Annotated in this window: 53 protein-coding genes (2 of these 53 only partly in view); 27 read left to right on the forward strand and 26 right to left on the reverse strand. The window is 71.0% G+C overall.

All coding sequences use genetic code 11. From position 1 onward, the window contains the following. The 7 genes from AMIS_RS15880 to AMIS_RS15910 form a co-directional block, all read left to right on the forward strand. On the forward strand, positions 1–131 hold the end of the coding sequence (locus AMIS_RS15880; protein ID WP_014443347.1) for a non-ribosomal peptide synthetase. 8,452 nt of this gene lie to the left of the window's left edge; 131 of the gene's 8,583 nt are visible here — the last part of the coding sequence; its start codon lies off the left edge, out of view; its stop codon occupies positions 129–131. Then, entirely contained in the window at positions 128–4,555 is a 4,428-nt protein-coding gene (locus tag AMIS_RS15885; protein ID WP_014443348.1) for a non-ribosomal peptide synthetase, read from the forward strand. The genes AMIS_RS15880 and AMIS_RS15885 overlap by 4 nt, the downstream gene beginning before the upstream one ends. Then, a complete protein-coding gene (locus AMIS_RS15890; RefSeq protein ID WP_014443349.1) occupies positions 4,552–5,538 on the forward strand; it encodes a hypothetical protein in 987 nt (328 codons plus the stop codon). The genes AMIS_RS15885 and AMIS_RS15890 overlap by 4 nt, the downstream gene beginning before the upstream one ends. Positions 5,539–5,549: 11 nt before the next feature. Beyond that, a complete protein-coding gene (locus AMIS_RS15895) occupies positions 5,550–6,209 on the forward strand; it encodes a class I SAM-dependent methyltransferase (protein ID WP_083888645.1) in 660 nt (219 codons plus the stop codon). Positions 6,210–6,236: 27 nt separating this feature from the next. Further along, positions 6,237–6,446 carry an MbtH family protein gene (locus tag AMIS_RS15900; protein ID WP_014443351.1) on the forward strand — a complete coding sequence of 70 codons (210 nt, stop codon included), beginning with the start codon at positions 6,237–6,239 and terminating at the stop codon, positions 6,444–6,446. A gap of 201 nt (positions 6,447–6,647) precedes the next feature. Then, complete coding sequence (locus AMIS_RS15905) at positions 6,648–7,958, forward strand: FAD-binding oxidoreductase (protein ID WP_051042020.1); 1,311 nt, start codon at positions 6,648–6,650, stop codon at positions 7,956–7,958. 24 nt (positions 7,959–7,982) lie between these two features. Next, positions 7,983–10,253 carry a M28 family peptidase gene (locus AMIS_RS15910; protein ID WP_014443353.1) on the forward strand — a complete coding sequence of 757 codons (2,271 nt, stop codon included), beginning with the start codon at positions 7,983–7,985 and terminating at the stop codon, positions 10,251–10,253. Between the two features lie 17 nt (positions 10,254–10,270). Here AMIS_RS15910 and AMIS_RS15915 read toward each other — a convergent pair whose 3' ends face one another. The 3 genes from AMIS_RS15915 to AMIS_RS15925 form a co-directional block, all read right to left on the reverse strand. Further along, the gene (locus AMIS_RS15915; protein WP_014443354.1) at positions 10,271–11,146 is read right to left on the reverse strand and encodes an SDR family oxidoreductase; all 876 of its coding nucleotides are present in this window, start codon (positions 11,144–11,146) and stop codon (positions 10,271–10,273) included. An 87-nt stretch (positions 11,147–11,233) separates the two neighbouring features. Then, positions 11,234–12,625 (reverse strand): helix-turn-helix domain-containing protein, encoded by a 1,392-nt coding sequence (locus tag AMIS_RS15920; protein ID WP_407921889.1) that lies wholly within the window; start codon positions 12,623–12,625, stop codon positions 11,234–11,236. 213 nt (positions 12,626–12,838) lie between these two features. Next, the gene (locus AMIS_RS15925) at positions 12,839–13,444 is read right to left on the reverse strand and encodes a hypothetical protein (RefSeq protein WP_041829816.1); all 606 of its coding nucleotides are present in this window, start codon (positions 13,442–13,444) and stop codon (positions 12,839–12,841) included. Positions 13,445–14,096: 652 nt separating this feature from the next. Between AMIS_RS15925 and AMIS_RS15930 the strand changes: the two genes are divergently transcribed. The 4 genes from AMIS_RS15930 to AMIS_RS15945 are packed head-to-tail and all read left to right on the forward strand — an operon-like array spanning position 14,097 to position 20,927. After that, the gene (locus AMIS_RS15930; protein WP_014443357.1) at positions 14,097–16,685 is read left to right on the forward strand and encodes an amino acid adenylation domain-containing protein; all 2,589 of its coding nucleotides are present in this window, start codon (positions 14,097–14,099) and stop codon (positions 16,683–16,685) included. Further along, positions 16,682–18,148, forward strand: a complete 1,467-nt coding sequence (locus AMIS_RS15935; RefSeq protein ID WP_014443358.1) for an FAD-dependent oxidoreductase — start codon at positions 16,682–16,684, stop codon at positions 18,146–18,148. Before AMIS_RS15930 ends, AMIS_RS15935 begins: the two co-directional genes overlap by 4 nt. A gap of 32 nt (positions 18,149–18,180) precedes the next feature. Continuing rightward, entirely contained in the window at positions 18,181–19,650 is a 1,470-nt protein-coding gene (locus AMIS_RS15940; protein ID WP_014443359.1) for a multicopper oxidase family protein, read from the forward strand. Beyond that, the gene (locus AMIS_RS15945) at positions 19,650–20,927 is read left to right on the forward strand and encodes a cation:proton antiporter (RefSeq protein WP_014443360.1); all 1,278 of its coding nucleotides are present in this window, start codon (positions 19,650–19,652) and stop codon (positions 20,925–20,927) included. Before AMIS_RS15940 ends, AMIS_RS15945 begins: the two co-directional genes overlap by 1 nt. A gap of 56 nt (positions 20,928–20,983) precedes the next feature. Here the strand turns inward: AMIS_RS15945 and AMIS_RS15950 are convergent, their stop codons facing one another. The 5 genes from AMIS_RS15950 to AMIS_RS15970 form a co-directional block, all read right to left on the reverse strand. Beyond that, positions 20,984–22,936 (reverse strand): right-handed parallel beta-helix repeat-containing protein, encoded by a 1,953-nt coding sequence (locus AMIS_RS15950; RefSeq protein ID WP_014443361.1) that lies wholly within the window; start codon positions 22,934–22,936, stop codon positions 20,984–20,986. Positions 22,937–22,950: 14 nt separating this feature from the next. Then, entirely contained in the window at positions 22,951–23,757 is an 807-nt protein-coding gene (locus AMIS_RS15955) for a carbohydrate ABC transporter permease (protein WP_014443362.1), read from the reverse strand. Then, entirely contained in the window at positions 23,754–24,713 is a 960-nt protein-coding gene (locus AMIS_RS15960) for a carbohydrate ABC transporter permease (protein ID WP_014443363.1), read from the reverse strand. Before AMIS_RS15960 ends, AMIS_RS15955 begins: the two co-directional genes overlap by 4 nt. Positions 24,714–24,715: 2 nt before the next feature. Further along, the gene (locus AMIS_RS15965; RefSeq protein WP_014443364.1) at positions 24,716–26,005 is read right to left on the reverse strand and encodes an ABC transporter substrate-binding protein; all 1,290 of its coding nucleotides are present in this window, start codon (positions 26,003–26,005) and stop codon (positions 24,716–24,718) included. Between the two features lie 249 nt (positions 26,006–26,254). Then, positions 26,255–27,721 (reverse strand): endo-1,4-beta-xylanase, encoded by a 1,467-nt coding sequence (locus AMIS_RS15970; protein ID WP_014443365.1) that lies wholly within the window; start codon positions 27,719–27,721, stop codon positions 26,255–26,257. Between the two features lie 307 nt (positions 27,722–28,028). Between AMIS_RS15970 and AMIS_RS15975 the strand changes: the two genes are divergently transcribed. Together AMIS_RS15975 and AMIS_RS15980 are read left to right on the forward strand one after the other, a co-directional pair. After that, on the forward strand, positions 28,029–28,751 hold the full coding sequence (locus tag AMIS_RS15975) for a HEAT repeat domain-containing protein (RefSeq protein ID WP_014443366.1): 723 nt from the start codon (positions 28,029–28,031) through the stop codon (positions 28,749–28,751). 7 nt (positions 28,752–28,758) lie between these two features. After that, positions 28,759–29,832 carry a MerR family transcriptional regulator gene (locus tag AMIS_RS15980; protein ID WP_014443367.1) on the forward strand — a complete coding sequence of 358 codons (1,074 nt, stop codon included), beginning with the start codon at positions 28,759–28,761 and terminating at the stop codon, positions 29,830–29,832. A gap of 82 nt (positions 29,833–29,914) precedes the next feature. On the opposite strand, the gene AMIS_RS44095 is transcribed toward AMIS_RS15980, so the two are convergent. Further along, entirely contained in the window at positions 29,915–30,061 is a 147-nt protein-coding gene (locus tag AMIS_RS44095; protein WP_014443368.1) for a hypothetical protein, read from the reverse strand. Continuing rightward, positions 30,058–30,309 carry a YciI family protein gene (locus AMIS_RS44100; RefSeq protein ID WP_014443369.1) on the reverse strand — a complete coding sequence of 84 codons (252 nt, stop codon included), beginning with the start codon at positions 30,307–30,309 and terminating at the stop codon, positions 30,058–30,060. Before AMIS_RS44100 ends, AMIS_RS44095 begins: the two co-directional genes overlap by 4 nt. Positions 30,310–30,372: 63 nt before the next feature. On the opposite strand from AMIS_RS44100, the gene pdxY reads away from it, so the two are divergent. Further along, positions 30,373–31,224: a pyridoxal kinase PdxY gene (gene pdxY / locus AMIS_RS15990; protein WP_014443370.1), complete on the forward strand. Its 852-nt coding sequence runs from the start codon at positions 30,373–30,375 to the stop codon at positions 31,222–31,224. A gap of 129 nt (positions 31,225–31,353) precedes the next feature. Here the strand turns inward: pdxY and AMIS_RS15995 are convergent, their stop codons facing one another. The 4 genes from AMIS_RS15995 to AMIS_RS16010 all read right to left on the reverse strand — a co-directional run bounded on the left by AMIS_RS15995 (position 31,354) and on the right by AMIS_RS16010 (position 33,759). Beyond that, positions 31,354–31,674, reverse strand: a complete 321-nt coding sequence (locus AMIS_RS15995) for a YciI family protein (protein ID WP_014443371.1) — start codon at positions 31,672–31,674, stop codon at positions 31,354–31,356. Between the two features lie 118 nt (positions 31,675–31,792). Then, positions 31,793–32,407: a TetR/AcrR family transcriptional regulator gene (locus AMIS_RS16000; protein ID WP_014443372.1), complete on the reverse strand. Its 615-nt coding sequence runs from the start codon at positions 32,405–32,407 to the stop codon at positions 31,793–31,795. Positions 32,408–32,425: 18 nt separating this feature from the next. Further along, entirely contained in the window at positions 32,426–33,001 is a 576-nt protein-coding gene (locus tag AMIS_RS16005; RefSeq protein WP_197538029.1) for a TetR/AcrR family transcriptional regulator, read from the reverse strand. An 11-nt stretch (positions 33,002–33,012) separates the two neighbouring features. Next, positions 33,013–33,759, reverse strand: a complete 747-nt coding sequence (locus AMIS_RS16010) for an SDR family NAD(P)-dependent oxidoreductase (protein WP_041830925.1) — start codon at positions 33,757–33,759, stop codon at positions 33,013–33,015. A gap of 86 nt (positions 33,760–33,845) precedes the next feature. Here AMIS_RS16010 and AMIS_RS16015 point away from each other — a divergent pair, with 86 nt between their 5' ends. The 3 genes from AMIS_RS16015 to AMIS_RS16025 are packed head-to-tail and all read left to right on the forward strand — an operon-like array spanning position 33,846 to position 37,226. After that, positions 33,846–35,003 carry an acyl-CoA dehydrogenase family protein gene (locus AMIS_RS16015; protein WP_014443375.1) on the forward strand — a complete coding sequence of 386 codons (1,158 nt, stop codon included), beginning with the start codon at positions 33,846–33,848 and terminating at the stop codon, positions 35,001–35,003. Next, positions 35,000–36,013: a phosphotransferase family protein gene (locus tag AMIS_RS16020; protein WP_014443376.1), complete on the forward strand. Its 1,014-nt coding sequence runs from the start codon at positions 35,000–35,002 to the stop codon at positions 36,011–36,013. Before AMIS_RS16015 ends, AMIS_RS16020 begins: the two co-directional genes overlap by 4 nt. Position 36,014: 1 nt before the next feature. Then, on the forward strand, positions 36,015–37,226 hold the full coding sequence (locus AMIS_RS16025) for an acyl-CoA dehydrogenase family protein (protein ID WP_014443377.1): 1,212 nt from the start codon (positions 36,015–36,017) through the stop codon (positions 37,224–37,226). On the opposite strand, the gene AMIS_RS16030 is transcribed toward AMIS_RS16025, so the two are convergent. The 6 genes from AMIS_RS16030 to AMIS_RS16055 form a co-directional block, all read right to left on the reverse strand. Then, positions 37,192–37,416 carry a DivIVA domain-containing protein gene (locus AMIS_RS16030; protein ID WP_157434886.1) on the reverse strand — a complete coding sequence of 75 codons (225 nt, stop codon included), beginning with the start codon at positions 37,414–37,416 and terminating at the stop codon, positions 37,192–37,194. The genes AMIS_RS16025 and AMIS_RS16030 overlap by 35 nt on opposite strands. A 38-nt stretch (positions 37,417–37,454) precedes the next feature. Further along, entirely contained in the window at positions 37,455–38,006 is a 552-nt protein-coding gene (locus AMIS_RS16035; protein ID WP_014443378.1) for a DUF1697 domain-containing protein, read from the reverse strand. Between the two features lie 38 nt (positions 38,007–38,044). Then, positions 38,045–38,575 (reverse strand): hypothetical protein, encoded by a 531-nt coding sequence (locus AMIS_RS16040; RefSeq protein ID WP_014443379.1) that lies wholly within the window; start codon positions 38,573–38,575, stop codon positions 38,045–38,047. A gap of 63 nt (positions 38,576–38,638) precedes the next feature. After that, positions 38,639–39,295, reverse strand: a complete 657-nt coding sequence (locus AMIS_RS16045) for a lytic polysaccharide monooxygenase auxiliary activity family 9 protein (protein ID WP_014443380.1) — start codon at positions 39,293–39,295, stop codon at positions 38,639–38,641. Positions 39,296–39,407: 112 nt separating this feature from the next. Beyond that, a complete protein-coding gene (locus tag AMIS_RS16050) occupies positions 39,408–40,694 on the reverse strand; it encodes a vanadium-dependent haloperoxidase (RefSeq protein WP_014443381.1) in 1,287 nt (428 codons plus the stop codon). A 139-nt stretch (positions 40,695–40,833) separates the two neighbouring features. Further along, entirely contained in the window at positions 40,834–41,961 is a 1,128-nt protein-coding gene (locus AMIS_RS16055) for a lipase family protein (protein ID WP_014443382.1), read from the reverse strand. Positions 41,962–42,062: 101 nt separating this feature from the next. Here AMIS_RS16055 and AMIS_RS16060 point away from each other — a divergent pair, with 101 nt between their 5' ends. Then, the gene (locus AMIS_RS16060; RefSeq protein ID WP_014443383.1) at positions 42,063–42,458 is read left to right on the forward strand and encodes a VOC family protein; all 396 of its coding nucleotides are present in this window, start codon (positions 42,063–42,065) and stop codon (positions 42,456–42,458) included. On the opposite strand, the gene AMIS_RS16065 is transcribed toward AMIS_RS16060, so the two are convergent. Further along, positions 42,447–43,124, reverse strand: a complete 678-nt coding sequence (locus AMIS_RS16065) for a helix-turn-helix domain-containing protein (RefSeq protein WP_041830927.1) — start codon at positions 43,122–43,124, stop codon at positions 42,447–42,449. The genes AMIS_RS16060 and AMIS_RS16065 overlap by 12 nt on opposite strands. Before the next feature lie 92 nt (positions 43,125–43,216). On the opposite strand from AMIS_RS16065, the gene AMIS_RS16070 reads away from it, so the two are divergent. The 5 genes from AMIS_RS16070 (at position 43,217) to AMIS_RS16090 (ending at position 47,841) form a co-directional block, all read left to right on the forward strand. Then, a complete protein-coding gene (locus tag AMIS_RS16070; protein ID WP_157434888.1) occupies positions 43,217–43,801 on the forward strand; it encodes a hypothetical protein in 585 nt (194 codons plus the stop codon). Between the two features lie 225 nt (positions 43,802–44,026). Continuing rightward, positions 44,027–46,429, forward strand: coding sequence for a sensor histidine kinase (locus AMIS_RS16075; protein WP_014443386.1), 2,403 nt, complete (start codon positions 44,027–44,029; stop codon positions 46,427–46,429). A gap of 53 nt (positions 46,430–46,482) precedes the next feature. Further along, entirely contained in the window at positions 46,483–46,911 is a 429-nt protein-coding gene (locus AMIS_RS16080) for a roadblock/LC7 domain-containing protein (RefSeq protein ID WP_014443387.1), read from the forward strand. A gap of 11 nt (positions 46,912–46,922) precedes the next feature. Further along, positions 46,923–47,267 carry a DUF742 domain-containing protein gene (locus AMIS_RS16085; protein ID WP_014443388.1) on the forward strand — a complete coding sequence of 115 codons (345 nt, stop codon included), beginning with the start codon at positions 46,923–46,925 and terminating at the stop codon, positions 47,265–47,267. Further along, positions 47,251–47,841 (forward strand): GTP-binding protein, encoded by a 591-nt coding sequence (locus AMIS_RS16090; RefSeq protein WP_041829821.1) that lies wholly within the window; start codon positions 47,251–47,253, stop codon positions 47,839–47,841. The genes AMIS_RS16085 and AMIS_RS16090 overlap by 17 nt, the downstream gene beginning before the upstream one ends. A 75-nt stretch (positions 47,842–47,916) precedes the next feature. Here the strand turns inward: AMIS_RS16090 and AMIS_RS16095 are convergent, their stop codons facing one another. Both AMIS_RS16095 and AMIS_RS16100 read right to left on the reverse strand, forming a co-directional pair. Continuing rightward, positions 47,917–49,488 (reverse strand): FG-GAP repeat domain-containing protein, encoded by a 1,572-nt coding sequence (locus AMIS_RS16095; RefSeq protein ID WP_014443390.1) that lies wholly within the window; start codon positions 49,486–49,488, stop codon positions 47,917–47,919. 98 nt (positions 49,489–49,586) lie between these two features. After that, on the reverse strand, positions 49,587–50,210 hold the full coding sequence (locus AMIS_RS16100; RefSeq protein WP_014443391.1) for a PadR family transcriptional regulator: 624 nt from the start codon (positions 50,208–50,210) through the stop codon (positions 49,587–49,589). A 54-nt stretch (positions 50,211–50,264) separates the two neighbouring features. Between AMIS_RS16100 and AMIS_RS16105 the strand changes: the two genes are divergently transcribed. The 3 genes from AMIS_RS16105 (at position 50,265) to AMIS_RS16115 (ending at position 53,258) form a co-directional block, all read left to right on the forward strand. Further along, positions 50,265–51,098 (forward strand): class I SAM-dependent methyltransferase, encoded by an 834-nt coding sequence (locus AMIS_RS16105; protein WP_014443392.1) that lies wholly within the window; start codon positions 50,265–50,267, stop codon positions 51,096–51,098. 205 nt (positions 51,099–51,303) lie between these two features. Next, positions 51,304–52,542 (forward strand): YncE family protein, encoded by a 1,239-nt coding sequence (locus AMIS_RS16110; RefSeq protein ID WP_014443393.1) that lies wholly within the window; start codon positions 51,304–51,306, stop codon positions 52,540–52,542. A 107-nt stretch (positions 52,543–52,649) separates the two neighbouring features. Beyond that, a complete protein-coding gene (locus AMIS_RS16115; protein WP_014443394.1) occupies positions 52,650–53,258 on the forward strand; it encodes a hypothetical protein in 609 nt (202 codons plus the stop codon). Positions 53,259–53,306: 48 nt separating this feature from the next. On the opposite strand, the gene AMIS_RS16120 is transcribed toward AMIS_RS16115, so the two are convergent. After that, positions 53,307–54,050, reverse strand: coding sequence for an SDR family NAD(P)-dependent oxidoreductase (locus tag AMIS_RS16120; protein WP_014443395.1), 744 nt, complete (start codon positions 54,048–54,050; stop codon positions 53,307–53,309). 331 nt (positions 54,051–54,381) lie between these two features. Here AMIS_RS16120 and AMIS_RS16125 point away from each other — a divergent pair, with 331 nt between their 5' ends. After that, entirely contained in the window at positions 54,382–54,909 is a 528-nt protein-coding gene (locus AMIS_RS16125; RefSeq protein ID WP_014443396.1) for an LURP-one-related/scramblase family protein, read from the forward strand. 22 nt (positions 54,910–54,931) lie between these two features. On the opposite strand, the gene AMIS_RS16130 is transcribed toward AMIS_RS16125, so the two are convergent. After that, positions 54,932–55,759, reverse strand: coding sequence for an SDR family oxidoreductase (locus tag AMIS_RS16130; protein ID WP_014443397.1), 828 nt, complete (start codon positions 55,757–55,759; stop codon positions 54,932–54,934). Then, positions 55,756–56,755 carry the 3' portion of a class I adenylate-forming enzyme family protein gene (locus AMIS_RS16135; protein WP_014443398.1) on the reverse strand. Its footprint extends 491 nt past the window's final position, so the window shows 1,000 of its 1,491 coding nt (coding positions 492–1,491); its start codon lies beyond the right edge, outside the window; the stop codon is at positions 55,756–55,758. Before AMIS_RS16135 ends, AMIS_RS16130 begins: the two co-directional genes overlap by 4 nt.

Below are 56,755 nucleotides of genomic sequence, written 5' to 3' on the forward strand. Positions count from 1 at the left end.
CCACCGGGGGCGTCACCGGCGCCGACACCGACCGTCTGCTCGACGACCTCGCCCGGCTCTCGGGTGAGCAGTTCGACGCGATGCTGGCCGATCCGTCACTGACGGCCCAGCGAGGGGAGCACAACCGATGAACGACGACGACGCCAAACTCGAAGCCGCCCGGCGCGCACTGGCGGAGAGACTCTCCCGCAACGGAGGCCGGCCCGGCGCCATGCTGGCCGACCAGCAGCGCGCCTGGATGCTGCACACCCTGGACCAGGCCGCGCCGGGCGTGATCGCCGGCCTGTACCGGCTCACCGGCCCGCTCGACGAGGCCGCCCTCCAGCAGGCGCTCGCGGCACTCGGTGCGGCGAACGAGCTGCTCCGCAGCACCTTCCACGAGATCGCCGGCCGTCCGGTACGGGTGATCGGCAGCGTCGCCGACCTGGCGATCACCGTCGCCGCCCTGCCCGGACCGGACGCGACCGCCCGGCAATCCGCCTTCGACGACCTCTGCGTGCGGGAGATCGCCCGCCCGTTCGACGTCTCCACCGGCCCGCTGCTGCGGGCCGTGCTGGGCCGCATCGACGACGGCACCTGCCTGCTGCTGCTGGCGCTGCACGAGACGATCGCCGACGAGTGGTCGCCCGACGTGCTGCTGCGGCAGTTGCTCACCCGGTACCGGGCGCTGCTCGGCGGCGCCGACGAGGCGCCGGAGGCCGACGGCTTCGGTGCGGCGGTGCAGCGGGAGCGGGAGTGGCTCGAGACCCCCGAGGCCGGCGTCGCCCTGCGGTACTGGGAGCAGACCCTGGACGGCGTGCCGGCCCTGCGCCTGCGCACCGACCACCCACGCCCCGCGATCAAGACCCACCGGTGCGGAACCGTGTCGGCGGACCTGCCGGACGCCCTGGCCGCGAACGTCGAGGAGGCGGCACTGGCGTACGCCACGACCCCGGGCACCGTGGTCCTCGCCGCCTGGCAGGCGGTGCTCAGCCGGTACGCGCAGCTCGACGAGGTCGCGGTCGGTGTCCGGGCGCCCGGCGCCACCGGGGAGTTCGGCCCGCACGCCGGCACCGTCGTGATCCGTACCCTGCTGCCGGCCGGGCTGACCACCGGCGAGCTGCTGGAGCAGGTGGACCGCTCCCGCCGCGCCGCCGCCACCCACGGCCGGATGCCGTTCAGCCGGGTCGTCGACGCCCTCGACCCGGTGCGCGACGTCAGCCGTACCCCGCTCTTCCAGGCGCTGTTCGCCGAGCGGGAGGCCGTCGAGGCCGGTGACGGGGCCGAGCTCAGCGCCGAGACGCTTGTCCCCCCGGGACTGTCCACGCCGTACGATCTCGCTCTGACCCTGCTCACCGGCCGCCGCCGGCAGCTGGTCCTGACCTACAACGCCGACCTGTTCGAGGCCGCCACCTGCCAGCGGATGCTGGCCCATCTGCAGGCGATGCTGGCCTGCCTCTCCGGCGACGGCACCACCGAGGTACGGGTGGCGCCGCTCGCGAGCGCCGCCGAGACCGCCGTGATCCGTGGCGGCTGGAACGCGACGGCGGCGGCATTCCCGGACGAGCCGCTGCACGAGCTCATCGCCCGGCAGGCCGCCATCACGCCCACCCTGGTCGCCGTCAGCGACCAGGAGGAGGAACTGCGCTACCAGGACCTCGACGAGCGCGCCAACCAGCTCGCGCACCGGCTGCTCGAACTCGGCGTGAAACCCGAGGACAGGGTCGCGCTCTGCCTGCGCCGCTCGTCGCAGATGGTCGTGGCGATGCTCGGCGTCCTCAAGGCCGGCGCCGCCTACGTGCCGCTGGACCCGCAGTACCCGGCGGAGCGGCTCACCTACATGCTCACCGACTCGGAGAGCACCGTGCTGGTGAGCGAGTCGGCCCTGCTCGACCGGCTGCCCGCCGACACCGTGCCGACGCTGCTGCTCGACGCCGACTACGCCGGCATCGCCGCCCAGCCCCGGTCCCGGCCGCCGGTCGAGGTCGGCGCCGGCGCGCTCGCCTACATCATCTACACCTCGGGCTCCACCGGCCTGCCCAAGGGCGTGCTGGTCGCGCACCGGGGCGTCGTCAACAACCTCACCTGGCGGCAGCGCACCTGGCCGCTGCGCCCCGGTGACCCGGTGCTGCAGAACCACCCGTTCAGCTTCGATCCGTCGGTCTGGGCCACGTTCTGGCCGCTGATGGTGGGCGCGGAGTGCGTCATCAGCCCGCCCGCCAAGCAGCTGGACCCGGGTGCGCTCGTCCGGCTGATCCGCGATCGGCGCATTGTCGTCTACGGCGCGGTGCCGTCGGTCAACGCGGTGCTGCTCGAGGACCCGGCCATGGGGGAGTGCACCTCGCTGCGCTGGATGCTGTCCGGGGCCGAGCCGCTGACCGCCGGCCTGCAGCGCGCCGCCTACGAGCGCCTCGACGCCGGCCTCGCCAACCTGTACGGGCCGACCGAGACCACCATCGACGCCACCTTCTGGCAGTGCCCGCGCAGCAACGACCCGCAGGCCGCGCCGATCGGCCGGCCGGTGGACAACCTGCGAATCTACCTGCTCGACCCCGACGGCGCCCTGGTTCCGCCGGGAGTGCCCGGCGAGATCTGTGTCGCGGGCGTCGGCCTGGCGCGGGGCTACCACCGGCGGCCCGGCCTGACCGCCGACCGGTTCATCCCGGACCCGTTCTCCGCGGAGCCGGGCGGGCGCCTGTACCGCACCGGCGACGTCGGGCGGTGGCGCGCCGACGGCGCCATCGAGTTCCTCGGCCGTGTCGACCAGCAGGTCAAGGTGCGCGGGTTCCGGGTGGAGCTCGCCGAGATCGAGTCGGTGCTCGCCATGGTCCCGGGCGTCCGGGACGCGGTCGTGGTGGCGCGGCCGAACCCGCAGGGCGACAACCGGCTCGCCGCGTACGTGGTCGCCGCGGACCCGGCCCGGCCGCCCGCGCAGGACGAGATGGCGAGCTTCGTCGCCGACGTGCTGCCGGCGTACATGGTGCCGTCGGTCTGGACCACCCTCGACGTGCTGCCACTGACCGCCAACGGCAAGGTCGACCGCCGCGCGCTACCGGACGCGGAGCCGGCGCCGGTCGCCGCTGACGCCGTCGCGCCGCGCACCCCGCTGGAGGAGGACGTCGCCACCGCGTTCGCGCAGGTGCTGGGCGTGGAACGGCTCGGCGTGCACGACGACTTCTTCGACGGGGGCGGCACCTCGATCATGCTGGCCCGGCTGGCCTCGCGGTTGCTCGCGCAGTACGAGCTCCAGATCCCGGTGCACCAGTTCTTCCGGGTGCCGACGGTGGCCGGCGTCGCCGCGGTGATCCAGGAGTACAACCGGGCCGGCATCGAGGGCGTGATGTCGCAGCAGCACGCGACCCGCCTGGAGGAGGACGCCCGCCTCGACGACGACATCGACCCGGCCGGGCTCCCGGTGGCCCGCCACCTCGACCCGGAGGCGGTCCTGCTCACCGGCGCCACCGGATACCTCGGCGCGTTCCTGCTGGCGGACCTGCTCAGCCGCACCACGGCGGACGTGTACTGCCTGGTCCGCGCCGCCGACGGCCCGGCCGCGCTGGAGCGGATCGAGAAGGCGATGCGGCAGTACCTGATCTGGGACGAACGGCACCGGTCCCGGATCCTGCCGCTCGCCGGTGACCTGGCACTGCCCCGGTTCGGCCTCGACGACACGACCTGGCAGCACCTCGCCGGTCACCTCGACGTGATCTACCACAACGGGGCCATGGTCAACTTCGTCTACCCGTACTCGGCGCTGCGGGCCGCGAATGTCGGCGGCACGCACGAGGTGCTCCGGCTGGCCTGCACCGAGCGGCTCAAGGCCGTGCACTATGTGTCGACGATCGACGTGCTGCTGGCGACGCACACGTCCCGGCCGTTCATCGAGGACACCAGCCCGCTGCTGAACCCGGTCGAGGTGCCGGGCGGGTACACCGGCAGCAAATGGGTCGCCGAGAAGATCGTCTACCTGGCGGGGGAGCGCGGCGTCCCGGTCAGCATCTACCGCCCAGGTCTGATCATGTCGCAGACCTCGACCGGCGCCACCCAGACCAGCGACTACCTGCTCGTGGCGTTCCGCGGCTATCTGCCGATGCGGATCCTGCCGGACTACCCGCGGATCTTCGACACGGTGCCGGTCGACTACGTCAGCTCCGCGATCGTCGCGATCTCGCAGCGCGCGGGCACCACCGGGCAGGTGTTCCACCTGTTCAACCCGGCGCCGGTATCGATCCGGCGGTTCTGCGAATGGATTCAGTCCTTCGGGTACGACTTCGACATCGTCCCCTTCGAGGAGGCCCGCCGCCGTGCACTGGAGGTCGGTACCGATCACCCGCTGTACCCGCTGGTGCCCCTGATCCGCGACGCTGTCGTCGATCCGCAGCCGTCCCTGGACCCGGCGTTCATCGCCGACCTGGAGCCGTCGCTGGAGTGCCGCAACACCCTCGACGCGCTGGCCGGCAGCGATGTCGCCTGTCCGCCGATGACCGAGCGGATGGCACACCAGTGCCTGGCCTACCTGGTCGACGTGGGCTTCCTGCCGCCGGTGTCGGCCACCGTACGGGAGGTCGCGCGGTGACCGCCGAGCCGCTGTTCCACCTGTTGCGCCCGGAGCATCTCCCATCACCGGCGGCCGTCGCCGGATACCTGCGGACCCGCGGTGGTGTGCTGTCGCCGGCGATCGGCCACCGCGACGACGCGCAGGCCCTGGACGCCGTCCGCGCCGCGGTGACGGCGGTGCCGATGGCCGCCGGAACCGTCGTGGACGGCCCGGACGACGCCGAGTCGGCCGGCAACCGCGACAATGACCAGGCGTTCGGCATCGTCCGGGTGGACGGCGACCGGCCGGCGCTGTTCGTGCACACCGTGCTGAAGGGATACGAGGCGCTGCTCGCCGACACCTCGGAGGGTGGCACCGACCTGACCGGTGAGCAGTGGCGGACGCTGCGCGAGGCACTGGGCGTCATGCTGGAGCAGCCGCCGCAGGATCGGCTCGCGCAGCAGTGGCAGCCGATGCCGCGGCGCCGCGACCAGCCGCCGTCCGCGGCGCTGCGCCGCTGGGTACGCGGCCACCGCCTGTTCATGGTGCTCATCCAGGGGCTGGTGCAGGCGTCCGGCGAACTGGCCGGGCAACTGCGCGCCGGCGACCGGCAGCCGGTCGCCGCTCTCGAACGGGCGATCCTGCTGATGCGGGCGTCGGAGGTCGCGCTGCGCTTCGCCGGCGACTTCAGCATCGCCGACTACGACGCCGTGGTGCGCCCGACGCTCATGCCGCCGCACTCCCCGCCCGGCATGAGCGGCCTGCACTGGCGTGACCACGAGCACCTGATCGCGAACCTGGCGGCGGCCCGCGACCTGCTGGCCGGCGTCGACCCCGCGCTGACCGAGATGCGGGCGACGTTCCGCCGGGCCTACGCCGAGGTGTACGACGCACACCGGTTCGTCTGCGCCCGGTTCGTCGGCGAGGAGTCGGCGAGCCTGCTGATGGCCAAGTCGAAACAGTCAGCGGTCGCAGTTCTGGACCGTTACAAGCAGGCCCGCCTGCACAACGTCCCCCAGTGATGGAGGTAGCTATGTTTACCCAGGTCGAGCTGTCCGAGGAGCTGTGCGGGTACGTCCGCGACGTCTCACTGCGCGACAGCCCGCTGCTGAGCGAGCTGCGTGACGAGACCCGGTCGCTGCCGGTCGCGAGCATGCAGGTCTCGGCGGAACAGGGCCAGTTCCTGAGCACCCTGGTACGGGCCGTCGGCGCCCGCCGGACCCTGGAGGTCGGCGTGTTCACCGGTTACAGCCTGGTGAGCACCGCCCTGGCCCTGCCGCCCGACGGCACGATCGTGGCCTGCGACGTGAGCGCCGAGTGGACGCAGGTCGCCATGCGGTACTGCGAGCGCGCCGGCGTGGCCGGCAAGGTGGACCTGCGGCTCGGCCCGGCTGCCGACACGCTGCGCGGGCTGCGCGCCGAGGGCCGCGACGGCACGTTCGACTTCGCGTTCATCGACGCCGACAAGGAGTCCTACGAGCAGTACTACGAGCTGGCGCTGGCCCTGGTACGCCCCGGCGGCACGCTCGTCTTCGACAACGTGCTCTGGTCGGGACTGGTGGTCGACGACTCCACGACCGATCCGGAGACCGTCGCGCTGCGCGACTTCAACGCCCGCCGCCGCAGCGACGAGCGCATCGACTTGAGCGTGCTGCCCTACGCCGACGGCCTGACCGTCGCCGTCAAGCGCTGACCGCATCCCACCCGTACGCGAAAGGAAATGATCATGTCCAGTTTCCTGTCCGACGACGACGACTACCCGTGCCGCGTGGTGATCAACGACGAGGAGCAGTACTCCATCTGGCCGCAGGACCGCGACGTTCCCGCCGGCTGGCACGCCACCGGTTTCGCCGGAACCCGCCGCGAGTGCCTCGACCACGTCGACCGCACCTGGCTCGACATGCGGCCCAAGTCCGTGCGCACCGCCTGAGCCGGCACCCCGACCGAGGAGGGCAGCGCCATTCTGCAGCATCGACCGAAGACTCAGCAGGACAACGGCAGCGGGCCGCGGCGGGACGCCGCCGGCCCCGACTGGGACGGGCTGCGCGCCCGCGTCCGGGGCAGCGTCATCCGGCCGGACGACGACGGATACGACGACGCCCGGGCACTGGCCGACCTCGAGTTCAACGCCGTGCGCCCGCTCGCCGTCGTGCGCTGCGCGGGACCCGAGGACGTCCGGCAGGCACTGGCGTTCGCCGGCGAGCTCGGCGTCCCGGCCGTCCCGCGCAGTGGCGGGCACAGCTTCGCCGGCTACTCGACGACCGAGGGCATCGTCGTCGACGTCTCCGGCATGACCCGCACCGTCATCGACGGCGACGTCGCCCGGGTCGAGGCGGGCGCCCAGCTCGTCGACCTCTACACCGACTCGCTGCGGTACGGGCTGGCGGTGCCGACCGGCTGGTGCTCGACGGTGGGGATCGCCGGGCTGGCCCTCGGCGGCGGCATCGGCCTGGAGAGCCGCAAGTACGGCCTCGCCGTCGACAACATCCTGTCCGCCGACATCGTGCTCGCCGACGGCCGGCTCGTGCGCTGCGACCGGTTGCATCACAGCGACCTGTTCTGGGCGCTGCGCGGTGGTGGCGGCGGCAACTTCGGCGTCGTGACCTCGCTGAGCCTGCGTGCCTACCCGGTGACCGAGATGACCAACTACGTCCTGCGCTGGCCGTGGGCGGCCGCGGCCGAGGTGGTGCGGGCATGGCAGGAGTGGGCGTTCACCACCCCGGACGACATGACGCCGACGCTGACCATGGAGCTGCCGGACGCCGCCGAGGGTGCCGTGCCGGAGCTCACCGTGAAGGGCGCCTGGCTGGGTTCGCCCGAGCTGCTCGGCCCGCTGCTCCAGCACCTCCGCGACCGGATACCCACCCCGCCCGACGAGACCTCGGTGACGACCGTCCCGTACGAGGAGGGGGTGATCTGGTGGTTCGGCTGTGAGGGCATGTCGATGGCCGAATGCCACTTCGCCGGATCGCATCCCGAGGGGAAGGTGCCGCGGGTCGGGTTCGCCCGGGCGCGCGGGCACTTCGTCGACCACGACATCCCGGCCGAGGGCATCCTCGCGATGGTCGAGGCGTTCGCCGCCCACCGCGCTCCGGGACAGTCCCGCAACCTCGACTTCCTGACCATGGGCGGCGCCATCAACCGGGTGCCCGCCGACGCCACCGCCTTCGTGCACCGTGACAGCAGGTACTTCGTCGGCTGCGCGGTCGGCACGATGGACGCCGAGTCGCCGCAGGGACAGCAGGTGGCCGTCGACTGGATCGACTCCTGCTGGGAGGCGGTCCGGCCGTGGGCGGCGCCCCGGACGTACCAGAACTTCGTCGATCCGGCGCTGCCCGACTGGCAGAGCCGCTACTACGGGTCGAACTACGCGCGGCTGAGCGAGGTGCGGGCGGCGTACGACCCGGACCGGTTCTTCCGTTTCCCCCACGCCATCGTCTGACAACCCGCGGAGGCGGCGACCGATATGAAGCGATCCGCATCACTGCTCCGGCCCGGCCTGCGCGCCCTGCCGGCGATCGCCGCGGCCGGCGCCGCGATCGCCGCGCTGCGCGGACTGCGGCCACCCCGCCCGGCCGGTGCCCGCGCCCCGCTCGACAGGTTCTCCGCGGTACGGGCCGAAGGTCACCTCCGGGTGATCGCCGCCGAGCCCCGGCCGATCGGCTCGCCGGCTGCGGCTCGGACTCGGGCCGAGCTGGTGGACCGGCTGCGGCGGCTCGGCCTGGAGACCGAGGTGCAGGAGTCGGTCGCGGTGGCCGACCTGGGCGCCGCGCCGTACGGGGTGCGCTACCGCTCGGCCGGCCGCGTGCGGAACATCGTGGCCCGCATCCCCGGCACCGTGCCGGGCCGGGCCGTGCTGGTGATGACCCACTACGACTCGGTCGAGCAGGGCGCCGGTGTCAGCGACGCGGGCATGCTGGCCGCCGCCGTGCTGGAGACCGCCCGCGCGCTCGTGACCGGCCCGCCGCCGCGCAACGACGTCATCTTCCTGCTGACCGACGGGGAGGAGACCGGGCTGCTCGGCGCCCGGGCGTTCTTCGACGAGCACCCGGCCGCCGCCCGGGTGGGTGCGGTGCTCAACTTCGAGGCGCGGGGCACCCGCGGACCGGCGCTGATGTTCGAGACCGGCCCGGGCAGCGGGGCGCTGCTACGGCACCTCGCCGACCTGGAGCGTCCGGCGCAGAGCAGCTCGCTGTTCGACGAGGCGTACCAGCGGATGCCGAATACCACGGACTTCGCGGTGGCCCGGGAACGCGGGCTGCCCGGCCTCAACTTCGCCAACATCGGCGGGTTCATCGACTACCACGGCCCGAACGACGACTTCGAGCACCGCGACCGGGGCACCCTGCAACACCACGGCGAGGTGATGACGGGCCTGGCCCGCAGACTCGGCGCGATGGACCTCGACGAGCCCGCCGGCCCCGATCCGGTCTTCTTCTCCGCCGGGCCGCGCCGCCTGGTGCACTACCCGGCGCCGATGTCCACCCCGCTCGCCGCGCTGGCGGCCTCGGCCGCGGTGGCCGGGCTGCTGGCCGGGCGCCGCCGCCTCGGTGACGGCTGGCGGCTGCCGTCGTCGACGCTCCGGCTGCTCGCGAGACTGGTCGCCGGTGGCGGCGCCGCGACGGCGCTGACCTTCGCGGCGGCGGCGCGCAGCCCTCAGTTCCGCCGCAGCGGCGACTTCCCCGGATCGGACGCCGTGCACGTCGCGCTCGGAGGGCTGGCCGCCTCGGCGGCGGTGACCGGCATGGCGGGCGACGAGCCGTGGCGGCGGCTGGGCGCGGTGCTGCCACCGCTGGCGGTGCTCTCGCTGCTGGCCGGAGCGCGGGCGCCCGGCGCCGGTTACGTGACGGTCTGGCCGCTGGCCGGCGGCGCCGTCGCCGCGCTGACCACCGGTGCGCATCCGGCGGTGCGGGCGGCCGGCGCTGCCGTCGCCGCGGCGGGGGCAGCGGCCACCTTCGTACCGTTGTCGCGGCTGCTCTATCAGGGACTGACCCCCCGGATGGCGGCCGCCTCGATGCTGGCGTTGCAGCTCGGCGGTGAGCTGGCGGCGCCCGCGCTGTCGATGCTGCCGCCGCGGGTGCGGCGGGCGGTCGCGGTGGGTGGGCTGGCCGGGGCGGCGGCGGTGCTGGCGCACCGGCTGACCCGCCCGGCCGGCGACACACCGGAGACCCTGAGTTATCTGTACGACGTGGACGCGGGCACCGGCTGGTACCTCAGCACCGACCAGCGGCCGACGGAGTGGACCGGCCGGTTCCTGGGCGCCGAACCCGTCCGGGGGCCGCTGCCGGACTTCTTCCCGGGCTGGGATCGCGAGTTCATCAGCGCCCCGGCGGAGCCGCATCCGCTGCCGGCGCCGGAGCTGCGGGTGCTGGCGGACGAGCCGGCCGGCGGCGGCCGCCGCCGGGTGCGGCTGCGGGTCAGCACGGCCCGCGACGCCCGGCAGATCGGTCTGACCATTCCGGACGCCGTCGTGCACGCCTGGTCGGTGGAGGGCCGGCCGGGACCGGACGATCCGGCCGGACCGTGGGAATTGTGGCTCTACGCCCCCGGCGCCGACGGTATCGAGGTGAGCCTGGTGCTGGACGCCGCGCCGGCGCGGATCCGGGTGATCGACAGGTCGGACGGCCTGGCCGCCGGGCCGCCGGCGTCCGCGTTCGGCTCGCAGACGCCCGCGGCGGCCCTCGACGTCGACGGCTGGGGCAATGGCACGTTCGCGGCCCGCTGGCTCAAGATCTGAGGTCGCGGGCGGGGCCGTCAGCCGCGGTGCATCGCGGCGGTGAAGTTCTCCCAGTGCGGCTGGCGGCCGTCGATATCGGTGAACCCGTACCGCTCCATCAGGTGCCAGGACGCGTACGTCTTGCCGGCCAGGCCGGCGACCTCGGGGTCGGCGGCCACGGCCGCCACCGCGCGGCCCACGTAGTGCGGGGTCTCCGAGCCGCCGAAATGCCGGTCCTTGGCGATGCCGTCGCGCCAGTTCTCCTCGGTGACGCCGAACGCGTCGAGCATCGCCTCGGACCGCAGGAAGCCGGGAGTGATCGCCAAGGCGGTGATGCCGTGCGGCCGGAGTTCTTCGGACATGGCCAGTGCGAGTCGGATAACCGACGCTTTGGCGAGATCGTAGAAAAGGCTGCCCCGATAGTCGGGCTTGTATCCGTCGGTGATTTCCACGATCACGCCGGATTTCCGCGCCACCATCAAAGGCGCCGCGAAGTGGCTGGTGATGATGTGGGAATGCACCGCCCGCTGCTGCATCAGGAGGCCCGCGTCAAGATCGTGCTCCCAGAACGGCTTGCCCCAGGAGGTGAGCTCGTCGCCGCCCCAGACGTCGTTGACCAGGATGTCCAACCGGCCGTCCTGGTCCTCGGCGATCCGCTGGATCAGCCGTTGCACCTGCTCAGGGACGGTGTGGTCGGTCTGCACGGCGATGCCGGTGCCGCCGCCGGCGGTGACCAGCTCGGCGGTCTGCTCGATGGTCTCCGGACGGTTGCCGGTCGCCGGTCGACCGGCGACACTGCGCCCCGTGCAATAGACCACGGCGCCCTGTGCGCCCAATTCCCTGGCGATGGCGCGGCCGGCTCCCCGGGTGGCTCCGGCGACCAGAGCCACTTTGCCCTTCAACGCGTTGCTCAACGATTCTCCTCCGTGCGCGACAATGCCACCGACCAATGTAGTCGGTGGCATTCGATCTTTTCTGAGCGCCCGGAAGGGCTCGCTTCGTCAGGCGCGGGAGCCGTGCCGGTTCCCGGATCGCGCCGGACGCTCGGCGGCCCGCGCTGTGGCCGGCTGCGGACGGTTGGGCAGCAGGGTCGGCGGCAACTCCATGCCCAGTCCCTGAATGGCGCGCCGGTACGCCGCGATCGCCGCCTCGGTCTCGCCGATCTCGGTCATCACCTGACCCAGCTGTGACCACAGCCGGGAGCTCTGCGCGGTGTCGGGAAGCGCGTCGAGCTCCGCCTGCGCGTCCAGGCAGGCGCGGCGCGCACCGTCCTGGTCGCCGAGCAGCGACAGCGCGGTGGTGTCCAGCAAGCGGCACCGGATCCGTTCCAGGTCGGGAACCCGGGGGTCGGCGGCCATCTCGCCGGCCATCCGGTGCGCGGCCTGCGCCTCGTCCTGCATGATCAGGCACCGGATCAGGTCGTTGCGGCAGCGGGCGGCGTCCGCGATCGCGCCGGCGCTGTCCAGGTCGGCGATGGCCTGCTCGAGCAGCTCGCGGGCCTGCTCCGGGCGCGCCGGGGTCTGCCGGATCAGCAGTCCGCCGTACACCGCGCGGAGCATGCCGAAGGTCTGCCGGTAGTCGTTGGTGTCGGCGTCGGTGACCCGCGCGGCCAGCTCCAGGGCGTGGCCGATGCGGCCGTCCCGATAGGCCGCCCGGCTGGCGTTCCAGTACACCGCGACCAGCTGCCGGCGCTCGGACAGCTGGGGGAGCACACCCATCGCCTGGGCGATCGGCACCCCGGCGGCCTCGTGGTCGCCGCGCTCGCACCACACCGCCGCCACCACCGAGCTGAGTTCCACCGTGACGTCGGAGACGGCCAGGCCCAGCGCGTCGATGCGTTCCTGGGTGCGCTCGGCCTCGGCGAGAGCCCGGTCGCCGTCACCGGCGCGGGCGAGGCTGCGGATCAACCCGAGGGTGGCGCCGAGCCAGTGCGTGTACTGCGGGTAGTTCTCCGCCGAGCGCAGGCAGCCCTCATAGGCGACGACCGCGTCGGCGTACCGTCCCTGCAGCTCCGCGATGCGGGCCAGGCCGAACTCGACCTCCTCGAGGACGTCCTCCTTGCCGGGGTTGTCGTCGAGGGCTTGCTGATAGCCGTCGACGGCGTCGTCGAGCTCCCCGATGAGCAGGGCGGCGCGGGCGAGCCTCAGCTGGGCCGCGGCGGTCCGGTCGGGCGCGCTGCCGGCGGCCGGCTCCGGTGCCAGCAGGTATTCGGGCGGGCAGCCGAGCCGCTCCGAGATCTCCCGGACCACGCGGGAGCTGGGCTCACGGCGGTCGGCTTCCAGGAAGGAGATGTAACTGGCTGAGATGTTGTCCCCGGCCAGGTCGCGCTGGCGCAATCCGCGCGCGACTCGCAGCCGCCGCAGCCGTTTGCCGAAGGTCTCCCCGGCCGGAATGACGTCGTTGGCGTTTCCGGTGACCATGTCCACGATCTACAGCCACTCTCTTGAATGCGCGTAGTCACGCGCAGTGCACTCTTGTCAAGTGCAGTGAAGTCTACCGGCAAGATCGGGTAAATCACCAGGGTCGCCGTCCAAATCGGCGCGACCCGATCGGGGATTCCCGCTGATGGCGGTCTTGCGGCCGACCTCTCCGGTTGACTAGGGCCGTCATCTGTGGAGGTAACGACGCCCCGTCTGGCGGCTCGTCGTACGGGCGTTCCGGCGGGTGTTCCGTGCCGTCTCGGCGCCGGTCATCCGGCGCCCGGTCAGCTCGGCGGCGGCGCGGAAGGCCTCGGCTGCCTCGTCCAGGTCGACGGACTGCCCGGCGATCCGGAAGCGGCGGTGGATAGCCCGGCCGAGCAGGCTCAGAGCCCGGCCGGCGCGGGCCAGGTCGGATCGCTCGGCGGCGTCGCCGAAGACCTCGCGCGCCAGTTGCAGCTCCCGGACCGCGCTGTTGAGGTCGGCGAACCGGCCGCACCTGTCGAAGCGGATGCACAGGGCCATGCCGAGCAGATAGGAGTTGGCGATCCGCGCCTGGCCGGTCTGCGGGCCGTCGTGGCAGGCGCGGCGCAGCAGGTCGATGGCCTGATCGAGCGCGTGCGGATCGTTGATGCGCACCGCGTACTCCAGCACCACGGAGCCGAACTCGGCGGCAGTGGGCCAGCACAGGTCGTCGTTGAACCGCCGGCCGCCGGCCGGCTGGTGCCCGCTGGTCAGGCTGTCGTGACACCGCGACAGCCAGGACAGCGCCACCGGATAGCCGTAATCGGACACCGGGGGAGCGGGCGTGTGGCCGTCGGCCCCGTTGTTGCTTTTCTGGGTGTCGGTTGGTTGTGCCGTTTCGGACACCGCAGCGTCGCTGTCGGAAGGCGACGTCCGGTCTCTGGGCGTGATCAACTGTCCTGGTCCCCCGCGTGATGTGACATGTGGTCAGCAATCGGCTTCCGACGGTCAAGGCTAGTTGATGTCTTTCGCGACTACCAGCCCTCGATTGTCATGGTTTACTTGTCATACGAGTCAACTAATTTGGACTCCCGCCACTGGTTGATTACGTCGCGCGAGGCCGTGTCGCCTGCGCAAGCGGGCGAATCCGTCACTGTTGTCAACGCTGATCACGCCGGTCTGAGCAGGACCGCGACCGTTGCGCATGACTGGGGAAGCGCTCTTCGCGGCACTCCTGTCAACTTACTTGACTCGACTTGAGACACTCATGTAGAACCACATGACAGATCTGTAATGCGAGCTGACCGGGTTGTTTCGCAGCCTCCCAGGACCGTTACCGGCACCCCCGGAGACACGGTCGACACCAGATGGCGGGAGATCCCACGTGACTCTGCAATCGCCCTCCGAATCATCGATCAGCGAAATCTCGCCGGAGCCGGCACCCGCGCCCGTGACGCCGACACCGCGGCCCACCCTGCCGGCGATGTTCGACAGGCGAGCCCGCCTCACCCCGGACGCCGAGGCGCTGCGCTTCCGGGGGGCCGCCACCACCTACGGCGAACTCAGCCGCGCCGCCAACACCCTCGCCCGCGAGCTGGTCCGCCGCGGCGTCGGCCCGGAACGCATCGTGGGCCTCCAGCTGCCCCGCGGCCCTGAAATGATCATCGCGATGCTCGCCGTCGTCCGGGCCGGCGGCGCGTTCCTGCCGATCGACGCGGCGTACCCACCCGATCGCATCGCCTTCATGCGCGCTGACGCCGCGCCCGTGCTGATCGTCACCGAGGACCGTGACGAGCACGAGGACCAGGACGGGACCGGTGCCGTCGTCTCCCTGCACGCCCTGCGCGCGGCAGCGAGCGACCTGCCGGACGGCGACCTGAGCGACGCCGACCGCCTGGCACCGCTCGACCCGGCGCATCCCGCCTACGTCATCTACACCTCGGGGTCGACCGGTCGCCCCAAGGGCGTCGTCGTCACCCACACCGGCCTGTACGACCTGACGACCGCCCAGGCCACGGCGTTCGGCGTCGGCACGGCCAGCCGCGTCCTGCAGTTCGCGTCGCCCAGCTTCGACGCCGCGGTCTCGGAGATCTGCATGGCGCTGCTCACCGGCGCCACATTGGTCCTGGCGCCCCAGAGCGACCTCGCGCCCGGCCCGGCGCTCAGCGCCCTGATCACCCGGGAACGCGTCACGCACGCCACCCTGCCGCCCGCCGTGCTGCCGCTGCAGGAACTGCCGGACTCCGCGCTGCCGGCCGGGCTCAGTCTGATCGTGGCCGGGGAGTTCTGTCCGAGCGACACGATCCGGCGCTGGGCGCCCGGACGAACCATGATCAATGCGTACGGGCCGACCGAGTCCACCGTCTGCGCCACCATGACCGCGCCGTTGCGCGCCGGCGACCTGTCACACATCGGGACAGCGATCTCCGGCACCCGCCTCCACATCGCCGGCGACGACCTCGCGCCGGTGCCGCCGGGCGGCATGGGCGAGATGTTCATCGCCGGCGCCGGCCTGGCCCGCGGCTATCTCAACCGGCCCGCCCTCACCGCCCAGCGGTTCCTGCCCGACCCGTGGGGGCCGCCCGGCAGCCGCATGTACCGCACCGGCGACCTCGCCCACTGGTGCCCCGACGGCACCGTCGGGTACGACGGCCGCGCCGACGACCAGATCAAGATCCGTGGATTCCGCGTCGAGCCCGCCGAGATCGAAGCCGTCCTGCGCGAACGCCCCGACATCACCGAGGCCCGGGTCCTGCTGATCCAGGGGCGGCTCGCCGCGTACCTGGTGCCCGGCCCGGACGGCCACGCCGACACCCGGGCCGCGGCCGCCCACCTCGCCGCGCGGTTGCCGGCGCACATGGTCCCCGGCGCCTACACCGTCATCGATGACCTGCCGCTGACCCCCAGCGGCAAGGTCGACAAGGAACGCCTTCCCGCGCCGGTGTTCACGGCGAGCGCCGGCACGCCGCGGACCCCGCAGGAGGAGATCCTCTGCCGGCTGTTCGCCGACGTGCTCGGTCTGCCGCGGGTCGGGGCCGAGGACAACTTCTTCGAGCTCGGCGGCGACTCGCTGATGGCGACCCGGCTCAGCGTGCGCATCCGCAGCGAGCTCGGCATCGACATCCCGGTCGTGGCGATCATCGAGGCGCAGACCCCCGCCCAGGTGAGCCGCCTGCTCGGAGCGGACCGGCACGACAGCGCCCTCGGCCCGGTGCTCACCCTGCGTGCGACGGGCACCGCCCCGCCGCTGTTCTGCGTCCACCCGGCAGGCGGCATCAGCTGGTGCTACACCGGCCTGCTGCCGCACGTCGGACGACAGCACCCGGTGTACGGCCTGCAAGCGCCCGGCGTCAGCGGCCCGTGCGACCCGCCGGTGAGTATCGCCGGTCTCGCCGCCGACTACCTGCGGCGGATCCGCGAGATCCAGCCGGCCGGTCCCTACCACCTGCTGGGCTGGTCGATGGGCGGCGTCATCGCTTATGAGATCGCCGCGGCGCTGCGGGCCGGGGGCGAGGAGGTCGGCTCGCTCACCCTGCTCGACGCGTACCCGCAGATCCCGCCGGAGCTGCGGCACGACGACGAGGCCGCGCTGCTGCTCGACCTGCTGCACTTCATCAACGTCCCCGATCTCGAACCCGGACCCGGCGCTGTCGACCGCGCGACGGTCATCGACGTCGCCCGCAGCCACGGCAGCGCCATCGCGAGCCTCGGCGACGGCACCGTCGACCGGCTCATCGAGGTCTTCACCGGCAACTACCGGCTGCTGCGCGATTACCGGCCGGCGCCCCTCGACACCGACATGCTGCTGTTCACCGCCACGCGCGGCCGGCTCGCCGAGTTCGCGTCGGCCGACCAGTGGCGGCCCCACACCAGCGGGGAGATCAGTCACCACCTCGTCGACTGCGAGCACCGCGACATGGCCCGTACCGGTCCGATGAGCACCATCGGCCCGGTCCTCGCCGCCCATCTCAAGTCAGCCCGCCAGTCCCACCCGTCAGCCCGCCAGCCCCACCCGTCAGCCCGCCAGCCCCACCCGTCAGCCCGCCAGCCCCACCCCGGGAGGAATCAGTGAACTCCGAGAGCTACGACGTCATCGTGATCGGTGGCGGGCCCGCCGGCTCCACGGTAGCGACGCTCACTGCCAAGAAGGGGCATCGCGTCCTGCTGCTGGAGAAGGAGAAGTTCCCCCGCTACCAGATCGGCGAGTCGCTGCTGCCGGCCACCGTGCACGGCATCGCGAACCTGCTCGGCGTCGCCGATCGCCTCGGCGAGGCCGGGTTCATGCGCAAGAACGGCGGGACCTTCCGCTGGGGCGCCAACCCCGAGCCGTGGACGTTCTCCTTCGCTGTCTCGCCGCGGCTGGCCGGGCCCACCTCGCACGCCTACCAGGTCGAGCGGATGAAGTTCGACCAGATCCTGCTGGACAACGCCCGCAAGAACGGCGTCAAGGTCCAGGAGCTCTGCACCGTCACCGGTATCGTCGAGACCGGCGGCCGGGTCACCGGGGTCCGTTACGCCGATGCGGACGGCACCCCCTACGAGGCCACCGCCGCCTACGTGGTCGACGCGTCCGGCAACATGAGCCGCACCTACAAGTCGGTCAGCCCGCAGCGGCACTACTCGCCGTACTTCCAGAACCTCGCCCTCTTCGGCTACTACGAGGGCGGCAAGCGCCTGCCCGCCCCTAACCAGGGCAACATCCTCTGCGCCGCCTTCGACGAGGGCTGGTTCTGGTACATCCCGCTCACCGACCAGCTCACCAGCGTCGGCGCCGTCGTGCGCCGGGACAGCGCCGACCGCGTGCAGGGCGACCCGGAAGCCGCCCTGCGGAAGCTGATCGACGACTGCCCGCTGATCAAGGAGTACCTCGCTGACGCCAGCCGGGTGACCACCGGACCGTACGGCGAGATCCGGGTGCGCAAGGACTACTCCTACTGCAACGCGCCGTTCTGGCGCTCCGGCATGGTGCTCATCGGCGACGCCGCCTGCTTCGTCGACCCGGTCTTCTCCTCCGGGGTCCACCTCGCCACGTACGGCGCCCTGCTCGCCGCCCGGTCGATCAACAGTTGCCTGGAGGGCACCGTCGACGAGACCGCCGCCTTCACCGAGTTCGAGCGCCGCTACCGCCGCGAATACGGCGTCTTCCACGAGTTCCTGGCCTCCTTCTACAGCATGCAGGCCGACGAGGACTCGTACTTCTGGCAGGCCAAGAAGGTGACCCAGCAGAACGCCTCGAACCTGGAGGCCTTCGTGGAGCTGGTCGCCGGCACCTCGTCCGGTGAGGAGGCGCTCGCGACCGCGCACCGCACGTCCGAGGCCATCGCCGCCGGGGCCGGAGCGCTCGCCGCCGCCACCTACGAACTCGACACCCGCCCCAGCGCGCTGCACTCCAGCGGTGTGGTCGCCGCCGCGATGAGCGAGGGCGCCCGCATCCAGTCGCACGCCCTGCTCGGCGGCGACGCGGGCGTCGAGTCACCCCTGTTCGACGACGGGCTGATCGCCACCGACGACAGCCTCGGCTGGACCAGACCATGACTTTCCGGGCCTGAAGAGGATGTGAAGGATAGATGGACAGACGACACCTGCTGGCTGCCGGAGTGCTGGCGGCCACCGGATCGGTGGTGGCCTCGACGCACGGCGCGTCCGCCGACGCGGGCACCCCGGATCCGCTGCCCGATCACCTGCGGCACCGGGCGACGGGAGAGACCGCCGTCGCGGATCCCGGCGTCACCCCGTACACGGTCGGCCTGACGATCCCCGGCCAGCTGCGACCGACCCGGGTGTACGCCGACCACGACTACTACGAGCACACGATGGAATCCGCCGAGGTGCGGATCCTGCCGGGCGTGAAGACCACGGCGCTGACCTTCGGCGGCTCCTTCATCGGTCCGACGATCCGCGCCAAGGCCGGCCGTACCGTGCGCATCAAGTACACGAACCGGCTCACCGAGCCCGCCAACGTCCATCTGCACGGCGGGCACGTCGCTGCCGACAACGACGGCCACCCGATGGACACCATCCCGCCGGGCGCTTCCCGGGTGTACGAGTACCCGAACCGCCAGGACCCGGCGATGCTGTGGTACCACGACCACACCCACCACCGGGAGGCCGAACACGTCTACCGCGGCATGCACGGCTTCTACCTGCTGGAGAGCGACGCGGAGAAGCAGCTGAACCTGCCGTCGGGAAAATACGACGTCCCCATGATGATCCGGGACGCCGCCTTCGACGAGAACGGGCAGCTGGTCTTCGACGACACCGTCGACCCGTTGCAGACCCGGCTGACCACGATGGTCAACGGCAAGGTGCAGCCGTACTTCGCCGTCGCCGCGCGCCGCTACCGGTTCCGGCTGCTCAACACGTCGAACCACCGCACCTTCCACCTCTCGTTCGGTGACCTTCCCGTGGTCCAGGTCGGCAGCGACGGAGGGCTGCTGCCCCGGCCGGTGCCGGTCACCGAACTGTCGATCTCGCCGGCCGAACGGATCGACGTCGTCGTGGACTTCGGCGGGCGCGCCATCGGATCCCGGTTCCTGCTGCAGACCGCCGAGCTCGGACCGGTCCTGCGTTTCGACGTCGACCGGAAGGCCAAGGACACCAGCATCGTCCCGGCGGTGCTCCGCACGATGCCCGCGCCGCCGGTCCCGATCCGGGAACGCGACATCACCCTCGGGCTGTCACCGGACCAGCAGTGGTTCTGGATCGACGGCAAGCCCTACGACCCGTACCGCATCGACGCGACGGTGCGCCGGGGCACGACCGAGATCTGGAACGTCCACAACGCCGACACCGACTTCGGCGGCATCGAGCACGTCTTCCACATGCACCTCGTGCAGTTCCGCGTGCTCGACCGGGACGGCGCGCCGCCGCTGCCCGGCGAGTCCGGTTTCAAGGACACCGTGCACATTCCCGGCGGCACCTCGGTCCGGCTGCTCGCCAAGTTCACCGACTTCACCGGGGTGTACGCCTACCACTGCCACATGATGGAACACGCTTCCACCTTCCAGATGATGGCCCAGATGGAGGTGGTCACCTGATGGACGCGCTCATCGCCGACGTCGTGGGTGCGGTCGCCGTGGTCGTCTTCCTCTCCTGGCTGCTCGGCGCCGCCGCACGCCGGCTAGGCCAGCCCGCCGTCGTCGGTCAGATGATTGCCGGGATCCTGCTCGGCCCGAGCGTGCTCGGGCACCTGCCCGGGCACCTCACCGAGCGGATCTTCCCGCAGAGCGCCCTCCCGTCGCTCACCGCCCTCGCCCAGGTCTCGGTCGTGCTGTTCATGTTCGTCGTCGGTTACGAGCTCGACCGCCGGCTGCTGCGGCACGGCCGCCGGGCCGCGGTCCTCGTCGCGGTGGCGTCCCTGCTCGTGCCGATGGCCCTGGGCGCCGGCGCCGCGACGGTCTTCGAACCGGCGTTCACCGCGCTCGGCCAGCCACCCACGAGCGGCGCGTTCGTGGCCTTCATGGGCATCGCCGTCTCGATCACGGCGCTGCCCGTGCTCGCCGCGATCCTGCGCGAGCGGGGCCTCACCGCGACCATTCCCGGCGTCACCTCCACCACCGCCGCCGGGATCATGGACGGGGCCGCCTGGATCGTGCTCGCCGCCGTGGTGGCCGGCGCCACCCACCTGCACGGCTACTCGTGGTCGGTCTCGCTGCTGCTGTTCGCGCTCTTCATGGCCGTGATGCTCCTGCTCGTGCGGCCGGCCCTGGCCTGGTGGCTCAAGCGGCGTCCGGGCAAGACCGTGGCGCTGCCGATCGCCATGACCCTCGCCCTGGCCGCCGCCTGGGTCACCGCGTCCCTCGGCTTGCACGCGGTGTTCGGCGGTTTCATCGCAGGGCTCGCGATGCCGCGCCGCGACGCCGAGCCCGACCCGGACGTCCTCGAGCCGATGGAGAAGATCTCCGGCGCGCTCCTGCCGCTCTTCTTCATGATCACTGGGCTGTCGGTGAACATCGGCGCGCTCGGCGGCGACGCGTTCCTGGTACTCGCTCTGGTCTGCCTGATCGCGGTCGTCGGCAAGACGATCCCGGCCTACCTGGCCGCCCGCGCCGGTGGCCTGCGGCCGCGTGACTCCAGCGTGGTGGCCGTCCTGATCAACACGCGTGGTCTCACCGAGCTGATCGCCCTCAACGTGGGGCTGAGTGCCGGTCTCATCGGGCAGCGGTTGTTCAGCGTGCTCGTGCTCATGGCGGTGCTGACCACGGTGCTGACCTCGCCGCTGCTCACCCTGGTGGGCGTGCCGAAACTCGCGGCGGCGAGGACGGCGCCCGCGCCGCCGGGCCGTCCCGCTGTCGCGGCCGCCCCCTCTCCCTGATCGTGCCCGCCTCGGCGGCGGCGCCCTCCCGGGCGCCGCCGCCGGCACCAGGCTGATCACCACACCCGGATACGACTGCTTCCGGCCGCGAGTTCGGCAAGCGGCCCGGCCGGGTACGCCCGGTCCTGCTCCTTGTGCGCGCCCGTCAGGTCGGTCGCGATGACGGCCGGCGTCCCGTCCCGCTCCTCGAACTCGGCGTCGGCGAACCGGACCCGCTCCAGGTCATGCCCGCCGACCGGGGTGATACCCGGCCCGCCGATGCCCTCCGGCAGGTCGGTCACCAGGTACACCTCGTCGCCCTCCTCGACGACCGACACCGCCCCGCCGGAAAGGGTCACCGCGTCCCGCTCACCGGCGTAGGCGCGGGCACCTCCGGCGTAGACGTTGTCCCGGGCGTAGACCGCCTGCTTCACGCCGAGGTAGCGCTGGTGGTCACCGGGCGGCTGCTCGTCGATGCGCCGCAGGTACTCCTCGAAGGACGCCGGGTAGGCGTCGTAACCGGCGGTCCCCGCGTGCGCCGGCTCCCCACCTTCGGGAACCGACCCGCCGTACGCCGCGCCCGGGTCCCCGCCGACGAACACGTTGCCGATCCACCGGTCGTCGCCGCCGACGATGAACGCGTAGCCGGCCACCTGCGTGCTGTGCGGCAGGTGGTACGGCGTGGCCCGGTCCATCACCGGCATCAGCCACAGCGTGCCGCCGATCAGGTTGTGCACGAACGCCCCGCCCTGGCTCCACAGCTCCAAGGCGGCCGGCGAGGCGAGGACGTTGTGCTCCACCAGGTACGGCCCGTGGCTGACCTCGATGAACAGGTCCCGGTTGTTGTTGTAGTAGACGTTGCGCGACACCCGGGTGCCCTGCGTCTGCCAGTCCAGCCAGGTGCCCAGCGAGCAGTCGTGGATCCGGTTGTGCCGGATCACCACGTCGATCGCGGCGTGCAGCTTGATCCCGCCGATCTCGTACCCGTAGAACTCGCGCTTCAGCGCGATGTTGTAGATGTGGTTGTCCTCGATGGTGGAGAAGACGCAGCCCAGGTGGCCGACGATGCCGTTCTGCCCGCAGTCGTGGACGGTGTTGCGGCGGATCACGTGCGAGCCGATGTGCTCACGGTCCCAGCCGATCTGCCGGGCCGCGAAGACCGACTCCAGCTGGTACTGGTAACCGGGCTTGTCGCCGCGCTCGGTGGCGTAGTTGTGGCCGGTCGACGCCTCCTTGCCGATCGAGATCGCCGAGCACTTCGCGTCGTGGATGTGGTTGTCCTCGATGATCCAGCCCTTGGCCCAGTTCGGGCCGATCAGCCCGGGCTGGTCGGCGGTGGGCGGCGTCCACGGGGTGGCTGCCTGGCAGAGTTCGAAGCCGCGCACGGTGATGTAGTCCAGGTGCGGCAGGAGCGGATAGAAGACCGACCGGCGTACGTTGATCTCGGTGAGCTCGGTGTTCGGATCGGCGCCCTGGAAGTTCGCCCAAATCGTCGTCTCCGCGGGCCCCACCTCGGCGTACCAGACCAGCAGGGTCCGTTCCGGCTCCCGGATCCGGTCGGTGACGCCGGTCCAGTCGTCGACCACCTCGATCCGCTTCTCCGGCGCGACCACCTCGGCGCGCGAGCCGGCCTCGTAGAAGCTGACGCCGTTGAGGTAGACGTCACCCAGATGCTTGCCGTAGACGACCCAGTCCCCGGCGATCTCCTCGGCGAACGGGTTGAAGTCGCCGAAGAGCGTGTTGGGCACGGTCGCCCGCCACACGGTTCCCTCGTCCGGCTCCCAGGTGGTGATCCGCTCGGAGCCCTTGATGACGACGTGCTCGCCCTCGGCCGCCTGGTAGGTGATGCGCCGGGTGTCGCTCAGGCCGCCGCGCCGTGGCGTGACCCATTCCCGGTACTCGCCGGCGTGCACGACCACGGTGTCCCCGGGCCGGGCGAGCGCGGCGGCCCGGTTGATGGTCCGCAACGGACGCTGCGGAGATCCGTCGGCGTCGTCGTTGCCGGTGGTCGCCACATGCAGCGATGTCATCTCGTATGGCCTTTCTATCCTTTGACGGCGCCGGTGAGGCCACCGACGATGCGACGCTCGAACAGGCTGAAGAACACCAGCGCCGGGATCATCGACAACGATGTGAACGCGAGCACCTTCGCGGTGTCGACCGAATACTGCGACGCGAACGCCTGCACGCCCAGGGGCAGCGTGAATCCATCCTGGTCGTTGAGGATGAACAGCGGCAACAGGTAACTGTTCCAGCTGTTCACGAACGCGAGGATGCCGGTGGTGATCAGGCCCGGCACGCTCAGCGGCAGCACCATCCGCCAGAAGAAGCCGAGCCGGCTGCATCTGTCGATGGCGGCGGCCTCCTCGATCTCCCGGGGGATCGCGCGCAGGAACGGGACCAGGATGATGATCGTGGTGGGGAGCCCGAAGGCGATCTGCGGCAGGATGACGCCGGGCAGCGTGTTCACCAGCCCGAGGTTCTTCACCAGGATGTACAGCGGCGTGATGGCGACCGTCGCCGGGAACATCAGGCCGGCGGCGAACAGGGCGTACAGGGCGCCTCGGCCTTTGAATCGGTAGCGGGCCAGGACGTAACTGGCCATCACGCCGAGCACGACGACGCCGATCGTGGTGGTGAGCGCGACGATCGTGGAGTTGCCGACCTGACGCCAGAAGACCTCGCCGGTCAGCACGTTGGTGTAGTTGGAGAACACCCAGGGGTCGGGGAGGCCGGCCGGGTCGGTGGTGATCTGCGAGTTGGTCCGGAAGCCGCCGACGACGATGTAGAAGACGGGCCCGAGCATGAGACCGATCAGCACCAGCGCGACGAAATAGCGGGAATGTCTCATGCCTGTCCTTCGCTGTCCCGGCGCAGCACGAACCGCTGGTACACGAGCGCGATGATCATGGAAATGGTGAAGAGCACGACCGCGACGGCGTTGCCGTAGCCGTAGTTCGCCGCGTTACGGCCCTCGACGACCATGTACGTCGCCATCGTCGAGGTGCCGGCCGTCGACGCGACGTACTGCCCCCAGATGATGTAGACCAGGTCGAACAGCTGCAGCGCGCCGATGATCGACAGGAATGCCCAGATCCGGATGGTGGGTCCGAGCAGCGGCAGGGTGATCCGCCACTGGGTCTGCCAGAACGTCGCGCCGTCGACCGCAGCCGCCTCGGAGAGCTCCTCCGGGATGTTCTGCATGCCGGCCAGGAACAGGATCACCGCGAACCCGATGTACTTCCAGGTCAGGATCAGCATCAGGGTCCAGATGGCGAGGCTCGGGTTCGCCAGCCAGTCCTGCGCCAGCCCGTCGAGGCCGATCGACCGCAGCACGTCGTTGACCGCGCCGTTGGTCTGCAGCAGCAGCGCCCACGCCGTCCCGACGATCACTTCGGAGATCACGTACGGGACGAAGATCAGCACCCGGATCAGCGACTGGCCGCGCATCTTCTGGTTGAGCAGCAGCGCCAGTCCGACCGCGATCGGGCCCTGCAGCACCAGCGACAGCACCACGACCTGGCCGTTGTGCCACAGCGCGTCGTGGAAGGTGGGGTCCTGCAGGATCGTGACGTAGTTGTCCAGCCCGACGAAGTCGGTCGGCGGCCCGTACCCCTTCCACCGGTAGAAGCCGTAGTACGCGGCCATCACCACCGGGAAGATCACGAAACTGGCGAACATCAGGATCGCCGGGCCGGAGAGCGCCAGGATCTCCAGGCGCTGCTTCCAGCCGATCCCGCGCCGGCGGGGCCGGACCGGAGGCGGCGTCCGCACGCCACCCCCGGCCCGCACCTCGGTGACCGTCACGGTCAGCCCTTCTTGGCCGCGTCGTTCACGGCCTGGATGATCCCGGCGACGTCACCCTTGCCGGCCAGCATGTTCACCACGCCGACGTTGAGCGCGTTGCCGACGTTCTGCCCGTAGATCGTGTCCAGCCAGAGCGAGACGTACGGCGCCTTGTTGTAGGCGTCGAGGACCGCCTTGAGGTAGTCCTCGGTGACCGCGCCCTGCGCCTGCTTGTTCACCGGCAGCGCGTTGTACGCCTTGTAGTACGCCTCCTGCACGTCCTTGGTGAGCAGGTAGTTGAGGAAGTCGCTGCACTCCTTCGGCGCCTGCGCCGAACACGAGTACCCGTCCGTGCCACCCATGATCGCGGCCGGGTCGCCCTGCCCGCCGGGAACCGCGGGGAACGGGAAGAAGCCCAGGTCGGGCAGCGGCTTCTGGTCCTTGGTCAGCGAGGCGATGACGCCCGGGTCCCAGGCGCCCATCAGCTCCATGCTCGCCTTGTGGTTGGCGACCAGACCGGCCGAGCTGCCCGCGCCCTGCTGGGCGGAGGTGGTCAGGAAGCCGTCGTTGAACGGTTTCGTGGCGGCGAAGGCCCGCAGGTCCTCGCCGGCCTTGACCCAGCACGGGTCGCCGAAGTTCTTGTCCTTGGCGGCCGCGTCGAGGGAGGCCTGGTTGCACGAGCGCAGGGCGAAGAAGTAGTACCAGTGGGCGGCCGGCCACGCGTCCTTGGCACCGAGCGCGACGGGCGTGCCGTTGGCCTTGAGCTTGCTGACCGCCTGGTTGAGCTCGTCCATCGTGGCCGGCGGCGTGGTGACGCCTGCCTTCGCGAAGAGGTCCTTGCTGTACCAGAGACCCCCGGGCAGGATCGACACCGGTACGGCGTAGGACTTCCCGTCGATCTGACCCGTCCCGAGCGCCGCGTCGCCGACGGCCTGCTTGGTCTCCGCGGTGATGTCGTTCGTGATGTCCTTGAGCTGTCCCGCCTCGACCATCGCGGCCATCTTGCCGCCGCCGCGCTGCAGGAAGATGTCCGGCGCGGAGCCCGAGTTCAGCGCGGTCTGCAGCTTGCCGTCCAGGTCCTCGTTCTGCACCTGCTGAATCTTGATCTTCACCGTGGGGTGGGCGGTCTGGTAGTCGGCGACCGCCTTGTCCCAGAACGCCGCGCCCGGCCCGGTCGAGGCGTTGTGCCAGAGCTGCATCGTGACGTTGCCACCGGAATCGGAGCCGTCGTCGTCACCGCCCCCACAGGCGGCGAGGCCGGCGGTGCTCAGCGCGAGCACGGTCGCCGCGGCGAGGGTCCTCCTGGAAAACATGTGGTGCCCACCTCTCGGTAGCGAAACTTTCGGAAGTGATTCGAAAGATGTCGCTCAAGTTATGGAGAGGTGAGAACGCGTGTCAAGATGTAACGCGCCAGATCCTGCGGCGGACGGGTCCGGAGTCGCGGTGGGCGGAAATCGCAAGTTGGCGGCTGTGATCGAAACTTTCGGAGATGGATGGCGGACGGAGGGCAGGGTGAAGCGGTGCGGCCGCATCGCGCGACCGCACCGCTGGAGCGGGGAAGGTCAGCTGAGGCTGAACCGCTGGTTGGCCTGCCCGTTGCAGTCGTAGATCTGCACCTGCTGGCCGTTGCCGGTGCCCCACACGTCCAGGCAGCGGCCGGACTGCACGCCGGTGATGGTCCCGTTGGCGTTGACGTTCCACTGCTGGTTGGCCTGGCCGTTACAGGCGTAGATCTGCACCGCCGCGCCGTTGCCGGAGCCCGCCGCGTCCAGGCACCGCGAGCCGTAGACGGTCAGCTGCCTGCTCGAGGTGAGCGTCCACGCCTGGTTGGTCTGGCCGTTGCAGTCGTAGAGCTGCACCCGCGTGCCGTTGGTCTGCGACGCGCTCGGCACGTCGATGCACCGGCCGGACTGGGCGCCGACGATCCGGCCGGCCCCGCCCGGGTTGCTGCTGCCGCTCGGCGCGGGCGACGACGGGGTCGGCCCGGCGCCGTTGAGGGCGTTGAGCACCGAGGTGTACGCCGCCTTCTTGGCGCCGCTGCGGTCGAAGAGCAGCGGGTTCTCGCTGGCGCGCCACGAGTCGGAGTCGCGGACGCCCCACACCGTGATGCCGATGCAGCGCGGCACGTTCAGGCAGGCCTGGGTCAGCCCGGCGTACTGCGAGGTCGAGGCGTTGGTGACGTCCACCTCGGTCAGCGCCACGTCCACGCCGAGGGCGGCGAAGTTCTGCAGGGTGGTCTGGAAGTTGCCGGGCAGCGAGCTGCCCCCGGTGAAGTGGGTCTGCAGGCCGACGCAGTCGATCGGCACGCCGCGCGACTTGAAGTCCCGGATCATGTTGTAGACGCCCTGCGTCTTGCCGTAGGACCAGTTCTCGATGTTGTAGTCGTTGTAACAGAGCTTGGTCGACGGGTCGGCGGCGCGCGCGGTCCGGAACGCGACCTCGATCCAGTCGTTGCCGGTGCCCTGCAGGTTGGAGTTGCGGCGGCTGCCGTCCTCGTTGAACGCCTCGTTGACGACGTCCCATGCGGCGAGCTTGCCCTTGTAGTGGGCCATCACGCCGTTGATGTGGTCGATCATCGCCTGGCGCAGGCTGCTGCCGCCGAGGTTCTGCATCCAGCCCGGCTGCTGCGCGTGCCAGGCGAGGGTGTGACCGCGGACCTGCAGGCCGCGCTGGGTGGCCCAGTTGTAGATCTGGTCACCGGAGCTGAAGGTGAACTGACCACGCTGGGGCTGCGTGGCGTCCGGCTTCATCTCGTTCTCGGCGGTGATCATGTTGAACTCGCGGCCGGCGATCGTGCTGTAGGTCGAGTCACCGAGGCGGCTCGCGGCGACGGCCGTGCCGAAGTAGCGGCCGGACTGCGCGGCCGCGGCGCCGAGCGTGCTCGCCGCGGCGTTGGCGTCCGGCATGACCATCAGGGCGCTGAACGCCCCGACCGCGGCCACGGTGGCGGCGACCAGCAGGCGGCGGGGGAGAGGTGGGGATGTGGTTGCCACGAGAGATTTCCCTTTCTCGACAGCGACGATTTTCAATGCAGCGATGCTGGCATGGCAACATTCCGGAAACAAGAGATTCCGGAAGGCAGCCGTAACTTCTGGGTCCCCCCGCAAGCAGCTGCGAACAGCGAAAACACCTATCTAGCTGCGCGTTCTTTCGAAGCTATTCACCCTCTCGCCGGAAGCAGAATTCCGAAACTATCGGAGGCTCGACTCCAGCGCCGTTGATCGCATAACACTTCTGCGAACAGTTCTTTTCGCGAAAGGCGGTGAATGGCCATGAGGTGTGCCCGCGCCCGGATGGGCTTGACCTTGTCACTGTGTCAAGCCGTTCACTGGGGCCATGACCACGATGCTGGAGAGCCCGAACTCGTCGGCCCGGCTGCAGGCTGCCCTCGCTGCCGGGACGTCCGCCGACCCGCAGCTGATCGACAAGCTGGTCGAACGCTGCGGGGCCGAGCCGGACTTCTTCGTCCGCGACATGCTGACCTGGGCGCTCACCCGCTACCCGTCGTCGCTCACGGTGCCCCGCCTGATCACGTCCCTCACCTCGCCGAACCCGCGGGCCCGCAGCCAGGCGCTGCACACGCTTTCCAAGATCGGCGACCGGGGGGCGTGGCCGGCGATCACCACGGCGCTGCTGACCGATTCTGACGACGAGGTGGCGCGCACCGCGTGGCGTACCGCCGTCGTGCTCGTGCCCGCCGGCGCCGAGCCCGAGCTCGCGGCGGTTCTCGCCACCCAGCTGGGCCGGGGCGGCCGCGAGACGCAGCTCAGCCTGAGCCGGGCGATGATCGCGCTCGGTGACGTGATCCAGCCGCTGCTGGAGACCGCCACGATCAACCCCGCCGATCGGGTACGGGAACACGCGCTCGCCACCCGGCACCTGGCGCTCGATCCGGAGGCGGGCTTCGCGTTCGCGGTCGAGGAGGCGAAACGTATCGTGGCCCTGGGCCCGGCCGCTGCTTCCGGCGCGGCCTCGCCGGGATCCTCTGATCCGGCCTTGCCGGAGACTTCCGGGGCGGCGTCGCCGGCGGCTGCCGATCCGGCCGAGCAGGGGGTGTAGGGCAACTGTGTTGATCGGGGACGTGGCGCGGCGGTCCGGGGTGAGCGCTCGCATGCTGCGGCACTACGAGTCGCTCGGCCTGCTCCGGCCGACGGGTCGCAGCGCCGGCGGCTACCGGGAATACTCCGGCGACGACATCCGGCGGATCTCGCACATCGAGATGCTGCGCTCGCTGGGGCTGTCGCTGCGCGAGGTCGGCCGCGCCCTGGACGACCCCGAGTTCACACCGTCCGCCCTGGTCGCCGACCTGATCCGGCAGACCCGGGAACGCATCGCCGCCGAGACCGAGCTGCTCACCCGGTTACGCCGGATCGACACCGCCGAACCCGCCGGCTGGGACGACGTGCTGCGGGTCGTCGCGCTGCTGCAGGCCCTGGGCTCGGACAGCGCCGGCCGGCGGCAGCGGGCGGCCCTGGCCCCGGCGCAGTTCCCGTCGCTGTTCCCGGCCGAGCGGATGCCGGTGGAGGCGCTGGTCGAGGCGGCGCTCAGCGAGACCGACCCGAACGCGGCCGGGGCGCTGCGGTGGGCACTCGCACGATCCGGCGAGGAGGGGCTGGGGCCGCTGGCCGAGGCCCTGGACGCGCCGTCGGAGGAGGTGCGCAGGCGGGCGGTGGAGACCATCGCCGAAATCCCGGGGGAGGCGGCGACCGCGATCCTCCTGGACTACCTGACCGAAACCGATTTTGATACGGACGTCTCTGCTGGCGCCTTCTCGCGGGCCGGCGCTGACGACGATCTCGCGGTTCGGCGGCGGGTGGCGCTCGTTCTCGGAGCGCGGGGCGTGGCCGAAGCCGTGCCGACGCTGATCGGCATGATCGTCGACCAGGCCAACGACGTGGACGCGGCCGATGCGCTCAGCGCGCTCGCGGCCGACCCGGCCCTGACCGACCGGATCGCCACCGGCCTGGTCGACCGCCTGCACGCCGACGACGTCGACGCGGCCGCCCGTGGCCGGCTCACACAGGCGCTCGCCGACATTCCGGGCGAGACCACCACCCGAGCCCTGACCAGCCTGGCCGGGGACGAGGACCGCGCGGTCGCGCTGACCGCCACCTACCTCCTGAAACGCCGCGCCGGCTGACGACGGCCGGACCGCCTCCCGGCTCACGCCGGGGACCGCCGCGCCGGCTGACGACGCACGCCGGGATGCCCGGGTGCGGGCTTCAGCGGCGCCCGCCGAACGTACACGGGTGCACTTCGATCAGCGGTTTCGCGTGGGCGAGCACCAGATATCGCCCGCCGAGCTCGTCCCGGCTGCCCGGGAAGTCCCACATCGTTCGCCCGAGCAGGTCGACGAACCGCCGGATCACCACGGAACGGTAGATTCCGGCGAGATAGTTCGGTTCCCGTACCCGAAGGTGGTGACGGTTGTGGGGTCTGGCAGGTCGACGATGTGCAGGCTGCCGGTGGCGGTCTCGCCGTCGTCGGTGAGGGTCGGGCCGCGCGCGATCATCTGATCGGCGAACCGGTCCATGAACGCCCAATGCTCCTCCACGAGCCGGTCACGCAGCTCCGCGGAACCGTCACGATCACGGCAGTAGAAGAAGTAATCGCCCATCCGACGAGGATGGCATCCGATCCGCGCAGGAGCCGTCCCCGGGCGGGTCTCTAGGCTGGGGGAATGAAGGTTCTGTCCATCCAGTCGGCGGTCGCGCACGGCCACGTCGGCAACTCCGCGGCCGTGTTCCCCCTGCAGCGCATCGGCGTCGAGGTCGTCCCGGTCCTCACGGTGAATTTCTCCAACCACACGGGCTACGGCGCCTGGCGGGGTCCGCTGATCCCACCGGCGGATGTGGCCGAGGTGCTCCTCGGTGTCGAGGAGCGGGGAGTGTTCCCGCAGATCGACGCGGTGCTCTCCGGTTACCAGGGCGGCGCCGGCATCGCCGACGTCATCATCGACGCGGTCGGCCGGGTCAAAGCGGCAAACCCCGCAGCGGTGTACGCCTGTGACCCCGTCATGGGTAACGCCAAGTCGGGCTGTTTCGTCGCCCCGGAGATCCCCGTGCTGCTCCGCGACCGCGTCGTCCCGGTCGCCGACATCATCACCCCGAACCAGTTCGAACTCGGCTTCCTGACCGGCACCGAGCCGGCGAGCATCGAGTCGACCCTGGCCTCGGCCGACCTGGCCCGCGCCATGGGTCCGTCGACGGTGCTGGTCACGAGCGTGGAGCGCCCGGACCGCGAGGAGGGCACGATGGAGATGCTGGTTGTCGACGACGCCGGCGCCTGGATCGTCACCACCCCGCACCTGCCGTTCAAGGCGAACGGCTCGGGCGACGTCACGGCGGCGCTGTTCACCGCCCACTACGTCACGACGAAGAACGCCGCGCTGTCCCTGGAACGCACGGCGTCCAGCGTCTTCGACCTGATCGAGACGACGTACCGTTCCGGCGAGCGGGAGCTGCAGCTGGTCCAGGCGCAGCAGTTCTACGCTGAGCCGCGCATGCAGTTCAGCGCGAAGCAGGTGCGCTGACCCCAGCCCGCCGGCCGCACCCGGCCCGCGCTTCGGGGCGCGGGCCGGATGCTTTGCGGGGGTGGCGGCTTCCCGGGCGAGGCCGGCGCTGCTCGTGGGCAACGGCGCCGCTCGTGGGCAACGGCGTGGTCAGTGCGTGAGCACCGGGCGCACCTCGACCCACCCGTCAGCCACCGGAATCATGCGGCCGATCCACACGGCGTGATCGAGGTCCGACGCTTCCACGATGAAGTAGCCGGCGACGGTGTGCGCCCCGCCGACGAGCGACCCCTCGACCGTCACGTTGTCCCGCACCGACACGGCCTCCGAGACCGGCGGCAGCGCGTTGCCCGAGATGATCCGGCCCCCGGTCTCGGCGATCTGCCGGGGGAGCCGCATGTGGGCTTCGAGGACGGTGGGCAGGGCCGCCCGGGCGCTGCGCGGCACCTCACGCTCATAGATCAGGATCATGAAATGCGGAAGATCCGACTGCGTTTCCGGTGACACCACGCCCATCCCCGCCGATCCTGTTCACGGACCCGGTCGACCCTAGCAGCCGCGAGCACGATAACAGTCAAGGCTGCCTGTTTCAGGCCAGCAGGGCGTGCCGGGCGATCTCCTTCCAGTGTTCCAGCAGTGGCTCTGACGACGGGTCGCGGGCGTCGAAGGCGTAGCTCAGCGCCGTGCCCCGCATGCTGGTGAAGAGCACCGGCCGGATCGGGGAGTACAGCGGCCGGCCCACCAGGTCCGGGCCGAAGAGGTGGTCCATCCGGCCCCAGATGGCCTGGCCCAGCCGCTTCTCCGCCGGGCGGATCGCGGCGGCGAGGACCGGCTCGGTGCGCGCGGCGACCCACAGTTCGGTCGCCGCCCAGAAACTCGGCTCCTGGAATGTCGCCCAGAGCACGTCCACCACCACGGCGATCCGCTCGCCGGGACCGCTCGCCTCGGCGATCCGCTCGCTCAGCACCGGCGGGACCGGCTGCTCCAGCTGCGTGGCGAAGATGTGGTGCGCGGCGGCGACCAGCAGCTCCTCCTTGGACGGGAACTGGTGCAGCATCCGGCCGCGCGACATGCCCGCCTCGGCCTGGATCGAGATGGTGCTGGTCCGGGCGTACCCGTCGCGCAGCAGGCAGGTGACGGCCGCGTCGAGGATCAGGGACCGGGACTCCCTGGTGCGGTCCGCCCGGGAGCTGGTTGTCGTCATGACGTCGACAATAACGGTCTAGGCTGACTGAACGGCGGCGAGCGCTATCCGTACATAATCGGCCGCCGCCTCCTCGGGAGTCTGCGGGCCGCTCGGCTGGAACCATCCGGCCACCCCCTGGCACATCGCCAGGATCGCCCGCCCGCACGCCGTCGGATTCGTCGTCCGGAAGACGCCGGCCCGGCACCCCGCCGTGATCGTGTCGCGCAGCAGGCCCTCGATCCGGTCCCGGTGCTTCACGTAACGCTCCAGGTGCGGCGGGGTCAGCGACCGCCGCTCGGAGTCTAGGAACGCCAGGTCACGATGGTGTGCCATGTAGAGGACGATCGCCTCGACGGCGCCGCTGAGCCGGGCGACCGGGTCCGATCCGGCCTCTTCCAGGGCGGCGTCGACGTGGCTGGTGACGATCTCCATGGCGTGATCGAGCAGCGCCATCAGGATCGCCTGCTTGTTCTCGAAGTGGTAGTAGAGCGCCGGAACGGTCACCCCCACCTCGCCGGCGATCTTGCGGACGCTCGTCGCGTCGTACCCGTGCCGGACTATCTGCTCGAGCGACACCGTAAGGATCGGTGGCAGCTCCAGCGCGGGATACACGGTCCACTCCCTCATAACGCTGACATGCCTCCGTCGACGACAAGGCTCGTTCCGGTCATGTAGGAGGAGGCGGGCGAGGCCAGGAAGAGCAGCGCCCCGTCCAGTTCGGCCTGCTCCCCGAACCGGCCGAGCATGCTGTTGCGGGCGACCATCGCCCGCAGTTGCTCATCATCATTCGCGGTCATCTCGCTGGCGAAGTACCCGGGGCAGAGCGCGTTCACCCGGATCCCCTTGCGCGCCGACCACTCCTGGGCGAGATCGCGGGTGAGCCCGAGGACGCCGGCCTTGCTCGCTGCGTAGGCGGCCTGCGGGAACGGCGGCGCGATGTGCGCGAGCACGCTCGCCACGTTGACGATCGAGGAGCCGTGCGGCATGTGCGGTGCGCAGGCCTGCGCCATCCAGAACGGTCCGGCCAGGTTCACCCGGAGCACCGACGCGAAGGCCTCGGGTGTCTCCCGCGAGGCCGGCACGGCGTGTCCTATCCCGGCGTTGTTGATCAGCACGTCGACGTGACCGAATGCGGACACCGTCGCCGCGACGGCCGCCCGGCACTGCTCCGGGTCGCCGACGTCGGCCGCGTGGGTGATCACGCGCGTGCCTCCGGCCCGCAACTTCTCCGCGAGCCCGGTGAGCCGATCGGCCCGGCGCGCGACGAGCGCCAGGCCCGCGCCTGCGGCGGCGAGGGTACGGGCGAAACCCGCCCCCAGCCCCGAACTCGCACCGGTCACCAGGGCGACCCGGCCGTCGAGACGAAACATGTCCACTGCTGACACCCCTTGACTTTCGGCTACTGTGGCCCGAATTCTAGTTAGCGCTCGCTAAGTAGACGAGAGGCGCTCCGAGAATGACCGATCTGTATGCACGACGCTCACTCTTCGACGACGAGCACGAGGCGTTCCGGGACAGCGTCAAGGAGTTCGTCACCCGCGAGGTCGCCGCGCACGTCGAGGACTGGGAGGACGCCGCCGACATCCCGCGTCACGTCTGGCGGGTCGCCGGTGACCTGGGCTATCTCGGCCTGCCGGTGCCCGAGGAGTTCGGTGGCGGCGGCATCGGCGACTACCGCTTCCGGACCGCGATGATCGAGGAGACCGCCCGGGTCGGCGCGAACTCGCTTGCGGCCGGGTTCGCCGCGCAGACCGACGTCGTGCTGCCGTACTTCATCGACCTGGCCGCCGGTGAGCAGCGCAAACAGTGGCTGCCGAAGCTCGCGTCCGGCGAGTGGATCGGGGCGATCGCGATGACCGAGCCCGGCACCGGCTCGGACCTCAAGGGCATCCGCGCCACGGCGGTCCGCGACGGCGACGGCTGGGTCCTCAACGGCTCGAAGACGTTCATCACCAACGGCATCAACGCGGATCTCGTCGTCGTGGTCGCCCGCACCGGCGAGGGCGCGTTCAGCCTGTTCGTCGTCGAGAGCGGCACGTCCGGCTTCACCCGCGGCCGCAAGCTGCGCAAACTCGGGCTCAAGGCGCAGGACACCGCGGAGCTGACCTTCGACGACGTGCGGCTGGGTCCGGGCGCGCTGCTGGGGGAGGAGGGCCGCGGGCTGCACGCGCTGATGGCCCACCTGCCGCTGGAACGCCTCAACATCGCCGTCACCGCGTGTGCCGGGGCCCGCGCCGCGCTGGCCTGGACGATCGACTACGTCCGGGACCGTACGGCGTTCGGCAAACAGCTCGCCGAGTTCCAGAACACCCAGTTCGCGGTCGCCGAGATGGTCACCGAGCTGGAGGTGACGCAGGCGTACGTGGATGACGCCGTGCTGCGCTTCAACGCCGCCGAGCTGTCCGCGGTGGACGCGGCGAAGGCCAAGTGGTGGGCCACCGAGATGCACAAACGGATCGTGGACCGCTGCCTGCAGCTGTACGGCGGGTACGGCTACATGCTGGAGTACCCGATCGCCCGCGCCTACGCCGACACCCGGGTCACCACGATCTACGGCGGCACCACCGAGATCATGAAGCTGATCATCGCGCGTGACGTGCTGGAGACCCGGTGACGGCGGCCCTGGTCCGGCCGGAGCGGCTCGGGCCCGCGCTCGCCGCCGCGCTCAAGGACGACGCCTGGCTCACCTTCACCGCCGAGCTGATCACCGGCGGCAAGTCCAACCTGACGTTCCGGCTGCGGTCGGACGCCGGCGAGGTCATCCTGCGACGGCCACCGGATGGCGAACTGCGGCAGAGCGCGCACGACATGGGACGCGAGTGCCGGGTGCAGACGGCACTGGCCGGCACCCCCGTACCGGTGCCGGAGATTCTGTTGGACGATGCCGGCGGCGAGCTGATCGGCGTGCCCAGCTACGTCATGTCGGCGATGCCCGGCGTCGTGGTGCGCGACGCGCTGCCGCCCGGATTCCCGGCGGACCTGCGGGCGCTCGCTCGCGGGCTGGTGGACGCCCTCGCCGCGATCCACACGGTCGACGTGGCGAAGGCTGGGCTGGGCGATTTCGGTCGCGCGGACGGCTACCTGGACCGGCAGATCCGGCGCTGGAGCCGGCAGTGGGAGGCGGTCGGGCAGGACGGGGTGCTGGCCGTCGACGAGCTCGCGGCGGCGCTGGCGGCCGCGGTTCCGGAGCGGACCGGGCAGTCGCTGGTGCACGGCGACTTCCGGATCGACAACTGCGTGCTCGATCCGGATCGGGGCGGTGTCCGCGCGGTTCTCGACTGGGAGATGTCCACGCTCGGGGATCCCCTCGCTGACCTGGGACTTCTGCTGTTCTACTGGCGGGAGCCGGGTGAGCAGCCGTGGCGGCTGGCGCCGTCGATCACCCGTACCCTCGGATTTCCCCGTCGTGCCGAGATCGCCGCCTGGTATGCCGAGGCGACCGGCGCCGATCTCTCGCACCTCACCGTCTACCTGGCTCTCGCCCACCTCAAGTTCGCGGTGATCACCGAGGACATCAATGTGCGTGTTCGGTCAGGGGCGATGGCGGGTCAGGACTTCGGCGATCTCACCGGGGAGTCCGCCCGGATCGCCGAGGCGGGGCTCGACGTTCTCGGAAAGGTCTGAGATGGACTTCGCACCCAGCCGGATCTCCACCGACATGGTCGACGCGATGTGGCAGTTCATGCATGACCGCGTCTTTCCCGCCGAACCGGTGTGGAGGGCGCAACTCGCCGAGCTCGGCCCGCACTCCACGCCGCCGGTCCTCGAGGACCTGAAACGAGACGCCCGCCATCGCGGCCTGTGGAACCTTTTCCTGCCCTCGGTCTCCGGGCTCAGCAACCTGGAGTACGCGCCGGTCGCCGAGGTCACCGGCTGGTCCCCGGTGATCGCGCCGGAGGCGATCAACTGCCAGGCGCCGGACACCGGCAACATGGAACTGCTGCACATGTTCGGCACGCCGGAGCAGAAGAGCCGCTGGCTGGAGCCGCTGCTGGACGGGACGCTGCGATCCGCGTACGCGATGACCGAGCCGCAGGTCGCCTCCTCGGACGCGACGAACATCGAGACGTCCATCGTCCGCGACGGCGACTCCTACGTGATCGACGGCCGCAAGTGGTGGATCACGGGCGTCGCGGACGCGCGGTGCCGGGTCTTCATCGTGATGGGCAAATCGGATGTCTCGGCCGCGCCGCACCGCCAGCAGTCCATGATCATCGTGCCGCGCGACACCCCGGGCGTCGAGGTGATCCGCAACCTGCCGATCTTCGGTTACCAGGATCAGCACGGGCACTGCGAAATCAACTTCTCCGGGGTACGGGTACCGGCCACCAACCTGATCGGCGAGGAGGGCGCCGGTTTCGCCCTCGCACAGGCCCGCCTCGGACCCGGCCGGATCCACCACGCGATGCGGGCGATCGGGATGGCCGAACGTGCCCTGGCCCTGCTCGTCGACCGCGCCCGGAGCCGCACCGCGTTCGGCAGCACGCTCGCCGAGCAGGGCGTCGTCCAGCAGTTGATCGCCGACTCCCGGATCGAGATCGACCAGGTACGCCTGCTCGTCCAGAAGACCGCCTGGCTGATCGACACGCGGGGCGCCCGCGCGGCCCGCACCGAGATCGCTGCGATCAAGGTGGCCGCCCCGGCCGTCGCCACCCGCGTCATCGACCGGGCGATCGAGGTCTTCGGCGGGGCCGGGGTCAGTGATGACACGCCGCTGGCGTACTTCTACGCCTGGGCCCGGGTCCTGCGCATCGTCGACGGCCCGGACGCGGTGCATCGCCGCACGATCGCCCGCCAGGAACTCAAGCGTCCGACAGTCGCTGTGCCGCTTCCTTGAGGGCGGCGTCCACCTCGTCACGCGCATACCCGCGCAGGACGACCACCAGATCCGGGTCGAGCAGCCGTCGCCGGGCCGATTCCCGCTTCACCGGGTCGGCCGAGGCGACGGCTGCCTCCACCTCACCCAGGAGCTGATCGACGCGATCCCGGTCATACCCACGCAGCACAACGGTGAATGTCGATGTCACAAGGTCCACAGTAGCGACCCGGTGCCAGAAACGCCCCGTCAGTCTCTGGCATTGAGCATCGTCAGCAGCTTGACTGTCGTGCCCCAGCTGCGAATGGTCATCGACTTGTAGAGCGGCGACCTCAGCATCGAGCTCAACCGGCTCTTCGTGCGCTGGGCGCTGAGACGCTGCGAATAGACGACGCCTTTGCCCGGCCAGACCCGGTCCACGCCCTCGCGCGGATTGAAGATCGGCATCGCCTCGGCAGCGTCGATGCCGATCAGAAAAATGGCGTCACTGTGGTATTCGTCCGGCTGGTCCCCGAAGCCCGCCGGCCTGTCGTCCACGATCGCCCGGAGTTGATCACGCGTGAGGACCAGGATCCGGACCAGCTCGTCGTCCAGCGCGAAGGCCGTGGGCAGCGCCGATTCGATGTGAGCCGCTATCTCGCCGGCGCTCCGGTCCGACGTCACGATGACGTTGCCGCTGGCGATGAAGGTCGCGACGTCGAGATAACCGAGTCCTTCCAGGAACTTCTTCAGTTCCGCCATCAATACCCTGTTCTTGCCTCCGACATTGATGCCCCGCAGAAGGATCAGGAACGTCTCCACCGCGCCGAGTGTAGCCGCGGGCGGTCCGGTCGAGAGCCTCAGAAAGCGGCCTCGTCATAGCGGCGCCGCAACTCCGCTGCCTCGGCCTCGGACAGGGCCTCCCGGGACGCCACCTCCGCATACTCCGGCGGGAACATCTCATGCAGCCGGTCGATGAACCTGACGTCGGCGGTCGCCTCGACGACCTGGATGCCGGGCGGGTCGGTGGTCATGTCCAGGATGACCGGGCCGGCCAGCTTCACCGCCACGTCCCAGGGGCGGCCCGGCTCGGCGACCCCGCAGAGGTGGAAGCCGTAGACCGTCCGCACCTCCGGAAGAGCGCCGGCCCCGCGCGGCTCGTGGCCGTAGACGCGGACGCCGCAGATCACCTCGCCCTCCTGCTGGGCGCCGTGTCCGGCGTGCTGGTGCTGCTCCGGGCCGGATCGTTCCAGTGTGGTGCGCATGTCCGCGGTGAGCTGCTCGTCGAGCGCGGCCGGGGTCGTACCCGTGCCGTTGGTGTTGAGGAGGGCGACGGCCCCGGCCGAGAGTGCCAGGACGAGCGCCACCCACCCGTGTCTGCGGGCGATCATGATCGGGCTCTCACCTCGTCGTGGGGGACTCCCCCCGGTGGGGAACCGGGGGGAGTGTGGCGATCAGGCGAAGTTCACGTCGCTGCACCACATGTAGGCCTGGTCCAGATGGGAGGCCTGCCAGATGACGAAGAGCACGTGATGCCCGGTGTAACCCGAGGTGGAGATGTCGAACGAGATGTTCTGTGCGGGCGCGTACCTGCCGGTCTGCGTGATGAAGTCGAGGTTGCCCCAGCCGAGCTTCTGGGTGGCGGGGTTGAACCCCTGCTTGCTCACGTAGACGCGGAAGTAGTCGGCGCCGTGACTGGCCTGGTCGTACAGCTGGACCGTGAAGTTGCGGCTCAGCGTCGTCTGCTTCCAGGCGCCGGGCTGGTTCAGGCTGTCGTTGCGGGTCAGGCCGTTGCTGCAGAGCTGCCCGTCGGGGGTGCGGGCCTGGAACTGGCCGCCCAGGCCGTCACGCAGGGCGCTCATCCAGTTCCACATGGTGTCCGGGTTGGCCTGGAACGCCTGCCAGCACATCGGGTCCTGCTGTTGCATGGCCGGGTTCATGTGCTGGCTGCCCCAGGTCTTCCAGCACTGGTACGCGCGGGACGCCGGGTTGATGATCGTGCCGTGGGCCTGAGCCGCCCCGACCGAGGGCAGCAGGCTGAGCATCGTGGCCAGCAGGACGATCAGCACCTGGGCGGGCCGGCGGAGCCGAGTGGACTCGTGTGGGGGCACGGTGGTCCTCCGTTCTTCGACATCGGGGATGTGCGGGGATGTGGGAGCGCTCCCGGCCCAGCATCACATCCGCCGGTCGACATATCAACCCATGTCGATCAATCCGGTACGGTCAGCGACGCCCGAACTGCTCGGCCAGCACCTCGCGGGTGACCGTGGCGCCGAGCCGATCGCCCTGCACGGTCGCGCCCCGGTAGTGCACGCCGGCCCAGATCCGTGCCTCCATCAGCTCGGCGCGGGCCGCCCGGAGACTGCCGAAGTGCCGGGTCGTGCCGGACGCCTCGCTGAAGGCGCTGAACGCCAGGTCGTCGCGGCCGAAGAACGCCCGCAGCGCCGTCATGATCGCGCTGGTGTAGCAGGCGTGGCCGGAGGGCCATTCCGGCGAGGGCGCGGTGGTGCGCAGCGGCGTCCAGGCCGGGTCGGCGCCGGTGGCGGGGTTGCCGTCGGTGTCCGCCAGCGGAATTGCGGTCACCGGCCGCCAGAAGCTCCAGTGCCGCTTCTCCCGGTAACAGGAGATCATGGTGTCCACGGTGGCGATGTCGACCATGGCGAGCATCCGCGCGGTCTGCAGCGGGCTGAGCCGGTGATCCGCGGAGAGCTCCCGCTTGATGTGCCACTCCACCTGCCGGTAGTCGTCCCACCAGATCGCCGCGTCGGTCTGGTCCGGGGTTCGGGTCGTGCTGGCGGCCGCGCCGACCGCCTTGACCTCGTTGAGCTGGCGGGCATAGGCGGCGCTGGTCAGCGCGGGCGGCCCGGTCACGCGGAAGGCGGCGGGGTCGTCGACCACGAACGGCCGCAGAAACGGGAACCAGCCGCCCGCCTGCACATATCCCGGCGGCGTGAGCCGGTACTGACCGGGTTCGGTCCCGACCGGCCACGTCACGTCGGAGAACGCGCCGTCGCCCTGCCGGTCCGCGATCATCGCGGCTGCCGCCTCGGCGCCGACACGGATGCCGCCGCGCTTCGCCCGGCCGTCGTCGATCCCGGCGAGCGCTTCGTCGTACCGCGCACGGAGGGCGTCCGCCTGGGCCGGGAACAGCGATCGGAGTACGTCGTGAGCGGCCGTGGCGACGGCTGCCGCCGTCGAATATCCCCGTCCCCCGGCGGGGGCCACGAGGTAGGGGCGGTACGGCGTGCCGGCGATCGCGTTGACCGCGTCGTAGACGGCGCCCTGCACCATGGCGAAGCTGCGCGTGCCCGCCGTGGGCGACTGGCGGCCGACCTCGTAGATGGCGGTCTGCGCGTGGATGTTCCAGACGATGACGGGATTGGCGGCGGTCGCGGGCCGCGCGGCGGACGCCACTCCTGCGGACGCCGCGCCGGCGGTGGACGCGGTCACGGCGAGCGCTGCTGCCAGCGTCGCGGCGGCCAGTGCGCGGAAACGAACACGATGTGCCATGGGATTCCCCCCGTGGGCCGGATCGAGTGTCGATCCGAGCATCGAGGTTCGCCGATGGAAAGGACAGTGTTCTGACGCAAAGCCGCTACCGGCCGGGGCCTCGTCGATCGGCGGCGAGGCCCCGGCCGCCAGGTCCTCGTCAGCCCGCGAGGTGCTTGCGGGCGAAGGCGATGTTGTTCGGCAGCGCCTGCGCCCACACGTTGTGGCCGGTCGCGTAGTGGCGGTAGGTGACGTTCGCGCCGTGCACCCGCATCTCGGTGACCTGCAGGTCGGTCAGGAACGGGAAGGCGACCACGTCGAACCGGCCCTGGTTCACCAGCACCGGCGCGTCGAAACCGGAGACCGGCAGCGCCGTCACGTCCCGCAGCACCGACGGGAACGACCCGGTGTTGAGCGGCTTCTTCAGCATCTGGCCGATCCCGATGCCCTGGGTACGGGTGTTCATGTCGAAGTAGCAGAGCCGGTGCGCGTCGTCGACGATCGCCCGCCCGGCCGGGGTGAGATAGGCGTTCAGGTCGAAGCTCGGCCGGGCCGTCTCCAGGCCGGCGAGGATGTAGGAGACGTAGGTGGTGTAGTCCGGCGCCGGCAGCGGCGGGATGTACGGCCCGGCGAGCGGGATGTAACCCTCCACCTTGGTGGCCGGCGCGTCCGCCATGGCCGCGGCGAGCCGCAGCTCCGGCGCCCGCTCCTTGGCCTTCGCCGCGGTGGCGAGGGTGGCGTGGCCGCCCTGCGAGATGCCGTTCACCACGTAACTGCTGGACAGCGCCGGGGTGGTGGCACGCGCCGCGCGCACCGAGTCGATCACCGCGTTGGCCTCGGCGTCGGCGTCCAGGTAGGCGTGCGAGCCCTCGGTGCCGATGCCGATGTACTCGGTGGCGACGAACGCGAAGCCCGCCTTGATCCACGGGCTGACCACGTTGACGTCCGCCGCGGCCGTCCCGTAGTCGTCGGTGTAGGCGCAGTCGTCACCGAGCCCGGCCGTGACGTGGGCGTTCGCCAGGATCGGCCAGCCGCCCGCCGGGGCCGTGCCGGTCGGCACGTAGATGGTGGCGAGCGCCTGCCGCGGCTGGTCCAGCGAGTCCTGCGTCCAGTAGGTGATCGACGTCGCGGTGCTTCCGGGCGCCTCCTTGCCGGGCAGCGGCGTCGACGCGATCACCGAGCCGGGCGCGCTGCCCGGTGCGGCGGCCGATGCCGGAGCCGGCAGCCCGAAGGCCAGGAGCGGGCCGATCGCCAGGGGCACGACACGGCGGAGCTGAAGCATCGACATCACTCGTCTCTGTGGAGATCCTGTTAGGTTAGGCGAACCTAACATGAGCACTGTCCGATTCGTTCAAGACGGTCCACTGCTTCTTTCGTACCGTGATCGTCATGGCACCCACCTTCAACGCGATCGGCCTGGCCACGGCCGATATGGCCGCGTCTCTCTCCTTCTACCGCCGGCTCGGGCTGACCTTCCCGGACGGCGCGGAGAAGGAGCCGCACGTCGAGGCGACAGTCGCCGGCGGCATCCGTCTCATGTGGGACACGCACGACGCGCTGCGCTCCTTCGACCCGGACCACAGTCCGGGACCGCCCGGCGGCGGCTGGGCCTTCCTCTGCGCCGATCCGGCCGAGGTGGACGCCTGCCACGACGACCTGGTCGCGGCCGGTCACCGCTCGGTCAAACAGCCGTGGGACGCCCCGTGGGGGCAGCGTTACGCCCAGATCGCCGACCCGGACGGCAACGTGGTCGACCTCTTCGCCTGGACCGGGTCAGCGGACTAGCTCACGCAGCGGCACGCCGGCCATCGCCCGCACCTCACGAGCGAGATGGGCCTGGTCGGCGTAGCCCACGTCGGCGGAGACCGCGGCGAACGGCCGGCCGGTGCGGGCCAGCGCGACGGCCCGCTGCAACCGGAGGATCCGGTGCAGGGTCTTCGGACCGTACCCGAAAGCGGTGTTGCTCCGGCGTTGCAACTGCCGGGCGCTGAGGCCGCACCGATCGGCGACCGTGCCCACCGGCACCCCGGCCCGCGCGGCGCCGGCCAGGGCGACCATCACCCGGTCCGCGTCCTGCCAGCGCCGGCTCGCGGCCGCGGTCAGCGCGCCGATCGGATCGGGCGCCTCGGCGACGGCCCGCACGGCGGCGGCCGGCCACAACGCGTCGAGCGGCACCCGCTGATCGACCAACTCGGAGCCGGGCACGCCGAGCACGCCCGGCCCGGTGCCGGCGCCGAACCGCAGCGCGGCGAACCGGCTGCCGGGCGGGGGAAGGGTCACCTGCGCGGTGGTGTCCGGCCCGGCGACGAAGACCGTGCCGTCCTGCCAGATCAGGTCGAGACAGCCGTCCGGCAGGATGCGTTTCGGCCGCATGCTTGCCGGACCGTCGCGTGGCGTGACACTGCTCCATGCGACGACATGGGGGAGCGAGGACGTCCATTCCCGATACACGCCCTCGACCATGCCACGAGGGTGTGACAAGTCCCGGGCGCGCCGACCGGCAGAGCCTTCGGGCGATGGCGGATGGGCGTTACGGTGGTCGGATGTCAACGAGACTGTCACCCGCGGAATGGGTGCGGCGCCGCCGGGCCGACCGCATCGACCGCCGGCTCGAGGTCGCCGGCGCTCGGGCGTTCGGGCGGCTCGGCCGCCTCGGGGAGAGCTGGCACATCGTCGACTGGTCGCAGACCGGGCTGACACGCCGGCACGACGAGAGCGACCCGGTGCGCGCCCGGGCGAGCTTCCTGGCGATCGGGCCTGCCGGGGTCTACGCGGTCACCGTCGCCGATCAGGGGCTCTCCCGCGTGCTGATCGTCGGCGACGTGGTGCAGATCAACGGCAGGCGGCTGCCCTACGTCGCCGAGGCCCGCCGTGCCGCCGGCCGGGCGAACACCGCGCTCTCCGAGGCGGCCGGCGTCAACGTGCCGGTGACCCCGGTCCTCGCGTTCGCCGGTGCCGGCGTGCTGAGCACGCACGGCCTGCCCACCACCTGCCTGGTCACCACCGACCGCGACCTGGACAAGCTGCTCACCGCCGGCGGCAGCCGGATCAACCCGGGCACCGCGGCGCGGCTCGCCCGGATCGCCCGGGAGCGGGCCGGCGCCGACCGGCCGAGCATGGCGGGCTGACCGCTTCGACCATCCGTTCGTGGGTCGCCCGTTGGAGGGGTCCACGTTCCGTGCGTCCCCGTCCGACCTGGCGTGCCGCCGACCGTACCCATCGGTGTCCCTCGATCGTGGTGTTGACCCTGGCGATGGTCAGCGTCGATCGTGTGCGGCGGGCCGGAACGGCCTGTTCCGGCCCGCCACCGTGCGCGAGACGCCGGGGCCGCGAACACACGGAGGGACGTCCGTATGGGGCACAGGAGCGGTGCGAAGCCCGGACGCGGCGGCACGATCCGCGGTCGCGTCGTCCGCACCCTCGCCCCGCCGCTGGTCGCCATGCTGGTGCTGCTGAGCGTGGTCGCCGCCGGCGAGATCGCCGGGTACCGCGCGGCGAACGAGACCGAGACCCGCGTCGACGTCGTGCTGGCCCTGCAGAGCCTCGCGCGGGAGCTGCAGACCGAGCGCGGGGTGACCGCCGGGATGCTCGCCGGCGAGCAGCGCTTCCGGGCCGAGGTCGCCGTCGCCCGGGAACGGGTGGACGCCCGCCGCGCCGAGGTGGAGACGCTGCTGGCCGGCGGCGGACCCCTCGCCGGCCAGGCGGCCGAGCAGATCGAGCAGCTGGACGACCTGCGGGACGTGCGCGCCGGCGCCGACGCGGGATCGGCCGCGGACGACGAGACGTTCGACTTCTACACCGAGCTGATCGAGGAGCTCGGCGACATCTTCCTGGACCTGGAGACGGTCGCCGACGACCAGTTGCGCCGGGGCGCGGAGTCGCTGGAGATGCTCAACCAGGCGACCGAGGCGATCGCCCGGGAACGCGCCGTGCTCAACGTGGCCTTCGCGGCCGGCGAGTTCGAAGCCGGCGGGTTCGCCGACTTCGTCACCATCCTTTCGGTACGGGACCTCGCGCTCGGCGAGTTCGACGAGTTCGCCAGTGCCGAGGCGGCACGGGCCAAGGACGACCTGTTCGCCTCACCGGCTGCGGCCGAGGCACGCGCCATGGAGCAGGTGGCGCTGGAGGCGACCGGCGGCGAGCGCCTGCGGGTCGACGCCGACCGGTGGTGGACGGTGCAGGCCACCGTTCTGGACGACCTGTCCCGGCTCGCCCAGCGGATCGGCGGCGCGGCCCAGGACCGGGCTCGGGAGCTGCGAGAACGCGCCACCGTACGGGTCGGCGCGCTCTCCGCCGTGGTGCTGCTCTGCCTGGCCGGCTCGCTCTATCTCGCGACCGTGGCGACCCGGTCGCTCGCCGAGCCGCTCGCCGCCCTCTCCGAGGAGGCGCACCGGCTGGCGGGGGACCGGCTGCCGGCCGCGGTCAGCCGCGCGGTCGCCGGCGGGGACGCCACACCACCCGATCCGGTACGGGTGCCGCCCGGAGCCAGTGGCGAGGTCCGCCGGGTCGCCGACGCGCTCGACCGGGTGCAGGCCACGGCGTACACCCTGGCGACCGAGCAGGCGGCGCTGCGGCGCAGCAGCGCCGAGTCACTGGCGAACCTGGGCCGGCGCAACCAGAACCTGCTGCGCCGCCAGCTCGGTTTCATCACCCAGCTGGAACGGGAGGAGTCCGACCCGGCCGAGCTGGCGAACCTCTTCGAGCTGGACCACCTGGCGACCCGCATGCGGCGTAACGCGGAGAGCCTGCTCGTGCTGGTCGGCGCGGCGAGCCCGCGGCAGCGGACCCGGCCGGTCGCGCTCGCCGACGTGATCCGCTCCGCGGTCTCCGAAGTGGAGGAGTACCGGCGGGTGGTGCTGCGCCGGATGGACGACGCGACGGTGCACGGCCCGGCGGCCAGCGGTCTGGCGCACATGCTCGCCGAGCTGGTGGAGAACGGCCTGACCTTCTCCCCGCCGGACCTGGAGGTCGAGATCCACGGACGGCGTCTCGACGACGGCTATCTGATCGCGATCTGTGACCAGGGTGTCGGGATGACCGACGCGGACCTGCGCCGGGCCAATGAACGGCTGCGCGGCGGCGGTGACTTCCTGACCGCGCCGGCCCGATTCCTCGGGCACTACGTGGTGGGGCGGCTCGCCGCCGAGATGAACGTCGACGTGCAGCTCACGCCGTCGCCGGTGATCGGGGTGACGGCCCGGGTGGTACTGCCGGCCGGGCTGCTGGCGGATCCGCCGGCGCTGACGCCGGGAGAGCCGGCTGCTCCGGCCGCTGAGCCCGCGCCGCAGCCGGCGCTGGTGAGTCCTCTGCGGGTGCGGCCGCACGCTGATGAGGTCGACTACGTGGTGCTGCCGACGGTTGCTCCGGCGGTTTTCTCCCCGCCGTCAGTCTCCCCGCCGTCAGTCTCCCCGCCGTCAGTCTCCCCGCCGTCAGTCTCCCCGCCGCCAGTCTCGTCGCCGCCAGTCCCGTCGGCGCCCGTCTCGTCGGAGCCAGTCCCGTCGGCGACCGTGGAGACCCCGATCATTCCCGCCCCGCGCACCGCGATGGACCACCACGCGCTGCACCGCGACGAACCACCACGTACCCCCAACGGCCTGCGCAAACGCATCCCGCGGGCACGGCCGCCGGTCACCCCCGGTCCCGCGCCGGCCGCCGCGGGCGAGACCCCGGCGCTGATCACCGACTCACCCCACGCGGTACGGGATCGGCTCACCGCCCTGCGTGACGGCATCCACCGTGGTTCCCGCCGCCCCTGACCCGTTCCCGCCGCCCGACCTGCTCCGGCCGCCCGACCCCGAGGAGTACCCGCATGAGCGTGGACGCGCCCGCCGCCGACCGGCACCAGTTCAACTGGATGCTGGGCAACTTCGTGCACCAGACGGACGGAGTCCGCGACGCCGTGGCCGTGTCGTCGGACGGCCTGCTGATCGCCGGCTCGGACGGCCTGACCCGGTCCGACGCCGACCAGCTGGCCGCGATCGTGTCCAGCATGGCGAGCCTGGCGCGGACCGCGTCCCGCCGGTACGACTTCGACGGCCTCAAACTCGTCATGATCGAGATGCGCCGGGGATTCCTGGTGATCTCGGTGATCCCGGGCGGCAGCTGCCTCGGCGTGGTGGCCGGCGGCGACAGCGATCTCGGCCTGATCGGTTACGAGATCTCCCTGCTGGCCGAGCGTTTCGGTGACCTGCTCACTCCCGCGCTGATCGCCGAGTCCCGGCAGTACCTGCCTCGGTGAGGCCGACCGCGATGAACCGGCCGAGGGACGCCGAGGAGCCTCTCGTGCGTCCGTTCATGCTCACCGGCGGGCGGACCCAACCCATGCACGACGGGGTACGGGTGGAGACCCAGCTGCACGCCGCCCCCGCAGCCCTGTCCGCGCCGCTGCGGTTCGAGGCGCGGCGCATCGTCGAGCTCTGTCAGCTTCCCCGGTCGGTCGCGGACCTGTCGGTGGCGCTCGGTGTGCCGCTCGGCGTGGTCCGGGTGATCGTGGCGGACCTGATCACCGAGGGGTTCCTGGTGGTCGGCGAGGCGCCGGGGGAGCTCTCCACCGCGTTGATCGAGAGGATCAGGGATCGTGTTCGGGCGCTCTGACACCGTGCCGGCGCTGACGCCGGTAGCCGTCAAGATTGTCATCAGCGGCGGCTTCGGCGTCGGCAAGACGACGTTCGTCAGCGCCGTCTCGGAGATCGAGCCGCTGGTCACCGAGGCGGAGATGACCGAGCGGTCGATCGGGGTGGACGACACGTCGGCGGTGGCCGGGAAGACCACCACCACGGTGGCCCTGGACTTCGGCCGGATCACGCTGGACGACGCGCTGCTGCTCTATCTGTTCGGCACGCCGGGACAGGACCGGTTCGCGTTCCTCTGGGACGACCTGGTGACCGGGGCGCTCGGCGCCGTCGTGCTGGTGGACACCCGCCGGATCGAGGACTGTTTCCCGGCGATCGACTACTTCGAGGAGCACGACATCCCGTTCGTCGTCGGCGTCAACGCGTTCGACGGCGCCCGGCGGTTCGATCTGGCCGAGGTCCGGGAGGCGGTCGGGGTACCGGACGGCATCACGCTGCTGGAGTGCGACGCCCGCCGCCGCGAGTCGGTGAAGGCAGTCCTGGTGGCGCTCACCGAGCGGGTGCTGACCCGGCGCCTGGAACGCGCCGGGGTGTGAGCCGGCCTTTCGCCGGCCGGCCCTTTTGTCAACCGGCCCTTTTGTCAACCGGCCCTTTTGTCAGCCGGGCCTTTGTCAGCCGCCCAGCACCCAGACGTGGGCGCGGCCGTTCGCCGTGCCGGTTTTCTGCACCACCACCATGTCGGGGCGCTTGTCGCCGCTGGCGTCGGTGACCAGCACCGCATACCGCTCGTCGGCGAGCCCGAGCAGGGTGCGCGCCTTCACCAGTGTGCGGCTCAGTTTCGCCGCGCCGTCCAGCACGTGCAGCTCGGTCTTGCCCTCGGCGGTGGCCGGCTTGCGGACCAGGACGACGTCCGGCCGCTTGTCGCGGTTCCAGTCGGTGACCTGGACCTGCATGCCGTCCTGCACGGGCTCCGCGGTGACGATGGCCGGCAGCAACTCGCGCTGCAGGTTCGCCGCGCCGTCCAGCACCTGAACCTCGACCTTGCCGCTCGCCGTCCCGAACGTGCGCACCGCGACCAGGTCGAGGCGGCCGTCGGCGTTCCAGTCCACCATCGCGAACTGGGCGCGGTCGTCGACGGGCAGGCTCGTCGTGACGTCCAGGATCAGGTCACGGAACGAGTCGCCGTCGGCGATCCGGACCTCGACCTTGCCGCTGTCCGTGCCGGTTTTCTGCACCGCCACCAGGTCGGGCCGGCCGTCGCCGTTCCAGTCGGCGGCCGTGTAGTCGTGCCGCTCGTCGGTGGCCTCGATCGCGGTCGCCGTGATCAGCGACAGGGAGGTGAAGTCGCGGGTCCCGTTCAGGATGCGGACCTCGGTCTTGCCGGTGGCCAGGCCGGCGCCGTTGACGACCATCAGATCGTCGTGCGAGTCGCCGTCCCAGTCGGCCATCAGCAGCTCGTGATGCCCGGTCAGGGTGCCGATCTCGGTCTCCGCGGTGGCGGTGACCCGCTGGAACGGCCCGGTCGGCGTCGGCGAGGCGGTCGGTGTGGTGGGCGAGACCGGCGTGGCGGCCGGCGACCCGGAATCGGTCACGGCCGGCGGCGCGGAACCGGTCACGGCCGACGAGCCGCCCGACCACAGGCGGGAGACGATCAGCGCGGCGTCGTGCGCCTCCGGCGAATAGGCGCCCGGGTAGGCCGACGTCTGCACGTGCTGGCAGATCGCGCCGATGCCGCCGGTCATCCAGCCGCCGCCGGGGAACTTGCGCATCATCGCCTTGAGAAACGCGTCCGTCGCGTAGGCCGGGTCGGTCAGCTCCGCGGTGCTGCCCCAGCCCTGCGAGGGCCGCTGCTGGAAGAGGCCGAGGCTGTCGTGGTCGTGGGCGACGCGGTGGTTCTTGAGGGTGCTCTCCGCGATCGCCGTGGTCATCGCGATGACGGCGGCGCGCTCGGGCAGGTCACGGGCCTTGACCCGGGCCACGATGATCCGGGCGCAGGCGATGGCGCGGCCGCTGACGGCCGAGCCGAGGCGGCGGCCGTTCATCAGAGGGCGCAACTGGTCGGCGATCGCCCGGTCGGCGGCGGTGGCCTCACCCGGGATGCAGGCGATCGACCGGGGCGCCGCCGCCGGCAGCGGGGCGGCCTGCGCGGCGACCGGCACGAACGACGCGAGCGTTCCGACGGCGAGTGACGCGGTGAGCAACAACCGGTGCACGACACGAGTGCGAACCTGACCCACTGCCATGTCGTACCGGACCTCCCCATGACCGTCGACGCGGGACCAATCTGCCACAGATCGGGCCCGGATCGGAAGGCACGGAGGGTCAATGAGACGAAGACTTTTCAGCTCCAATCGGCTTTTCGGGCGATCGCCTCCAGTTCGCCCGCGTCGGCGACGGCGTCCGCGGGGTCCTCCGGCCAGGCCTCCACCTGCGCGGATGCCCAGTCGGCCCACCGCGCGACCATCGCATAGAAGTCGGTGAAGAAGGCGCCGGCGAGCATCGGAACGGCGGCCCGGTGCTGGTAGGGGCCCTCGCCTGCCGCGTACTCCCGGGCGGCGGCCAGGTTGCCGGCGTTGGCCTGCTCGGCCCAGGCGCGGGCCGCGGCGATGGTACGCAGGGCGTCGTCGCGCGTGCCGTGATCGGCGTAGGCGAGCTTGACCAGCTGCTCGAACTCGAGGACCGGCCCGTCACCGGGTTCGGCGAGCCACCCGGCCAGGGCAGCGCGGCCGGCCTCGGTGATCGCGTAGACGGTGCGGGGCCGCCGGCCGACGGTCTCGGTCGTCGCCGTCGCCCAGCCGAGGACCACCAGCTTCTTGGGCTCGTCGTAGAGGCGGCTCTCGGCGCGCGGCCACATGCGTCCGAGACTGCGCTGCACCTGCCGGGTCAGCTCGTAGGTGCTCCAGGACCGGACGGCCAGCAGACCGAGGACGGCGTACGTGGTGGTGGTGGCGCGAGTGCTTGACACATGCTCTCCTTGAGACCATTCTGAATACTCTCAATGAGAGTATAGGGGAGAATCATGGCCAGCACGATCAGCCGGCGGCAGGAGCAGGCCTGGGACGGTGACGAGGGCGCGTACTGGGCGCGGCATCATGAGCTCTTCGAGGGATCCCTGGCCCGCTACCAGCCGGCCTTCCTCGCCGCGGCCGCGATCCAGCCCGGCCACCGGGTGCTCGACGTGGGGTGCGGCACCGGCGTCACGACACGCGCCGCGGCCGCCGCCGCGCCGGCCGGGCACGCGCTCGGGGTCGACCTGTCCTCCGCGATGATCGACGTGGCACGCGGGCTCGCCGGCCGGGCCGGACTGGAGAACATCGGCTTCGTGCGGGCCGACGCGCAGGCGTACCCGTTCCGCCCCGAGTCCTTCGATGTGCTCATCAGCCGTACCGGATCGATGTTTTTCGAAGGGCCGAAGGCCGCCTTCGCCCATCTGCGCCGCACTCTCGCGCCCGGCGGGCGGATGACGCTGCTGACCTGGCAGCAGCCGGAAAAGCAGGAGTGGATCAACGAGTTCGCGCGGGCGCTCACCGGGCGTGAGCTGCCCGCGGTGGCGCCGGCCGGGCCGGGCCCGTTCTCGCTCAGCGACCCGGACGAGGTGCGTGCGCTGCTCGGCGAGACCGGTTTCGCCGGTGTCAAGCTCACCGCGGTCAGCGAGCCGATGGTGTACGGCCGGACGGTGGGGGAGGCGCACGCGTTCCTGCTCGGGCTGCTCAGCTGGATGCTGCAGGGGCAGGACGAGGAGCAGCGAGCCGCCTCGGCGGAGGAGTTGCGGCGCGTGCTCGTCGAGCACGCGACCCCGGCCGGCGTCTGTTTCGGATCATCCGCCTGGCTGATCACCGCCCAGGCCGCCTGACACTCGTCAAGGAGAGATCTGTTGCTTGGGTCGGGCGGGCCACGGAGTCGTTCGTGGCGCCGCTGAGCCCCGGCGGACGTGGTGCCGTGGTTCGCGGCGGCGCAATCACCGGCCGAGCATTACGACATCTATCAATGTGAGCCGCCCTCTTGTTTCATGGGCGTTACTGCTCGGTAACACCACATACATTGACGGGAGTCACGACATGGTTCCGCTCGTACCCCTGAAACGCCTGGCCGCGGCGGCCCTGGTCGGCCTGCTCGCGGCCGGCGCCGCCACCGTCCCGGCGGCCGCTGCCGCGCCCGCCCTGCGTCAGGTCATGTTCGTGGGCAACAATTGGGACGGCACGGTCGACGTCATCGAGCCCAGCGGCGGCTACAGCCGCATCGGCCGCCTCTCGGTGATCCCGGACCGGGCGCAGAGGCTCACCGAGATCTACCTCAACCCGATCAAACTGGCCTTCTACCTCGGCGTCCAGCAGGGGCCCGGCGAGGGGCACGACCAGCTCGTCGACGACATGTACACCACGCCTGCCGGCGACGCCCTCGTCGTCTCCCGGCCCAGCTTCGCCGACGTGGTCGCGATCGACCTGGCGACCGGGGCGCTGCGCTGGCGGTTCCCGGTGAGCGGCTTCCGTTCCGACCACATGGCGGTCTCCCCGGACGGCCGCACGGTCGCGGTCTCCGCCTCCACCGGCAACACCGTGCACGTGCTGGACATCGTCACCGGCCGGCAGGTCGGCTCGTTCGCCACCGGCGACAAGCCGCACGAGAACATCTACACCGATGGCGGCCGGTACCTGTGGAACTCCTCGATCGGCGAGGTCAACACCGCCCTGGACGCGCCCTGGCTGGACTTCACCAAGGGCGACCGGAAGATCACGATCGCCGACACCAGCACGTTCTCCGTGGTCAAGACCGTCGACATGCGGCAGCGGCTGGACGCCTTCGGCCGCCGCGACCTGTCCGACGCGGTCCGTCCCGCGGTCTTCTCACCCGACGAGTCCAAGCTGTACTTCCAGGTCTCGTTCTTCGCCGGCCTCATCGAGTACGACGTGACAACCGACAAGATCTTGCGGGTACGGGACATGCCCCAGAACCCGGCCACCGATCCGGACCGGACCACGTGGGTGAACGACTCCCGCCACCACGGCCTGTCGATCAGCCGGGACGGCGCCAAGCTCTGTGTCGCCGGGACCATGGACGACTACGTGACGGTGGTCGACCGGGCCACGCTGAACCCCGGTCCGCTGGTCACCGCGATCAAGCCGTACTGGGCGACGGTCAGCGCGGACGGCCGTGACTGCGTCATCTCCGAGGCGGGCGCCGACAAGGTCACCGCGATCAGCTTCGCCACCGGCCGCGCGGTCGCCTCGGTCGGCGTCGGGGACCATCCGCAGCGGGTACGCATCGGTCAGATCCCGTCCGGATGGACCGCCCCGTAGCCGGCCGGTAAGTGAGGGATAGACCGGCTTCCATTAATACTTACCGCCGAGTAACCTCAGGTCCGCGAACTCCCGTCCATGAGAGCCACCACCACTATGGAGGAACCGTGGGTTACCTTCGCCGCGCTGCCGTGCTCGCCACGGCGACCCTGCTCGGGGCCGCCGCCGCGATCACGGCCGCCGCTCCCGCACAGGCAGCGCCGATGTCGATCGACTTCAACAACGTCACCGGTACGACCCATCTCGCCAAGCCGAACGTCGACGTCACCGTCCCGACGTCGTCCGTGAAGACCATGATCGACCTGGACACCAAGACGGTGACCGGCAGCGTCAACCTGTCCGACCTCACCGCGAAGCTCAAACTGGCCAACCTGATCGGCGTCACCTCGACCGTGAAGATCGTGCCGGTCGGCGACCTGAGCGGCACCATCGACCTCGGCGCGTCGAAGCTGTCGACGACGTCGAAGTTCACGCTCCAGGTCACCAACGTGCACAAGGACGCCCTGCCGAAGCTGAACCTGGTGAAGAAGGGTTGCCGCACCGTCCGGCCGTCCACGCTGACCCTGAACAACACCAGCCCGGTCGAACTGTTCAAGCCGATCACGATGGAGGGCACGTACACGATCCCGCCCTTCACCGGATGCGGGCTGCTCACGCCGCTGCTGACGCTGCTGCTGTCCGGCCCGAACAACACGATGAAGCTCGACCTGATCTGACCCGGCGCCGCCCCGGACTCCCGCCACGGGAATCCGGGGCGGAGTCGATCAGACGGTGAAACCGCCGTCCACGTTGATCACCGCGCCGGTGACGTACCGGGCGCCGTCACCCGCGAGGTAGGCCACCGCCGTCGCGATCTCGGCCGGCGTCCCGTAGCGGCCCAGCGCGGTGAAGCCGGTGATCGTGTCGGCGGACGGGCCGTCGGCCGGGTTCATGTCGGTGTCGATCGGCCCGGGGTTGACCAGATTGACGGTGATGCCGCGCGGGCCGAGGTCCCGGCTGAGGCCCTTGGTCAGTCCCACCAGGGCGGTCTTGCTCATCGAGTACAGCGAGAAGCCCGGGAACACCGTGCGTTCCACCATGTTGCTCCCGATCGTGACGATCCGCCCGCCGTCACCCATGTGCCCGGCCGCTGCCTTCGACGCGAGGAACGGCGCCCGCACGTTGACCGCGACCATGCGATCGAACTCCTCCCGCCCGAGCTCCTCCACCGGCGCGACGAAGAACACCGCCGCGTTGTTGACCAGGATGTCCAGCCGCCCGAACCGGTCCACCACCCGGTCGACCGCGGCCGTCACCGCGTCCGGGTCGGCGCTGTCCACCCGCAGCGCCAGGCCGCGGCGGCCGAGGCCCTCGATCTGCTTCACCACGAGCGCGGCCTGATCGTCGCGGTGCTGAAAGGTCAGCGCCACATCAGCGCCGTCCCCGGCCAGCCGCGCCGCCACGCCGGCGCCGATCCCCCGGCTCCCACCGATCACCAATGCCACCTTGCCGTCAAGATCGTTCGTCATGCCTCCACTGTCGTCCGCCCACCCACTGCCGTCTGGCGACAATCGGACCCGGCGTTCCTCGCGTCGGCGCCGTGGATCGTCCAGCGTCGGGAATTCGCGGTGACCAGCCTACGATCACGGCACTTTCCGGCCGCTGGACGATCATCTCGCCCGGCGGCGAGGCCACCGGAGGCGCGGCTCGCGCACCGCACGGCGTGGATGCTCCGGGATGCTGCGCTCGCGCACACGAGAACAACCCCTGGTTACGCCTCGGCCGACCTGCTCGCCTCCCTCTCGGACGTCACGCCCGGTGGCGACCCGGCGTAGCGCCCGACAAGCCGCTGCGGCGGCGATGAAGGTGCAGAATGGCCTTATGTTTGTGATCAAGGAGCGGTTCTTCGCCATCGGGGATGACTTCGACGTGCTGGACGAGCACGGCGACAAGGTCTACCACGTCGACGGCAAGGTGTTCAGTGTCCGGGGCCGGGTCGTCATCGAGGACGCGGCGGGGGACGAGGTCGCCTCCGTGCACCGCCATCTGATCGCGCTGCGGCCGACCTACGAGATCCGGATCGGTGGGGAGAAGGCCGCCGAGGTACGCAAGAAGCTGTTCACCCCGTTCCGTGACAAGTTCACCATCGACGTCCCCGGGCCGGAAGACCTGGAGATGAAGGGTGACCTGCTCGACCACGAGTACGTGATCGAGCAGGCCGGTGACGAGGTCGCGTCGGTGTCGAAGCGGTGGCTGACCATCCGTGACACGTACGCGGTGAAGGTCGCCGACGGCGTCGACCCGCTGCTGATCATCGGCAGCGTGCTGGCGCTCGACCTGGCGCTGGACCGCGAGGCGAAGGACCGCGAGCCCGGTAAGGACGACTGACCGGGGCGCGGCCCGGCACAGGTTAACTGGATCGCCTGGCGCGTTCCTCGTACTCCGCCCGGGCCGCCGTGTCGGCCCGGCTCAGCACCGACCCCGTGTCGGACAGCTTGTCGAGGAACCGGGTGACCCGCCGGGGCAGGGCCTGGGTGACCTTCGTCGGGCCCTGCACCCAGCGCGGCACCCACAGCTCCGCCTGCGGCTTGCGCAGGGCCGCCTCGATCACCTCGGCCACGTCCTCGGGGGTGACCGGTTTGACGCCTTTCGCGGCCGGGACGCCGGTGGAGAGTTCGGTCTTCACCACGGTCGGCAGGACGACCGTGACGTCGACGCCGGCGGGTTCCAGCTCGGCCCGCATCGCCTCGCTGAACCCGACGACGGCGAACTTCGACGCCGAGTAGGTGGCCGCGTTCGCAACAGCGAGGCGGCCCACCGCGGAGGCCACGTTGACGATGTGGCCCCGGCCGCGGTCGACCATGCCGGGCGCCACCGCCTTCGTCCCGTTGATCACGCCGAACACGTTGACGTCCATGATGGTCCGGGTGATCTGGTCGGGTTCCTTGAGCAGCGAGCCGAGCGGCATGACACCGGCGTTGTTGATCAGCGCGTGCCACGGGCCCAGGTGATCCGTCTCGGTCAGGAACTCCTGCCACGACGACGGGTCGGTGACGTCCAGCCGGGCCGCGGCCACCCGGTCGCCGAACGGGGCGGCCACGGTGGCCGCCAGGTCCGGGTCCAGGTCGCCGATCGCCACCGAGGCGCCCAGGCCGGCCAGGCGTTCGGCGGTGGCCCGGCCGATGCCCCGCGCGCCACCGGTGACGATCACGGCCATTCCCGAGATCCTGCGGCTCATGACGGCTTCACCATCGCCCGTACCGCCTTGCGGTTGATCTTCCCGACGCTGGTGAGGGGCACCGAATCCAGGACGATCACCTCGCGGGGGTACTTGTACTTCGCCATCCGCTCCTTGGCGAATTCGACCAGCTCCGGCCCGGACACCTGCTGCCCGGGCGCCAGCTGGACGACGGCGACGACCTCCTCGCCGCTCGACGGGTCGGGGCGGCCCACGCACGCCGCGATCTGCACGGCCGGGTGTTCCAGCAGCACGTCCTCGACGTCGCGGGGGAACACGTTGAAGCCGCCCCGGATGATCAGGTCCTTGAGCCGGTCGACCACGTAGAGGAATCCGTCGGCGTCGAACCGGCCGACGTCCCCGGTGTGCAGCCATCCGTCGCGCACGGTCCGCGCGGTCAGCTCCGGGTCGTTCCAATAACCCAGCATCACCCCCGGCCCTCGTACGCAGATCTCGCCGTCCTCGCCGGTCGGCACCGGTTTGCCGTCCGGGTCGAGGATCGCCACCTCGGCGTGCGGGAGTGGCTTGCCGACGCTGCCGGCGCGGTGCTCGGGAACCGTCTCGGCGGAGACGAACGCGCTGGACTCGGTGCAGCCGTACCCCTCCAGCACGGTCACGCCGAAGGCCTTCTCGGCGGCGGCGCGGACCGGCGGCGGCAGGGTGGCGCCGCCCGAGCCGAAGGCGCGCAGCGACGACAGGTCGTGCTCGCCGAGCGGCTGGGCCAGCAGCATCGCCAGCATGGTGGGGACGACCGGGGCGGACTCGACGCGGTGCTCGGCGACCAGCCGCAGCCAGCCGGCCGGGTCGAACCAGCGCTGCATCACCGAGACGTGCCGGCGGTCGGAGTGCAGACCGGCGATGGAGACGATCAGGCCGTACGCGTGCGACAGCGGCAGCGCCAGCAGCGACCGGGTCACGTCCATGGTCCGGTTGACCTGGTCCAGGCCGCGCCCGCACTCCCACAGGCCGCGGTGGCTGAGCATCACGCCCTTGGCC

Origin of the sequence: Actinoplanes missouriensis 431, assembly GCF_000284295.1 — a bacterium.
In the GTDB taxonomy this organism is placed as follows: Bacteria; Actinomycetota; Actinomycetes; order Mycobacteriales; family Micromonosporaceae; genus Actinoplanes; species Actinoplanes missouriensis.

What these genes read in the sequence shown, in the direction of transcription:
- AMIS_RS15885 (WP_014443348.1), top strand. Translation starts at nt 128, where the DNA reads ATGAACGACGACGACGCCAAACTCGAAGCCGCCCGGCGCGCACTGGCG.
- AMIS_RS15895 (WP_083888645.1), top strand. Translation starts at nt 5,550, where the DNA reads ATGTTTACCCAGGTCGAGCTGTCCGAGGAGCTGTGCGGGTACGTCCGC.
- AMIS_RS15900 (WP_014443351.1), top strand. Translation starts at nt 6,237, where the DNA reads ATGATCATGTCCAGTTTCCTGTCCGACGACGACGACTACCCGTGCCGC.
- AMIS_RS15910 (WP_014443353.1), top strand. Translation starts at nt 7,983, where the DNA reads ATGAAGCGATCCGCATCACTGCTCCGGCCCGGCCTGCGCGCCCTGCCG.
- AMIS_RS15930 (WP_014443357.1), top strand. Translation starts at nt 14,097, where the DNA reads ATGTTCGACAGGCGAGCCCGCCTCACCCCGGACGCCGAGGCGCTGCGC.
- AMIS_RS15940 (WP_014443359.1), top strand. Translation starts at nt 18,181, where the DNA reads ATGGACAGACGACACCTGCTGGCTGCCGGAGTGCTGGCGGCCACCGGA.
- AMIS_RS15945 (WP_014443360.1), top strand. Translation starts at nt 19,650, where the DNA reads ATGGACGCGCTCATCGCCGACGTCGTGGGTGCGGTCGCCGTGGTCGTC.
- AMIS_RS15950 (WP_014443361.1), bottom strand. Translation starts at nt 22,936, where the DNA reads ATGACATCGCTGCATGTGGCGACCACCGGCAACGACGACGCCGACGGA.
- AMIS_RS15955 (WP_014443362.1), bottom strand. Translation starts at nt 23,757, where the DNA reads ATGAGACATTCCCGCTATTTCGTCGCGCTGGTGCTGATCGGTCTCATG.
- AMIS_RS15965 (WP_014443364.1), bottom strand. Translation starts at nt 26,005, where the DNA reads ATGTTTTCCAGGAGGACCCTCGCCGCGGCGACCGTGCTCGCGCTGAGC.
- AMIS_RS15975 (WP_014443366.1), top strand. Translation starts at nt 28,029, where the DNA reads ATGACCACGATGCTGGAGAGCCCGAACTCGTCGGCCCGGCTGCAGGCT.
- AMIS_RS44100 (WP_014443369.1), bottom strand. Translation starts at nt 30,309, where the DNA reads ATGGGCGATTACTTCTTCTACTGCCGTGATCGTGACGGTTCCGCGGAG.
- pdxY (WP_014443370.1), top strand. Translation starts at nt 30,373, where the DNA reads ATGAAGGTTCTGTCCATCCAGTCGGCGGTCGCGCACGGCCACGTCGGC.
- AMIS_RS15995 (WP_014443371.1), bottom strand. Translation starts at nt 31,674, where the DNA reads ATGATCCTGATCTATGAGCGTGAGGTGCCGCGCAGCGCCCGGGCGGCC.
- AMIS_RS16000 (WP_014443372.1), bottom strand. Translation starts at nt 32,407, where the DNA reads ATGACGACAACCAGCTCCCGGGCGGACCGCACCAGGGAGTCCCGGTCC.
- AMIS_RS16010 (WP_041830925.1), bottom strand. Translation starts at nt 33,759, where the DNA reads ATGTTTCGTCTCGACGGCCGGGTCGCCCTGGTGACCGGTGCGAGTTCG.
- AMIS_RS16015 (WP_014443375.1), top strand. Translation starts at nt 33,846, where the DNA reads ATGACCGATCTGTATGCACGACGCTCACTCTTCGACGACGAGCACGAG.
- AMIS_RS16025 (WP_014443377.1), top strand. Translation starts at nt 36,015, where the DNA reads ATGGACTTCGCACCCAGCCGGATCTCCACCGACATGGTCGACGCGATG.
- AMIS_RS16040 (WP_014443379.1), bottom strand. Translation starts at nt 38,575, where the DNA reads ATGATCGCCCGCAGACACGGGTGGGTGGCGCTCGTCCTGGCACTCTCG.
- AMIS_RS16050 (WP_014443381.1), bottom strand. Translation starts at nt 40,694, where the DNA reads ATGGCACATCGTGTTCGTTTCCGCGCACTGGCCGCCGCGACGCTGGCA.
- AMIS_RS16055 (WP_014443382.1), bottom strand. Translation starts at nt 41,961, where the DNA reads ATGTCGATGCTTCAGCTCCGCCGTGTCGTGCCCCTGGCGATCGGCCCG.
- AMIS_RS16060 (WP_014443383.1), top strand. Translation starts at nt 42,063, where the DNA reads ATGGCACCCACCTTCAACGCGATCGGCCTGGCCACGGCCGATATGGCC.
- AMIS_RS16070 (WP_157434888.1), top strand. Translation starts at nt 43,217, where the DNA reads ATGTCAACGAGACTGTCACCCGCGGAATGGGTGCGGCGCCGCCGGGCC.
- AMIS_RS16075 (WP_014443386.1), top strand. Translation starts at nt 44,027, where the DNA reads ATGGGGCACAGGAGCGGTGCGAAGCCCGGACGCGGCGGCACGATCCGC.
- AMIS_RS16080 (WP_014443387.1), top strand. Translation starts at nt 46,483, where the DNA reads ATGAGCGTGGACGCGCCCGCCGCCGACCGGCACCAGTTCAACTGGATG.
- AMIS_RS16085 (WP_014443388.1), top strand. Translation starts at nt 46,923, where the DNA reads ATGAACCGGCCGAGGGACGCCGAGGAGCCTCTCGTGCGTCCGTTCATG.
- AMIS_RS16095 (WP_014443390.1), bottom strand. Translation starts at nt 49,488, where the DNA reads ATGGCAGTGGGTCAGGTTCGCACTCGTGTCGTGCACCGGTTGTTGCTC.
- AMIS_RS16105 (WP_014443392.1), top strand. Translation starts at nt 50,265, where the DNA reads ATGGCCAGCACGATCAGCCGGCGGCAGGAGCAGGCCTGGGACGGTGAC.
- AMIS_RS16110 (WP_014443393.1), top strand. Translation starts at nt 51,304, where the DNA reads ATGGTTCCGCTCGTACCCCTGAAACGCCTGGCCGCGGCGGCCCTGGTC.
- AMIS_RS16120 (WP_014443395.1), bottom strand. Translation starts at nt 54,050, where the DNA reads ATGACGAACGATCTTGACGGCAAGGTGGCATTGGTGATCGGTGGGAGC.
- AMIS_RS16125 (WP_014443396.1), top strand. Translation starts at nt 54,382, where the DNA reads ATGAAGGTGCAGAATGGCCTTATGTTTGTGATCAAGGAGCGGTTCTTC.
- AMIS_RS16130 (WP_014443397.1), bottom strand. Translation starts at nt 55,759, where the DNA reads ATGAGCCGCAGGATCTCGGGAATGGCCGTGATCGTCACCGGTGGCGCG.